Origin of the sequence: Promicromonospora sp. CA-289599, from assembly GCF_050936155.1 — a bacterium.
GTDB lineage: Bacteria > Actinomycetota > Actinomycetes > Actinomycetales > Cellulomonadaceae > Promicromonospora.
Map to the genome: position 1 here is coordinate 1998969 of NZ_JBNJNI010000001.1, position 57671 is coordinate 2056639.

The 57671-nt window shown below is 71.1% G+C and carries 48 protein-coding genes, 1 tRNA gene and 1 riboswitch (2 of these 50 cut by a window edge); of the genes, 18 read left to right on the forward strand and 31 right to left on the reverse strand.

Annotated elements, in window-relative coordinates; genetic code table 11:
- Together ACQEVI_RS08765 and ACQEVI_RS08770 are read right to left on the reverse strand one after the other, a co-directional pair.
- A protein-coding gene (locus tag ACQEVI_RS08765) for an ABC transporter permease (RefSeq protein WP_432897004.1) crosses the window boundary here: on the reverse strand, nucleotides 1-862 show its 5' portion. It extends 134 nt beyond the left edge of the window; only the first 862 of its 996 coding nucleotides appear in the window; it begins with the start codon at nucleotides 860-862; its stop codon lies beyond the left edge, outside the window.
- 3 nt (nucleotides 863-865) lie between these two features.
- Nucleotides 866-2638 carry an ABC transporter substrate-binding protein gene (locus tag ACQEVI_RS08770; protein ID WP_432897007.1) on the reverse strand — a complete coding sequence of 591 codons (1773 nt, stop codon included), beginning with the start codon at nucleotides 2636-2638 and terminating at the stop codon, nucleotides 866-868.
- 242 nt (nucleotides 2639-2880) lie between these two features.
- On the opposite strand from ACQEVI_RS08770, the gene ACQEVI_RS08775 reads away from it, so the two are divergent.
- Nucleotides 2881-2953: transfer RNA gene (locus tag ACQEVI_RS08775), tRNA-Arg, on the forward strand.
- 41 nt (nucleotides 2954-2994) lie between these two features.
- Here ACQEVI_RS08775 and ACQEVI_RS08780 read toward each other — a convergent pair.
- Nucleotides 2995-4227 carry an ROK family transcriptional regulator gene (locus ACQEVI_RS08780; RefSeq protein WP_432897010.1) on the reverse strand — a complete coding sequence of 411 codons (1233 nt, stop codon included), beginning with the start codon at nucleotides 4225-4227 and terminating at the stop codon, nucleotides 2995-2997.
- Nucleotides 4228-4317: 90 nt separating this feature from the next.
- On the opposite strand from ACQEVI_RS08780, the gene xylA reads away from it, so the two are divergent.
- The 3 genes from xylA to ACQEVI_RS08795 all read left to right on the forward strand — a co-directional run bounded on the left by xylA (nucleotide 4318) and on the right by ACQEVI_RS08795 (nucleotide 8556).
- On the forward strand, nucleotides 4318-5472 hold the full coding sequence (gene xylA / locus ACQEVI_RS08785; protein ID WP_432897013.1) for a xylose isomerase: 1155 nt from the start codon (nucleotides 4318-4320) through the stop codon (nucleotides 5470-5472).
- A gap of 185 nt (nucleotides 5473-5657) precedes the next feature.
- Nucleotides 5658-7136 carry a xylulokinase gene (xylB, locus tag ACQEVI_RS08790; protein ID WP_432897016.1) on the forward strand — a complete coding sequence of 493 codons (1479 nt, stop codon included), beginning with the start codon at nucleotides 5658-5660 and terminating at the stop codon, nucleotides 7134-7136.
- Nucleotides 7137-7167: 31 nt separating this feature from the next.
- Nucleotides 7168-8556, forward strand: coding sequence for a serine hydrolase domain-containing protein (locus ACQEVI_RS08795; RefSeq protein WP_432897019.1), 1389 nt, complete (start codon nucleotides 7168-7170; stop codon nucleotides 8554-8556).
- A 4-nt stretch (nucleotides 8557-8560) separates the two neighbouring features.
- On the opposite strand, the gene ACQEVI_RS08800 is transcribed toward ACQEVI_RS08795, so the two are convergent.
- From ACQEVI_RS08800 to ACQEVI_RS08810, 3 genes are read right to left on the reverse strand one after another with little or no spacing between them, the layout of a single operon-like run.
- Nucleotides 8561-9067: a dihydrofolate reductase gene (locus ACQEVI_RS08800; protein WP_432897022.1), complete on the reverse strand. Its 507-nt coding sequence runs from the start codon at nucleotides 9065-9067 to the stop codon at nucleotides 8561-8563.
- On the reverse strand, nucleotides 9067-9870 hold the full coding sequence (locus tag ACQEVI_RS08805; protein WP_432897025.1) for a thymidylate synthase: 804 nt from the start codon (nucleotides 9868-9870) through the stop codon (nucleotides 9067-9069). Before ACQEVI_RS08805 ends, ACQEVI_RS08800 begins: the two co-directional genes overlap by 1 nt.
- A 49-nt stretch (nucleotides 9871-9919) precedes the next feature.
- Complete coding sequence (locus ACQEVI_RS08810) at nucleotides 9920-10510, reverse strand: hypothetical protein (protein WP_432897028.1); 591 nt, start codon at nucleotides 10508-10510, stop codon at nucleotides 9920-9922.
- Between the two features lie 148 nt (nucleotides 10511-10658).
- Here ACQEVI_RS08810 and ACQEVI_RS08815 point away from each other — a divergent pair, with 148 nt between their 5' ends.
- The 4 genes from ACQEVI_RS08815 to ACQEVI_RS08830 all read left to right on the forward strand — a co-directional run bounded on the left by ACQEVI_RS08815 (nucleotide 10659) and on the right by ACQEVI_RS08830 (nucleotide 14838).
- A complete protein-coding gene (locus tag ACQEVI_RS08815; protein WP_432897031.1) occupies nucleotides 10659-11141 on the forward strand; it encodes an OsmC family protein in 483 nt (160 codons plus the stop codon).
- A 1-nt stretch (nucleotide 11142) separates the two neighbouring features.
- The gene (locus tag ACQEVI_RS08820) at nucleotides 11143-11925 is read left to right on the forward strand and encodes a hypothetical protein (RefSeq protein WP_432897034.1); all 783 of its coding nucleotides are present in this window, start codon (nucleotides 11143-11145) and stop codon (nucleotides 11923-11925) included.
- A gap of 68 nt (nucleotides 11926-11993) precedes the next feature.
- A complete protein-coding gene (gene rocD, locus ACQEVI_RS08825) occupies nucleotides 11994-13544 on the forward strand; it encodes an ornithine--oxo-acid transaminase (RefSeq protein ID WP_432897037.1) in 1551 nt (516 codons plus the stop codon).
- A gap of 46 nt (nucleotides 13545-13590) precedes the next feature.
- Complete coding sequence (locus ACQEVI_RS08830) at nucleotides 13591-14838, forward strand: aminotransferase class I/II-fold pyridoxal phosphate-dependent enzyme (RefSeq protein ID WP_432905869.1); 1248 nt, start codon at nucleotides 13591-13593, stop codon at nucleotides 14836-14838.
- A gap of 73 nt (nucleotides 14839-14911) precedes the next feature.
- On the opposite strand, the gene ACQEVI_RS08835 is transcribed toward ACQEVI_RS08830, so the two are convergent.
- The 3 genes from ACQEVI_RS08835 to ACQEVI_RS08845 form a co-directional block, all read right to left on the reverse strand.
- Nucleotides 14912-15880 (reverse strand): universal stress protein, encoded by a 969-nt coding sequence (locus ACQEVI_RS08835; protein WP_432897040.1) that lies wholly within the window; start codon nucleotides 15878-15880, stop codon nucleotides 14912-14914.
- A gap of 167 nt (nucleotides 15881-16047) precedes the next feature.
- A complete protein-coding gene (locus ACQEVI_RS08840; RefSeq protein WP_432897043.1) occupies nucleotides 16048-16800 on the reverse strand; it encodes a C40 family peptidase in 753 nt (250 codons plus the stop codon).
- A 50-nt stretch (nucleotides 16801-16850) separates the two neighbouring features.
- A riboswitch (cyclic di-AMP (ydaO/yuaA leader) is annotated at nucleotides 16851-17038 on the reverse strand.
- Between the two features lie 178 nt (nucleotides 17039-17216).
- Complete coding sequence (locus ACQEVI_RS08845; protein ID WP_432897046.1) at nucleotides 17217-17933, reverse strand: iron dependent repressor, metal binding and dimerization domain protein; 717 nt, start codon at nucleotides 17931-17933, stop codon at nucleotides 17217-17219.
- A gap of 84 nt (nucleotides 17934-18017) precedes the next feature.
- Here ACQEVI_RS08845 and serC point away from each other — a divergent pair, with 84 nt between their 5' ends.
- From serC to ACQEVI_RS08870, 5 genes are all read left to right on the forward strand, one after another.
- Entirely contained in the window at nucleotides 18018-19127 is a 1110-nt protein-coding gene (gene serC / locus ACQEVI_RS08850; RefSeq protein WP_432897049.1) for a phosphoserine transaminase, read from the forward strand.
- Between the two features lie 118 nt (nucleotides 19128-19245).
- Nucleotides 19246-20097, forward strand: coding sequence for an MHYT domain-containing protein (locus ACQEVI_RS08855; protein ID WP_432897052.1), 852 nt, complete (start codon nucleotides 19246-19248; stop codon nucleotides 20095-20097).
- Between the two features lie 146 nt (nucleotides 20098-20243).
- Nucleotides 20244-20687, forward strand: a complete 444-nt coding sequence (locus ACQEVI_RS08860; protein ID WP_419705385.1) for a MarR family winged helix-turn-helix transcriptional regulator — start codon at nucleotides 20244-20246, stop codon at nucleotides 20685-20687.
- Nucleotides 20684-21988: an MFS transporter gene (locus tag ACQEVI_RS08865; protein ID WP_432897056.1), complete on the forward strand. Its 1305-nt coding sequence runs from the start codon at nucleotides 20684-20686 to the stop codon at nucleotides 21986-21988. Before ACQEVI_RS08860 ends, ACQEVI_RS08865 begins: the two co-directional genes overlap by 4 nt.
- Before the next feature lie 149 nt (nucleotides 21989-22137).
- On the forward strand, nucleotides 22138-23157 hold the full coding sequence (locus ACQEVI_RS08870) for a hypothetical protein (protein ID WP_432897059.1): 1020 nt from the start codon (nucleotides 22138-22140) through the stop codon (nucleotides 23155-23157).
- A 115-nt stretch (nucleotides 23158-23272) separates the two neighbouring features.
- Here the strand turns inward: ACQEVI_RS08870 and ACQEVI_RS08875 are convergent, their stop codons facing one another.
- The 7 genes from ACQEVI_RS08875 to ACQEVI_RS08905 all read right to left on the reverse strand — a co-directional run bounded on the left by ACQEVI_RS08875 (nucleotide 23273) and on the right by ACQEVI_RS08905 (nucleotide 31136).
- Nucleotides 23273-24736: an NCS2 family permease gene (locus tag ACQEVI_RS08875; RefSeq protein WP_432897062.1), complete on the reverse strand. Its 1464-nt coding sequence runs from the start codon at nucleotides 24734-24736 to the stop codon at nucleotides 23273-23275.
- Between the two features lie 32 nt (nucleotides 24737-24768).
- Nucleotides 24769-26826 carry an acyltransferase family protein gene (locus tag ACQEVI_RS08880; RefSeq protein ID WP_432897065.1) on the reverse strand — a complete coding sequence of 686 codons (2058 nt, stop codon included), beginning with the start codon at nucleotides 26824-26826 and terminating at the stop codon, nucleotides 24769-24771.
- A 52-nt stretch (nucleotides 26827-26878) separates the two neighbouring features.
- The gene (locus ACQEVI_RS08885) at nucleotides 26879-27415 is read right to left on the reverse strand and encodes a CAP domain-containing protein (protein ID WP_432897068.1); all 537 of its coding nucleotides are present in this window, start codon (nucleotides 27413-27415) and stop codon (nucleotides 26879-26881) included.
- An 87-nt stretch (nucleotides 27416-27502) separates the two neighbouring features.
- The gene (locus tag ACQEVI_RS08890; protein ID WP_432897071.1) at nucleotides 27503-28327 is read right to left on the reverse strand and encodes a CAP domain-containing protein; all 825 of its coding nucleotides are present in this window, start codon (nucleotides 28325-28327) and stop codon (nucleotides 27503-27505) included.
- A gap of 87 nt (nucleotides 28328-28414) precedes the next feature.
- Nucleotides 28415-29194 carry a polysaccharide pyruvyl transferase family protein gene (locus ACQEVI_RS08895; protein WP_432897074.1) on the reverse strand — a complete coding sequence of 260 codons (780 nt, stop codon included), beginning with the start codon at nucleotides 29192-29194 and terminating at the stop codon, nucleotides 28415-28417.
- Nucleotides 29191-30084, reverse strand: a complete 894-nt coding sequence (locus tag ACQEVI_RS08900; protein ID WP_432897077.1) for a hypothetical protein — start codon at nucleotides 30082-30084, stop codon at nucleotides 29191-29193. Before ACQEVI_RS08900 ends, ACQEVI_RS08895 begins: the two co-directional genes overlap by 4 nt.
- Nucleotides 30084-31136 carry a polysaccharide pyruvyl transferase family protein gene (locus tag ACQEVI_RS08905; protein ID WP_432897080.1) on the reverse strand — a complete coding sequence of 351 codons (1053 nt, stop codon included), beginning with the start codon at nucleotides 31134-31136 and terminating at the stop codon, nucleotides 30084-30086. Before ACQEVI_RS08905 ends, ACQEVI_RS08900 begins: the two co-directional genes overlap by 1 nt.
- 280 nt (nucleotides 31137-31416) lie before the next feature.
- Between ACQEVI_RS08905 and ACQEVI_RS08910 the strand changes: the two genes are divergently transcribed.
- Together ACQEVI_RS08910 and ACQEVI_RS08915 are read left to right on the forward strand one after the other, a co-directional pair.
- Nucleotides 31417-32373, forward strand: coding sequence for a sulfotransferase family protein (locus tag ACQEVI_RS08910; protein WP_432897083.1), 957 nt, complete (start codon nucleotides 31417-31419; stop codon nucleotides 32371-32373).
- Nucleotides 32370-33338 (forward strand): sulfotransferase family protein, encoded by a 969-nt coding sequence (locus ACQEVI_RS08915; RefSeq protein ID WP_432897087.1) that lies wholly within the window; start codon nucleotides 32370-32372, stop codon nucleotides 33336-33338. Before ACQEVI_RS08910 ends, ACQEVI_RS08915 begins: the two co-directional genes overlap by 4 nt.
- A gap of 54 nt (nucleotides 33339-33392) precedes the next feature.
- On the opposite strand, the gene ACQEVI_RS08920 is transcribed toward ACQEVI_RS08915, so the two are convergent.
- The 7 genes from ACQEVI_RS08920 to ACQEVI_RS08950 all read right to left on the reverse strand — a co-directional run bounded on the left by ACQEVI_RS08920 (nucleotide 33393) and on the right by ACQEVI_RS08950 (nucleotide 46093).
- Nucleotides 33393-36455 carry an AfsR/SARP family transcriptional regulator gene (locus tag ACQEVI_RS08920; protein WP_432897090.1) on the reverse strand — a complete coding sequence of 1021 codons (3063 nt, stop codon included), beginning with the start codon at nucleotides 36453-36455 and terminating at the stop codon, nucleotides 33393-33395.
- 115 nt (nucleotides 36456-36570) lie between these two features.
- Nucleotides 36571-38925, reverse strand: a complete 2355-nt coding sequence (locus ACQEVI_RS08925) for a hypothetical protein (RefSeq protein ID WP_432897092.1) — start codon at nucleotides 38923-38925, stop codon at nucleotides 36571-36573.
- Complete coding sequence (locus tag ACQEVI_RS08930) at nucleotides 38922-39527, reverse strand: ATP-binding cassette domain-containing protein (RefSeq protein ID WP_432897095.1); 606 nt, start codon at nucleotides 39525-39527, stop codon at nucleotides 38922-38924. The genes ACQEVI_RS08925 and ACQEVI_RS08930 overlap by 4 nt, the downstream gene beginning before the upstream one ends.
- A gap of 184 nt (nucleotides 39528-39711) precedes the next feature.
- The gene (locus tag ACQEVI_RS08935; RefSeq protein WP_432897098.1) at nucleotides 39712-40056 is read right to left on the reverse strand and encodes a hypothetical protein; all 345 of its coding nucleotides are present in this window, start codon (nucleotides 40054-40056) and stop codon (nucleotides 39712-39714) included.
- A 658-nt stretch (nucleotides 40057-40714) separates the two neighbouring features.
- Complete coding sequence (locus ACQEVI_RS08940; protein WP_432897101.1) at nucleotides 40715-43810, reverse strand: AfsR/SARP family transcriptional regulator; 3096 nt, start codon at nucleotides 43808-43810, stop codon at nucleotides 40715-40717.
- A gap of 208 nt (nucleotides 43811-44018) precedes the next feature.
- On the reverse strand, nucleotides 44019-45152 hold the full coding sequence (locus tag ACQEVI_RS08945) for a hypothetical protein (protein ID WP_432897103.1): 1134 nt from the start codon (nucleotides 45150-45152) through the stop codon (nucleotides 44019-44021).
- Nucleotides 45149-46093, reverse strand: a complete 945-nt coding sequence (locus ACQEVI_RS08950) for a glycosyltransferase (protein WP_432897105.1) — start codon at nucleotides 46091-46093, stop codon at nucleotides 45149-45151. Before ACQEVI_RS08950 ends, ACQEVI_RS08945 begins: the two co-directional genes overlap by 4 nt.
- A 326-nt stretch (nucleotides 46094-46419) precedes the next feature.
- Here ACQEVI_RS08950 and ACQEVI_RS08955 point away from each other — a divergent pair, with 326 nt between their 5' ends.
- Complete coding sequence (locus tag ACQEVI_RS08955; RefSeq protein WP_432897108.1) at nucleotides 46420-48183, forward strand: polysaccharide biosynthesis tyrosine autokinase; 1764 nt, start codon at nucleotides 46420-46422, stop codon at nucleotides 48181-48183.
- Between the two features lie 86 nt (nucleotides 48184-48269).
- On the opposite strand, the gene ACQEVI_RS08960 is transcribed toward ACQEVI_RS08955, so the two are convergent.
- From ACQEVI_RS08960 to ACQEVI_RS08990, 7 genes are all read right to left on the reverse strand, one after another.
- Nucleotides 48270-48884, reverse strand: a complete 615-nt coding sequence (locus ACQEVI_RS08960; RefSeq protein ID WP_432897111.1) for a serine O-acetyltransferase — start codon at nucleotides 48882-48884, stop codon at nucleotides 48270-48272.
- Nucleotides 48881-50017: a glycosyltransferase family 4 protein gene (locus tag ACQEVI_RS08965; protein ID WP_432897114.1), complete on the reverse strand. Its 1137-nt coding sequence runs from the start codon at nucleotides 50015-50017 to the stop codon at nucleotides 48881-48883. Before ACQEVI_RS08965 ends, ACQEVI_RS08960 begins: the two co-directional genes overlap by 4 nt.
- A 19-nt stretch (nucleotides 50018-50036) precedes the next feature.
- Nucleotides 50037-51542 carry a lipopolysaccharide biosynthesis protein gene (locus ACQEVI_RS08970; protein WP_432897117.1) on the reverse strand — a complete coding sequence of 502 codons (1506 nt, stop codon included), beginning with the start codon at nucleotides 51540-51542 and terminating at the stop codon, nucleotides 50037-50039.
- Nucleotides 51539-52618 (reverse strand): glycosyltransferase, encoded by a 1080-nt coding sequence (locus tag ACQEVI_RS08975; protein WP_432897120.1) that lies wholly within the window; start codon nucleotides 52616-52618, stop codon nucleotides 51539-51541. The genes ACQEVI_RS08970 and ACQEVI_RS08975 overlap by 4 nt, the downstream gene beginning before the upstream one ends.
- Before the next feature lie 119 nt (nucleotides 52619-52737).
- Nucleotides 52738-54273 (reverse strand): sugar transferase, encoded by a 1536-nt coding sequence (locus ACQEVI_RS08980; RefSeq protein WP_432897123.1) that lies wholly within the window; start codon nucleotides 54271-54273, stop codon nucleotides 52738-52740.
- 68 nt (nucleotides 54274-54341) lie between these two features.
- The gene (locus tag ACQEVI_RS08985; protein ID WP_432897126.1) at nucleotides 54342-54596 is read right to left on the reverse strand and encodes a hypothetical protein; all 255 of its coding nucleotides are present in this window, start codon (nucleotides 54594-54596) and stop codon (nucleotides 54342-54344) included.
- A gap of 79 nt (nucleotides 54597-54675) precedes the next feature.
- On the reverse strand, nucleotides 54676-56388 hold the full coding sequence (locus ACQEVI_RS08990; RefSeq protein WP_432897128.1) for a DUF4012 domain-containing protein: 1713 nt from the start codon (nucleotides 56386-56388) through the stop codon (nucleotides 54676-54678).
- Between the two features lie 412 nt (nucleotides 56389-56800).
- On the opposite strand from ACQEVI_RS08990, the gene ACQEVI_RS08995 reads away from it, so the two are divergent.
- A complete protein-coding gene (locus tag ACQEVI_RS08995; protein WP_432897131.1) occupies nucleotides 56801-57352 on the forward strand; it encodes a low molecular weight phosphatase family protein in 552 nt (183 codons plus the stop codon).
- Between the two features lie 73 nt (nucleotides 57353-57425).
- Nucleotides 57426-57662 (forward strand): DUF2530 domain-containing protein, encoded by a 237-nt coding sequence (locus tag ACQEVI_RS09000; RefSeq protein WP_432897134.1) that lies wholly within the window; start codon nucleotides 57426-57428, stop codon nucleotides 57660-57662.
- Here ACQEVI_RS09000 and ACQEVI_RS09005 read toward each other — a convergent pair whose 3' ends face one another.
- A protein-coding gene (locus ACQEVI_RS09005; protein WP_432897137.1) for a sacsin N-terminal ATP-binding-like domain-containing protein crosses the window boundary here: on the reverse strand, nucleotides 57663-57671 show its final stretch. The gene runs 3354 nt beyond the window's last position; 9 of the gene's 3363 nt are visible here — the last part of the coding sequence; its start codon lies off the right edge, out of view; its stop codon occupies nucleotides 57663-57665.

The window sequence follows — 57671 nt, forward strand, 5'->3', positions numbered from 1 at the left end:
GGTTCTGGATGGCGGACAGCACGAGCTTGCCGAGCCCCGGGTAGGCGAACACGATCTCGGTCACCAGGGCACCGCCCAGGATGGTGCCCAGCTGCAGCGCCAGGCCGGTGATCTGCGGCAGCTGAGCGTTGCGGAACGCGTACTGCCGGATGAGCCGCTTCGGCGCACCGAGCGCGGCGAGGTAGTTCGCGTAGTCCGACTCGAGCTCGTAGATGATCAGGTTCCGCATGCCGATCGCCCAGCCGCCGAGCGAGACGAGGAACAGCGACAGGAACGGCAGCACCCAGTGCTGCAGCAGGTCGAGCGCGAACGGCCACGACCACTGCGGCACGAGGCCGAAGTCGTAGCCGCCGGCCACGGGGAACCAGCCGAGCGCCACGCCGAAGCCCCACGCGAGCAGGATCGCCAGCCACATGTACGGCATCGCCGTGACCAGGTAGCCCACCGGCAGGGCCACGTTGTCGAGCCAGCGGCTGCGCGCCGCCATCGCGCCGACGGTGTTGCCGACCACGAAGCTCAGCAGGATCGCCGGGATCATGATGCCGAGCGTGTACGGGACGGCCGCGAGCACCACCTCGCTGACCGGCGTGGGGAACAGCCACACGCTCGTGCCCAGGTCACCGCGGAACAGCGAGCCCCAGTAGTTCAGGTACTGCTGCCAGATCGGTAGGTCCAGACCGAACATGCGCTCGTAGTAGTCGGTCATGGCCGCTATCGTCTCGGGGTGCTGGACGGCGGTGCGCGCCACCATCCGCTGAACCGGATCCCCCGGCATGAGCCGGGGGATCAACCAGTTCAGCGTCACCGCCACGACGAAGGTCAGGCCGTAGACCAGCGTCTTGCGAGCGAGATAGCCGCCCATACGTCAGGAGGCCGGCTCGAGGGCGAGCAGCGCGTTCAGGCCACCCATCTGCACGTACCCGTTCCACATCACCGGGAAGTACGCGTCCTCGCGCCCCTCCTTGGGCCAGTTGGTCCACTGCGACTCGTTGTACTGCGCCCACGCGCCGTTGTACCAGAGCGGGATCGCCGGCAGGTCGGTCATGAACTTCTCCTGGACCTGGGACAGCGTCTCGGAGAACTCCGGTGTGCCGCTCTCGGTCCGGGACAGGTCCTGCACGAGCTCCCAGGCTTCCTCGTCCTCGTACCGGCCGAAGTTGCCCGCCAGCATCTGCTCCTGGACCGGCTGGTAGAACGCGTAGTTGTAGTAGGTCCACGGCGTGTTGCTGATGCCCGCGTTGCCGTTGATCAGGAGGTCGAAGTCGCCGGTGGCCCGGGCGTCGTCGACGGCGCCCGCGTCGGGGAAGTCGGCGGTGACCTTGATACCTGCGGCGGAGGCGTCCTCCGCGATCACGCGCGCCGCCTCCATCCAGTCGGTCCAGCCGGCGGGGACGATGAGCTTGAGGTCGATCGTGTCGCCGTCGGGCGTCTCGACGAAGCCGTCGCCGTCTCCGTCCTCGTAGCCGGCGTCGGCCAGGATCGACCTGGCCTCGTCCGCGTCGAAGGTGTAGCCGTGCTCGCTCGCGACGCCCTCGTCGTAGTACTCCTCGAACGCGGGCACAAGGCCTGACGGGTGCGCCTTGGACACGAGGCCGCCGTAGGCGTTCGTGACGATCTTGTCGACGTCGATCGAGCGCGCGAGCGCCTGCCGGAAGTCGACGTCGTCCATCGGGGCGCGCGTCTGGTTCGGGATCAGGTTCGCCGATGCGGCCGCGAGCATGTACGGCTGGCCGTCGTAGTAGGTGCTGACCTGGCCGGAGTCCGCGAGCGTGTTGACACCCGGCAGGAAGTTGTTGCTCAGGTCCAGGCTGCCGGACAGCATCAGGCCGAGCGCCACCTCGTTGGAGGTGTTCACGACGTCGACGATGTACTTCATCGGCATCTCGAGGCCGAGCTCGCTCTTGGCCCACCAGTCGTCGTTGCGCTCCCAGACCATGCGGTCCTGCCCGACGGCGGAGAACTTGAACGCACCCGAGCCGATGGGGTCCTCGTTCGGGTTGGACAGCAGCTCGTCGTCCGACCACTCACCCATGACGTGCTCCGGCACGATCATGGTCGTGTAGAGCCAGTTGTCCCACTCCTGGAAGCGGGGGTCGGAGAAGGTGAACTCGACGGTGGTGGGGCTCGTTGCCTCCGCCGTGTCCAGCCAGGTCCACAGGTTGCTCCACGGCACGGCGTCGACCTTGCCGAGCTCCGCGGTGAAGACGACGTCCTCGGCGTCGAGCGCCTCGCCGTCCTGCCAGGTGAGGCCCTCGCGGAGCGTGAGCTCGTAGGTGTCGTCGCCGGTCCACTCGCCGCCCTCGGCGAGCCAGGGCTTCAGCTCGAGGGTGATGGGGTCGAACTGGAACAGCGGCTCGTAGAGCAGGCCGCCCAGGCCGGTGGCGCCACCCGCACCAGGGATCGGGTTCCAGGACGCAGGCGGCCCCCACTGGGTGCCGCTCGTGAAGAGCGTCTCCTCGCGCGGGTACTCGCCGATGAGCTCGGTCGCCGACTCCATCCCCTCGGCGGTCGCGTACGGGTTCGGCGCGGCAGTGGGTGCGCTTCCACCGCCGCCGGAGCAGCCTGCCAGCAGCAGGCCCGCGGCTGCGGCCGTCGCCAGGGCCAATGCGCCCCGGGACCTGTTCTGTCGAAGGAACATCATCGATCCTCTCGTCCGGCCCCCGCACGGTCGTCGTGCGGACCGGCGCATCGTTACACCGGGTTGGTGAGCATCGTTCTGCCCCACGAGAGATTGGTCAAGGTTTGTGACCGATGTTGCTAAATTGACACCTGCGCCTGAACGCGGCGCTTCGCGTATCGGGCCGGGCTGACGCTAGGCTGTGTGCGCCGGTCCGGGCATCGCCCGACGCCGGACGCGCTCCTCCGCACGGAGAGGCGCGAGCGCCTGTAGCTCAGTGGATAGAGCACCGCTCTCCTAAAGCGGGTGTCGGCAGTTCGAGTCTGCCCAGGCGCACAGCTCGCGGTGTCACCGATCGCCAAGCTCGACCGACGGTGTCAGACCCAGGCGGCCGGGTCGGCGAGCACCGCCTGCAGCACCTCGCGCGCCCCGCCCGTGAGCGCCGCCTGCGGTCCGGCCTGCGCGGCGCGGACGTCCAGGTCGACGAACGGCGCGGCGAGCACCCGATCGGCGAGCACCTCCTCGACGTCGGCCCGGAGCCAGGGCAGCAGCTCGGTGTAGGCGCCGCCCAGCACGATGGTGGAGACGTCGAGCAGGTTGACGAAGTCGGCGAGGGCGGAGCCGAGCGCCCGGCCGGCCGGCAGCGTGGACATCGCGCTGCCCGACCCGGCGGGGCCCGCGCCGTCCCGGGTCAGCCGCGCGATGAGCGCGTCCAGCGGGGAGTCCGGCGGCAGGCCCGCCGCACGCATCATCGCCTCCTTGCCCGCGTACTGCTCCAGGCAGCCGAACGCGCCGCACGAGCAGCGCGGCCCGGCCGGGTCGACGACGACGTGCCCGATCTCGCCGTTCCACCCGCGCTCCCCCAGGAACAGGGCGCGGTCGACGACGATGGCCGCGCCGATGCCGATGTCGCCCGAGACGAAGATGAAGGAGTCGGGTGCCGCGACGTCGGAGCCGCCGGCCAGCTCGGCGAGCGCCGCGAGCTTGGCCTCGTTGGCGATCCGGACCTCGACGTCGCCGAGCCCCAGCAGCGGGACCGGGTCGAGCGTCGACCAGCCGAGGTTGGGTGCCACCTCGAGGAGTCCGGTGCGCGGGTCGACCAGGCCAGGGAGCGCCAGTCGGGCGCCCGCGACGGTCATGCCCGATGCCGCGACGCCGTCGGACACCTCGCGGGCGAGGCTGCCGAGCCGGCGCAGCACCACCGTCGGGTCACTGTCGTGGAGGGCGCCGGGAATCACCTGCTCCGCCACGACGTCCCCGGTGAGATCGAGCACACGCGCGCCGAGGTAGTCCACGTTCACCTCGAGGCCGAGGCCGACGACGGAGCGGGGTGCCGGGACGAGCGGCACCGCGGGCCGGCCGGCGCGCCCGCCGGTCACCGCGGGCAGCTCGCGCACGAGCCCGGCGGCCACCAGCTGGTCGACCAGGGTCGACACGGTGGCCCGGGCCAGGCCGGTCGCGGCGGCGACACCGGCGCGTGAGAGCGGTTCGGAGACCTCGAACACGGCGCGCGCGACCAGCTCGAGGTTGCGTTCGCGCAGGGTGTGCTGCCGGGCCGCACCAGGGGCTGTCCACGTGGTGCTCTCGCGTGCGGTCCCGGCGGTGGTCACGCCTTGACTGTAGCCGAACGCCGCGCAATAGTTCATCCGTACAACAAATGCGGCGCCGCATACCGGGGCCGCCTCGATGAGGAGACCTCCGTGAGCGACATCAAGTACTCGTTCGGCCTGTGGACCGTCGGCTGGCCCGCCGCCGACCCGTTCGGCACCGCCACCCGGCCCGAGCTCGACCCCGCCGAGTCCGTCCGCAAGCTCGCGGACCTCGGCGCCTGGGGCTTCACGTTCCACGACAACGACGTCTACCCCTTCGGTTCGGACGACGCCGCCCGCCAGAAGCACATCGACTCCGTCAAGCAGGCCGCCTCGGACACGGGCATGGTCTGCGAGATGGTCACGACCAACACGTTCACGCACCCCGTCTTCAAGGACGGCGCGTTCACCTCCAACAACCGCGACGTGCGCCGCTTCGGCCTGCGCAAGGTGCTGCGCAACGTCGACCTGGCCGCCGACATGGGCGCGTCCACGTTCGTCATGTGGGGTGGCCGCGAGGGCACCGAGTACGACAACTCGAAGGACCTCAACGCCGCGCACGCGCGCTACGCCGAGGGCATCGACACCGTCGCCTCCTACATCAAGGAGAAGGGCTACGGGCTCAAGATCGCCCTGGAGCCCAAGCCCAACGAGCCCCGCGGCGACATCTTCCTGCCGACGATCGGTCACGCCATCGCGCTGATCGACTCGCTCGACAACGGCGACATCGTGGGCCTCAACCCGGAGACCGGCCACGAGCAGATGGCGGGCCTCAACTACACGCACGGCATCGCCCTGGCGCTGCACCTGGGCAAGCTGTTCCACATCGACCTGAACGGCCAGCACGGGCCGCGCTACGACCAGGACCTCGTGTTCGGTCACGGCGACCTGCTGTCCGCGTTCTTCACGGTCGACCTGCTGGAGAACGGGTTCCCCAACGGCGGCCCGCGCTACGAGGGCCCGCGTCACTTCGACTACAAGCCGTCGCGCACCGAGTACCTCGACGGTGTGTGGGAGTCGGCCAAGGCGAACATGGAGACCTACGACATGCTCGCGGCCAAGGCCGCCGCATACCGTGCCGACTCCGAGGTGCAGGCCGCGTTCGAGCACGCCGGGATCTTCGAGCTGGGCCAGTCGACCCTCGCCGAGGGCGAGACGTTCGACTCGTTCCTCGCCGAGGCCGACCCGGACGTAGACGCCCTGGCGGAAAAGGACTACGGCCTGGTCCGCCTCCACCAGCTCGCCCTGAAGCACCTGATCGGCTGACGCTCAGCGCCTTCCCGATGTGTCAGAAGGTCGCACATGTGTCAGACGTACAGGTCACTCGGGTGACCTGTACGTCTGACACGTGCGCGAGGTTCTGACAATTGCCACCGGCGACGTTCAGCCAGCGAATTTCGACGCGGTAGCGTTTCAGTCGCCTCCTCACCCCACCCTCCCCTGGAGCATCGATGCCCCTCGTCGCCGGCGTGGACACGTCCACGCAGTCCTGCAAGATCGTCGTGCGCGACGCCGAGACCGGAACGCTGGTCCGCACCGGTTCCGCCAAGCACCCGGACGGCACGGAGGTGGACCCGCGACACTGGTGGGACGCCTTCCAGGAGGCGGCCGCCGCGGCAGGCGGTCTGGCCGACGTCGCAGCGCTCTCCGTGGGCGGCCAGCAGCACGGCATGGTCGTGCTCGACGCCGACGGCAACGTCATCCGGCCCGCGCTGCTGTGGAACGACAACCGTTCCGCGCCGTCGGCCGAGGCCCTGATCACCGAGCTGGGCGAGGGCGACCGCGAGGCGGGCGCCCAGGCGTGGGCCGACGCCGTCGGCTCGGTGCTCGTCGCCTCCCTCACCGTCACCAAGCTGCGCTGGCTGCACGACAACGAGCCGGAGAACGCGGCGCGCGTCGCCGCGGTGGCGCTCCCCCACGACTGGCTGTCCTGGCGCATCGCGGGCTACGGGCCCGCCGGCGACCCCACGGCCCCGCTGGGCCCGCGGCTGGACACGCTGTTCACCGACCGGTCGGACGCGTCGGGCACCGGGTACTACGACGCCTCCACCGTCCAGTACCGGCCTGACCTGCTGGAACGCGCTCTCGGGCGGACCGACGTCGTGCTGCCGCGCGTGGTCGGCGTGGCCGAGGCGGGCGCCGTCGCGCACCCGTCCGTCGCGGGCTCGGACGTCGAGGGCGGGGCCCTGGTCGGGCCCGGCGCCGGCGACAACGCGGGCGCGTCCATCGGGCTCGGCATGACGCCGGGCGACATCGCCATCTCGATCGGCACCTCAGGCGTGGTCTCCGCCGTCGCGCCGACGCGCACCGCCGACGGGTCGGGCGCGATCAACGGCTTCGCCGACGCGACCGGCAACGCCCTCATGCTCGCCGTCACCCTGAACGCGGCGCGCGTCCTGGACGCCGCCCGCGAGGTGCTCGACGTCGACTTCGACGGCCTCGCCGAGCTAGCGCTGCAGGCCCCGCCCGGTTCGGACGGCCTGGTGCTCGTGCCGTACCTGGAAGGCGAGCGCACGCCCAACCGGCCCGACGCGACGGGCACGCTGCACGGCATCCGCCTCGCGACGTCGACCCGCGCGCACCTCGCCCGGGCCTACATCGAGGGCATGCTGTGCGGGCTCGCGGACGGCCTCGACGCGCTGCGCGCGCAGGGCGTCTCGGTGGACCGCGTGATGCTGATCGGCGGTGCGGCGCAGTCGCCGGCCGTGCAGCGGATCGCCCCGCAGGTCTTCGGCCTGCCGATCGGCATCCCCGAGCCCGGCGAGTACGTGGCCGACGGCGCCGCACGTCAGGCCGCCTGGGTCCTGGCCACCGCGAACGACCCGGACGCCGCCGCGCCCGAGTGGTCCACGACCATCGCCACGACGCTCGACGCCGACCCGAGGCCCGCGATCCGCGATCAGTACGCCGCGGTCCGCGACCTGACCTGACCCTGTGCCCGTCCATCTCGACAGAGAGTCCGTGGAAGGCCTGATCGGCACGCTCGCTCACCGGTCCGCCGCGCTCGACATCGCCCTGCACACCGTCCAGGTGAGCGTCCGCGGCGAGTCCGTCGCGCACGCCGTCAGCGAGCCGGCCGGCCTGGACACGCCCCAGCGGATGTACTCGGTGTCCAAGACGGTCACGGGCCTGGCGATCGGGCTGCTCGCGGACGAGAAGCTGCTGAGCCTCGACGACCCCGTCACTGAGCACTTCCCTGAGATGGGCCCGGTGCATCCGTGGCTCGGGGCCACGACGCTCCGGCACATGCTCGCCATGCGTGGGCCGCACTCGTCCACGACGTACAAGCGGACGGACGGTGACTGGCTGGAGTCGTACTTCCGCGTGCCGCCGACGCACCCGCCGGGCACGGTCTTCACCTACGACACCAGCGCCTCGTACACGCTGGCCGCGCTCGTGGAGCGACTGTCCGGCACGTCCCTCCCGGACTATCTGCGGCCGCGCCTGTTCGACCCGCTGGGCATCAGCCCTGACCTGCGGTTCCTCACCGGACCGGAGGGTATCGCGCACGGCGGCTCGGGGCTGGTCTGCACGGCGCGCGACCTGTTGCGCCTGGCGCACCTCCTGCTCGACGAAGGCGTGCACGACGGCGTCCGGCTCCTGCCCACCGACTACCTCCGCGCCGCCACGAGCCCGCAGGCGGACACCGCCCTGCAGAACTCCGCCGCCGCGCTGCGTGGCGGCTACGGCTACCAGCTCTGGCTCCCCCGTCCCGGATGGTGGCTCATGTTCGGGCTCGGCGGCCAGCTCGTCTACGGCAACCCCGCCCGAGGACTCGCGGTGGTGATCACCGCGGACTTCCAGGCCTGCCCGAGCGGCGACCGGTTCATCGACGACGTGCTCGACCTGCTGATCGATCCGCTGGTCGAGGCGCTCGACGGTGGCCGTGCCCTGGGCGGCGCGCACGACACCGCCGTCGAGCTGGCCTGGCCCGCGCCTCGTCATGTCGCCGCGCACGCACGGCCCGTCGCCGGGCGCTACACGAACGTCGTCGACGGCCCCGGCCCCGCCGAGCTCGTGCTCTCGCTGGACGACGACGGCGGCCGGCTGACCAGCGCCGTCGACCCGGCCGGTCCCGATGGTCGCACCGCGGCAGGCTGGGACGTCGAGCTGCGGTTCGACCGCCCGGTACGGACCGTCGTCGACGACCAGCCCGCCGTCGTCACCGCCGGCTGGACCAGCCCCGACACCTTGGACGTGCGCTGCTCGCTGCTCGGCGACAACCTGACGACCTGGCGCACCCACCTCGCCTGGGCACCGGACGGCACGCTGACCGTGCAGTCCCAGGTGTTCGGTGAGACCGCCGACCACGCCTGGAACTTCCACGCGGCCTACCGCGTGGCGCCCTGATCCGTCAGGTGCGGGTGTAGGTCAGGTGCCGGAAGCGGAGGCCGGACGCCGACGTCGTCCACTCCGTCGACGCGGTGACCGCCCACTCGGGGCCGATCTCGGGGGCGAACACGTCGCCCTCGACCTCCTTGTTGATCTCGGACACCTCCAGCACGTCGGCGACAGGCAGCACCTCGCTGTAGACCTGTGCGCCGCCCATGATCCAGATCTCGTCCCCGCCGGGCGCGTTCGCCGCGATCTCGAGCGCCTCGCCGATGGTCGCGGCCGGCACTGCCTCCGCGTCCGCCACGCTGTCCGGGCCACGCGACGAGACGACGACGTTGGTGCGGCCGGGCAGCGGACGCTTCGGCAGCGACTCCCACGTGAGCCGCCCCATCACTACCGGATGACCCGCGGTGATGCGCTTGAAGTGGGCGAAGTCCTCGGGCACGCGCCACGGGATGTCGCCGCCGGCGCCGATCACCGGTCGCCCGCCGCCGTCGCGTGCCTGTCCCCAGATGAGTCCGATCATCAGACTGCGATCGGTGCCTTGATGGTGGGATGCGAGACGTAGCCGAGCACCTCGATGTCCTCGAACTCGTAGTCGAAGATCGACTCCCGCGGTGCCAGCCGCAACGACGGGTACGGGTACGGGTCCCGTTCGAGCTGGGTGCGCACCTGCTCCACGTGGTTGTCGTAGATGTGGCAGTCGCCGCCGGTCCACACGAACTCGCCGACCTCGAGGCCGGCCTGCGCTGCGACCATCTGCGTGAGCAGCGCGTACGAGGCGATGTTGAACGGCACGCCGAGGAAGAGGTCCGCCGAGCGCTGGTACAGCTGGCAGCTGAGCTTGCCGTCCGCGACGTAGAACTGGAACAGGGCGTGACACGGTGGCAGTGCCATGTCGTCCACCTCGGCGGGGTTCCACGCCGTCACGACGTGCCGCCGCGAGTCCGGGTTGGTGCGGATCTGCTCGACCACCTTCGCGATCTGGTCCACCTGCCCGCCGTCGGGCGTGGGCCAGGAGCGCCACTGGACACCGTAGACGGGGCCCAGCTCGCCCGACTCGTCGGCCCAGTCGTCCCAGATCTTGACCCCGCGCTCCTGCAACCAGCGCACGTTGGAGTCGCCGCGGAGGAACCACAGCAGCTCGTACACGACCGACTTCAGGTGCACCTTCTTGGTGGTGATCAACGGGAAGCCCTTGGCCAGGTCGTACCGGATCTGCCGCCCGAACACGCTGCGCGTCCCCGTGCCGGTCCGGTCGCCCTTGTGGGTCCCGTTCTCGAGCACGTCGCGCAGCAGGTCCTCGTACGGGGTGTCGATCGCGGTCATACGGCAAGCCTACGTCGAGCGCTCCGGACGCCCGCGACACGCACCGCCGTCAGTTCTGCTTCGCCCGCAGCTGCTTGAGCTGGGTGCCGCGGCGCCGGTACAGCACGCTCATCGTCACCATCGTCAGCGCGACGAGGCCACCGATGACCGCGCCCCATGCGGTCCCGCCACGGAAGGCCGGCCCGTCGACGTCGAGGATGCGCTCGCCGGCGTGCGCCGCGGCCGAGGTGCCGAGGACGATGCCCAGCGTGAGGAGGTTCGGCACCGCGAGCAGGACCGCGAGCATGAGGTACCCGCTGCGCACCTGCCAGGACTTCCTGGTGAGGACCGCCTGCGCCAGGAGCAGCACCGGCGCCAGCGTGAACACGGCGCCGGTCAGGAGCCCCCACCAGGCACCCGCGGTGAACGACCCGTCCACCGCGTTGCCGATCACCTGGGCCCACCATCGCGGCAGGAACGCGTCGAGGAACAGGTAGATCAGCCATACGGCCACGATCACGGCGACGACGCCGATGAGCCGCTTCAGGAGGTCGCGCCAGTCGGGGCGCCACCGCGCCGAGGCCGGCGTCGGCTGCGCTGCTGCGGGGCCGGTCGACGTCGGGCCGGTCGCCTCGGGGCTGTCGCTCGGGTTCTGCGCCATGAGCACGATCGTCGCAGCGTCGGATGCACTCTGCGCGGTGAACGGGAACGTCGCGGGCCCCGTTCGCGTTGTGCACTAGTCCGACCGAGCGGGACGCGCAGGGCCTCACTCCGTGACCGTGTCGGTGACCAGTGGAAGGATGATCCTCATGACGGAGCAGATCACCACCTCGAGCGCCACGAGCGCCGCAGACGCCGTGACCCCCTCGCCCACGGACCCGCTCTGGGTGGAGCGCAACGGCATCCGCACCTACACGGGCTTCTCGGCCCGCGGTGCGCGCGTCGAGGTCGGCCCGGCCGAGGCGGGCGCCGTGTTCACGCCGGGTGAGCTGATGAAGGTCGCCCTCGCGGCGTGCGCCGGGATGAGCAGCGACAGGGCGTTCGCGCGCCGGCTCGGCGACGACTACAAGACCACCATCCGGGTCGAGGACCCGAAGGACATGGCGGAGGACCGGTACCCGGTGCTCACGGAGAAGTTCGAGATCGACCTGTCCATGCTCGACGACGAGGACCGCGCGAAGCTCCTCACCATCGCGCAGCGGTCGATCGACAAGGCATGCACGGTGGGCCGCACGCTCAAGGCGGGCGCCCAGATCCCGAACGCGCAGTTCGAGCAGCCGACGGAGGACTGACATGGTCGACGACAAGCAGAAGCTGACGGCACCGGAGTCCGACAACCGGTCGACGCCCGGCGACGCGGTACTGAAGCCGGACAACTCCGTCGAGGTCACACCCGCGGACTGGGTCCACTACAAGCCCGACAGCCCGCTCGACCACCTGGTCGACAAGGCGGTGACCATCCCGTCCGCGAGCATCCACAAGCATGTGGACAAGGTGCGGGCACGCAACCCCGACGCCAGCCCGGCAGAGATCATCAAGCTCCTGGAGAAGGAGTACCTACGGGTGATCCAGACGACGGGCACCGCGGTCGGCGCAGCCGCGGCGATCCCGGCCGTGGGTACCGCGGCGAGCGTGGCGCTGTCCACGAGCGACGTCGCGACGTTCTTCGCCTCGTCGGCCGCGTTCTCCCTCGCGGTGGCGGACGTGCATGGCATCGAGGTCCAGGACGTCCCGCGCCGCCGGGCTCTGCTCCTGGCCACGGTGCTCGGTGACCAGGGCGCACAGGACGTCGAGAACGCCATCGGCGGTTCGGGCGTCGCCTGGGGCAAGGTGCTGCTCACGAGCATGCCGCGCACCACGCTGCACAAGGTGAACAAGGCGCTCACGCACCGGTTCATCCAGAAGCAGATCGCCAAGCAGGGCAGCCTGCTGCTGGGGCGCATCCTGCCGTTCGGCGTGGGTGCGATCGTCGGCTGGGTCGGCGCACGTGCCCTCGGCCATACGGTGATCGCCCAGTCCCGCCTCGCGTTCGGCGCTCCTCCGGAGCGCTTCCCCCGGGTCATCGAGCAGAAGTAGCCACGGCGGGGCACCCTATATACGCATCTGCTCGGCGGGATGTCATCACCCGCTCTAGGCTGCGGGTCATGGCGGACACGACCCACGGCGCACTCGCCCCGACGTACGACCCACTGCCGATCACTGTCGCGCGGGCGCACGGTACGCACGTATGGGACACGGACGGCAACGAGTTCCTCGACTTCTTGTCGGGGTACTCGGCCCTGAACTTCGGGCACCTGCACCAAGGACTCGTGGCTGCGGCGATGACGCAGCTGCGCCAGGTCACGCTCACGTCCCGTGCGTTCGACCACGACCGGCTGGAGGAGTTCGCCCAGCGGCTCGTCGAGGTGGTGGGGGTACTGACGACCGGCGGCGAGGACAGCCTCGTGGTGCCGATGAACACCGGCGCGGAAGCCGTCGAGACCGCGGTCAAGGCGGTCCGCAAGTGGGGTCATGACGTGCGCGGCGTGCCGGAGGACGAGGCGACGGTAGTCGTCGCGTCCGGCAACTTCCACGGCCGCACCACCACGCTCGTCGGCCTCTCCGACAGCACGACCGCACGCGACGGGTTCGGCCCCTTCGCGCCGGGGTTCCGGCGGGTTCCGTTCGGCGACCTGGACGCTGTGGCCGCCGCCGTCGACGACACCACGGTGGCCGTGCTGATGGAGCCGGTGCAGGGCGAGGCCGGTGTCGTGGTGCCGCCGGACGACTTCTGGCCCGGCCTGCGGGAGCTCACCGCCAAGCAGGACATCGCCCTGGTGGCCGACGAGGTCCAGTCGGGACTCGGCCGCACCGGGACCACCCTGGCCTGTGAGCTCTGGGACGTACAGCCCGACCTGGTCTGCCTGGGCAAGGCGCTGGGCGGCGGGATCATCCCGGTCTCGGCAGTGGTCGGCAAGCCGGAGATCCTCGGCGTCCTGACCCCTGGCACGCACGGATCGACGTTCGGCGGCAACCCGCTCGCGTGCGCCGTCGGTATCGCGGCGCTCGATCTGCTCTCGACGGGTCAGTACCAGGCCCGTGCGGTGGCATCGGGCAAGGTGCTCACGGAACGACTCGAGGCACTCGTCGAACGAGGTCTGCTGGCCGAGGCCCGCACCATCGGGCTGTGGGCGGGCATCGACCTGGACCCCGCGCTGGGTACCGGTCGCGAGCTCTGTGAGGCGCTGCTGGAACGCGGCGTCCTCGCCAAGGACGCGCGTACCGAGACGGTCCGCCTGTCACCGCCGCTGTCGATAGTCCAGCCCGAGCTGGAGATGGCACTGGACATCCTGGAGGAGTCCCTGGTCGCGCTCCGCGGCGAGCACTCCGCGGCCGCCGCCAACGAGATGGCGAACGCGGCGACCGGAGAGGCCGCGGGCACGGCGACGGACGAGGCAGTGGACGAGGCGACGGACACCGCAGCGGACGACGCGACGGACGACACCTCCGACGAGAAGCCGGGCGAGGACCTGGGCGAAGAACCGGGCGAGGCAGCCGGTGCCGACGCCGTCGCCGAACCCGTCCCGGACACCGCTGACGCGGAAGCTGCTGCGGCGGAGACCGAGGCGGCCGACGAGCCGGCCGACGTCGTCGAGGACAAGACCGGCCCGGAAGGCAGGGAGGAACGCTCCGAACTGTCACCGACCGCCGGCTGAGCGTAGGCTCCGGGAGGTGACCACTACGACGTCGTCCCCCACCGTCATGCTCCCGGCGCTCCCCGAGCTTCAGCAGGCCTACGCCGAACTTCAGGCCAAGGGCCTGAAGCTGGATCTCACGCGTGGCAAGCCGTCGGCCGAGCAGCTCGACCTCGCCGAGCCGATGCTGGCCCTGCCCGGCGTCGGCGTGCACGCCGACGACACGGGCACCGATGCCCGCAACTACGGCGGGCTCGACGGCGGGCTCCCGATCCGGCGCATCTTCGCCGAGCTGCTGGACGTGCCGGTCGAGCAGCTTCTCGCCGGCGGTAACGCCTCGCTCACGACCATGCACGACGTCGTCGCGTACGCCGAGCTGTTCGGGTTCCCCGAGTCCCCGAAGCCGTGGGCGCGCGAGGAGAAGGTGCGCTGGATCTGCTCGGTGCCGGGCTACGACCGCCACTTCACGATCTGCGAGGCCCTCGGCATCGAGATGATCCCCGTGCCGATGACGCCGGACGGCCCGGACGCCGAGGCCGTGGCCGCGCTCATCGCCGCGGACCCGACCATCAAGGGCATGTGGGTGGTCCCCACCTACTCGAACCCGGACGGCGCCGTCATCACCGAGGACGTCGCCCGTGCGCTGGTCTCGATGCCCGCCGCCGCGCCGGACTTCCGCATCCTGTGGGACAACGCGTACGCGGTGCACCACCTGACCGACGACGAGGTGACCAGCCCGAACGCCATCGCGCTGGCCGCGGAGGCCGGCCACCCGGACCGCGTGATCATGTTCGCCTCGACGTCCAAGGTCACGTTCGCCGGCTCGGGTGTCTCCTTCCTCGCCAGCTCGCCGGCCAACATCGCCTGGTACAAGAAGCACCTGTCGGCGGCCTCCATCGGCCCGGACAAGATCAACCACCTGCGGCACGCGCTGTTCTTCGGCTCGGCCGACGGTGTGCGCGAGCACATGCGCAAGCACCGCGAGATCCTGGCGCCCAAGTTCGAGGCAGTGGCGCAGATCCTGAACGAGCGGCTGGGCGGGTACGGCATCGCGTCGTGGACGGAGCCCAAGGGCGGCTACTTCGTGTCGCTCGACGTCGCTCCGGGTACCGCGTCCCGCGTGGTGCAGCTGGCCAAGGAGGCGGGGATCGCGCTGACGCCGGCGGGCGCCACCCACCCGTACGGCAAGGACCCGGAGAACAAGAACGTGCGCCTCGCGCCGTCGATGCCCCCGCTGGACGAGGTGCGTACGGCGATGGACGGCGTGGCGACCTGCGTCCTCCTGGCCGCCGCCGAGGCCACGTCCGCGAAGTAGAGCGCTTGTCCCGCTTCCACGCGGCTCGAGCCGTGCGGAAGCGGGACAAGCGCTCTACTTCGCGGGCCTGGGTTCAGTCCGTGCAGTGCTTGTTGACCACGAGCACCGGGCACGCCGCGTGGTGCAGCACCGCCTGGCTCGTGGAGCCCAGCAGCAGCCCGCGGAACCCGCCCCGGCCACGCGAACCCAGAACGACCAGGTCCGACGCCGTCGAGAACTCCGTCAGCAGCTCCGCGCCGGTGCCGTCCAGCACGATCCGCCGGATCCGCAGGCCGGGGTTCTGCGCCTCGTACTTGTCGACCAGGACGTCCATGCCGGCTCCGATGTCGGCGAGCACCTGCTCACGGTCGATGTTGGACGGCAGCCACGCCAGCATCCCGCTGTTCCCCACGGGCACGCCGGTGACGGCGGTCAGCTCCGCGCCCCACGCGTTCGCCTGCAGGATCGCGTGCTGCAGCGCCCGCTCGGCCTGCGGCGACCCGTCCACGCCGACGACGATGCGGCGCACCTCCCGGATCTCGCCCGCCCCTGACGCCGTCGTGCTCGTCTCGGCGTCAGTGCCAGACCCGGTGCCCGGCACGTTCCAGGAGACGCCCCTGTTCACCTCGGCACGCAGCGGGACCACGACGACGGGGCACCGCGCGTGCGCGGGCAGCGCGGACGACACCGTGCCCAGCAGCCGCTCCGTGAACCCGCCCCGGCCCCGCGTTCCGACGACGGCCAGTCCGTAGTCGCCGGACAGCTCCACGAGCACGCCCGCCGCGTCGCCGGTCGCGACCTCGGTCGTGGCGCGCACGCCGGCGTCGGCCACCCGTGCCTCCGCCTCGGCGAGCACCGATTTGGCGCCCTCCTGGATGGTCGTGTCGTCGAGGGCGGCGTATCCGCCGTCGAGCGACGCGGCCGTGAAGGACGGCAGCGAATAGCTGCAGACGATGTGCAGCGCCCAGCCCACGCGGTGCGCGTAAGCGGTGGCCCAGTCCAGCGCGTGCAGGCTCGCGGCAGATCCGTCCACCCCGACCAGTACGACCTCGGATCGCGTCATCGCAAGACCTCTCTTCGCCCAAGCACCATTGCACTCCAACGCTACCGGCGGGGCGCGCGTTATGGGTAACCAGCGGCAAAAAGACTGCAGAACGATGGCAAAGCAGAGCGCCCACCCGGTCACCGGGCAGGCGCTGTGCTGTGCTGTGCGGTACTACGCGGCTGGGATCAGCCCAGGCGGATGAACGTGGGGTTCGACTGCCAGATGGTGCGGAAGTCGACGACGGTGCCCGGCTTGGACGCGTCGATCATGGTGTTGCCACCGGCGTAGATCGAGACGTGCCCGGGGGTCCACATCAGGTCGCCCGGCTGAGCCTCGGACGCCGGCACCTGGGTGCCGTAGCCGGCCTGCGCCGACGACGAGTGCGGCAGGTTGATGCCGAGCTGCGCGAAGACGTACTTGGTGAAGCCGGAGCAGTCCATGCCGCTCGGGGAGGAGCCACCGGAGACGTACGGCACGCCGATGTAGCGGCTCGCGATCGAGATCACGGAGTTGCCGATCGCCGACGCGGGAACGTCGACGGAGCTGGCGGTGGAAACGGTGCTGGCGGCTGCCTCGGCGGCCTCAGCAGCCTCGGCGGCGGCAGCCTCGGCCGCCTCCTCGGCCTCTGCCTCGGCGAGCTCCGCCTGGTAGTCCTCGTTCTCGGCGGCGGAGACCACGGAGACCGCGGACTTCTCGACGTTGAGCTCTGCGTCGGGTGCGACCGACACGACGGGTGCGTTGGACAGCGCCTCACGGGCCTGCGTCGCCAGCGCGTTGAGGTCGACCGAGTTCATCTTCGCGTGGCCGGTCTCCACCGGAGCGGCCTGGGCGACAAGAGCGCCACCGAAGGTCGAGACGAGGAGTGCGCCACCAGCGGCTGCGACCGCGGTGCGGCGGCCTACTGCGGCGTTCTGAGCAAGTTCGGTGAACGGAGTCACTGGTCGTCGCGCAGCCCGATGGCGAGCGCGAGTCGTACGTGCAGTCACGTAGTACCTCTCCTTGAACGCCTTCGAGGTCAGCTGTCGGGTTCGGGTGGGAGAAATCACCCGGCCGAGCAATCCCGAAGGAATACCCGGCTTCACCCCGAGGACGCGCCCTGGCGCCCGTTGGTGGGTCCCCCGCCTCTGTCATGCGGTCGTCTTGGGGCCCCGGCCGGTGACAGAGTTCGGCGTCCGTCCGAGGACCCCCACGAATAACTCCGTGGGAGCGGTCCGAACGTACCGGACCTCACCCTCGATGTCACGTTCCGGCAACGAGTGCCAGACCGTGTCGCGGGAGGGGTGCTACCTTTCCGACAAATCGGACGACGAACTGGGCGGTGAACCGGACGTCCGAGGGCCTGTGAGGGACCGGTTCAGGCCGTCGCGACGAAGAGGTGGCGGGCCACGTCCTCGCCCAGCTCGAGCGCCGTATCCGCACCGTCGACGGACACCGTGTACGTGCCGCCGCTGTGCTCCGCCGTGATGCGGGAGCCGGGCACCAGGCCGGCCTCGGACAGGCGAGCGAGCAGCTCGATGTCCGTCTGCAGCGGCTCGGCGATACGGGTGAGCGACGCCGCGAGCGGCTCGCCCTTGATGCCCTTCTTCGCCGCCGCCTCGAACGCGGAGGGCAGCGAGATGACGCCGGTCAGGAACGGCACGTCGGTGTACTCCTCGCCGAGCTCGAAGAGGCCGGGGATCGGGTTCCCGTACGGGTCGTGGTGCGGGTGGTCGAGGAGCCCCACGAGGCGCTTCTCGACCAGGTCGCTCATCACGTGCTCCCAGCGGCACGCCTCGACGTGCACGTGCTCCCAGTCGAGCTTGATGACGTCGGTCAGCAGCCGCTCCGCGAGGCGGTGCTTGCGCATCACGCGCATCGCCTTGTCGTGGCCCAGCTCGGTGAGCTCGAGGTGCCGGTCGCCCGTCACGATCACGAGGCCGTCGCGCTCCATCCGTGCGACGGTCTGCGACACCGTCGGACCGGAGTGCCCCAGCCGTTCCGCGATGCGCGCGCGCAGGGGCGTGATGCCCTCCTCGTCGAGCTCGTAGATCGTCTTGAGATACATCTCGGTGGTGTCGATCAGATCCGTCACGTCAGCTCCCGTCATGCGCACAGCCGCCCAGTCCGCCCTGGACACGTGCGGCCCGGGCGTCGGCCCAGGTTCTAGTCTAGTTCTGTGCCACTGACAATCCCGCCACACCTGCTGCCCGCCGACGGCCGATTCGGCTCCGGCCCCTCCAAGGTGCGCCCGGGACAGGTGGATCATCTCGTGGCGAACGCTCACGTTCTCGGCACGTCACACCGGCGGGCACCCGTGAAGAACCTGGTGCACCGTATCCGTGAGGGTGTCACGGAGCTGCTCGGCGCGCCCGACGGATACGAGGTGGTGCTCGGCAACGGCGGCGCCACCGCGTTCTGGGACGTCGCCACGCTGTGCCTCGTCGAGCGCAAGGTGCAGCACGCGGCGTTCGGCGAGTTCGGCGGCAAGTTCGCCGCCGCGACGGAGCGCGCGCCGTTCCTCGAGGCCTCGCAGGTGATCTCGGCGGAGCCCGGCGCCGTCGCCTACCTCGAGCCCGCCGCCGACGTCGACACCTATGCCACCCCGCACAACGAGACCTCCACGGGCGCGATGGCGCCGGTGCTGCGACCGTCGGGGCCGGACGGCGCCGTCGTGCTCACCGACGCGACGTCCGGGGCCGGGGCACTGCCCGTCGACCTGAGCCAGACCGACGCCTACTACTTCGCGCCGCAGAAGGCCTTCGCCGCGGACGGCGGCCTGTGGCTCGCCGTCCTGTCCCCCGCCGCCGTCGAGCGGGCCGCACGCGTCGAGGGCTCGGGCCGCTGGGTGCCGGAGTTCCTGTCGCTCACGACCGCGATCGAGAACTCGCGCCAGGACCAGACGCTCAACACGCCCGCCGTCGCGACGCTGCTGCTCCTGGCCGACCAGGTCGAATGGCTGATCGACCAGGGCGGGCTCGAGTGGTCCGCGAAGCGCTGCGCGGCCTCTGCCGAGATCCTCTACTCCTGGGCCGAGTCCCGGGAGTGGGCGACGCCGTTCGTCGCGCGCCCCGAGGAGCGGTCCGCGGTGGTCGGCACCATCGATCTCGCCGAGGAGATCGACGCGGGACGGGTGATCTCCGAGCTGGCCGCCAACGGCGTGCAGGACGTGTTCGCGTACCGCAAGCTGGGACGCAACCAGCTCCGGGTCGGCATGTTTCCCGCGGTGGACCCGGACGACGTCGCGGCGCTCACCGCCTGCGTCGACTACGTCGTCGAAACGGCCTGACCAGCGCGATCACGTCCGCAATATCCCTTGGACGGGGAGTTCGGCCTATTGTCCGAGCCGTGGGGACTCTGTAACGTTTCGGCATCCTAGGGAACCATTCGAGGGGCTGTTCAACACCATGCCTGTGATCGACCACTTCACCTTCGGGATCGTGACGCCACTGCTGGCGTACGCGATCTCGTGTACCGGCGCGGCGACGGGCCTTGCGTGCACGTCTCGCGCCCGAGCAGCATCGGGCGGCACGCGCGCGACGTGGCTCGTGTTCGGCGCCATCGCCCTGGGCGGTACCGGCATCTGGGTGATGCACTTCGTCGCCATGCTGGGTTTTTCCGCATCCGGCGTGACCATCAGATACAACATTCCTGAGACCCTCCTGAGTGCGGCGATCGCCATCGTCGTCGTGGGTGCGGGCCTCTTCATCACGGAGCTGGGCAAGCGCAAGCTGCCGGCGATGCTCGTCGGCGGTGCCCTCGCGGGCGCCGGCGTCGCAGCCATGCACTACATGGGCATGGAGGCGATGGAGATGTCGGCGGAGGTCGTCTACAACCCCGTCTATGTCACCGCCTCGATCGTCATCGCCGTCGTCGCGGCCACAGCGGCGCTGTGGTGCACGGTGCACATCCGCGGCACGCTCGCCACGATCGTGGCCACGCTGGTGATGGGGCTTGCCGTGACCGGCATGCACTACACCGGGATGGCCGGGGTCTCCGTGATCAACCCGATCAACAACGTCCCCGCCGGCGCCTCGACGATGCAGCTGCTCGTGCCGCTCGTCATGGCGGTGAGCGTCGTGACGTTCCTGCTCATCCTCGGCATCGGTCTCTGGCCCACCGAGGACGAGCTGCGCACCCAGGCCGAGTTCGAGAGCCGGCTCAAGGCGCACAGCGAGCAGGGCCAGCGGTTCGCGACCGTCCAGCAGGACGTGCAGCCGGGTCCCGCCCAGTTCGCGCAGACGCACCGCGCGCTCTGACCCCGGCAGGTCCGCGAGGTAGAGCGCCTGTCCGAGTCTCCCCGGTTGTCGCCGGGAGACTCGGACAGGCGCTCTACTTCGCGGACCTGTCGCGCTGTGACCACACCCACGTACCGTTAGCAAGGCTAATGATCTAGACTGGTGCGGTGTCGAGCTCCCGCAGATCCAGCCGAAGCCCGGCCACAGTCGGGGGCGACCTCCGCGTCGCCCTGACCCGCGTCTCCCGCCGCCTGCGTGCGGAGCGCGGTGAGGCCGACCTCCCCGAGGGCCAGTTCGGCATCCTCACGGTGCTGCACAAGCACGGCGAGATGTCCCCTGGTTCCCTCGCCGAGCACGAGCGTGTCCGGCCGCCGTCGATGACCCGAGCCGTGAACACCCTCGCGGAGCTCGGTCTCGTCGAGAAGGTGGAGCATGCGACGGACCGCCGGCAGGTGGTCGTCCGGCTCACCGCCGCGGGCTCGCGCGAGGTCGCCGAGACCCGGCGTCGCCGTGACGCCTGGCTCACCAAACAGCTGTCCACCCTGACCGGAGAGGAGAGAGAGATCCTTGCAGGAGCCAGCGAGCTCCTGATCCGGATCGCCGCTCGATGAGCGCAACTTTCGCCAGCCTGAAGTACCGCAACTATCGCCTTTGGTTCGCCAGCGCTCTCGTCGCCAACATCGGCACCTGGATGCAGCGCGTGGCGCAGGACTGGGTAGTACTGACCGTCCTCACCAACAACTCCGGTGTCGCCGTCGGCATCGTCACCGCACTGCAGTTCATCCCCCATATCTTCCTGTCCGCGTGGGCCGGCCTGCTCGCCGACCGCGTCGACCGCCGCAAGCTCCTGATGCTCACGCAGGGGGGCATGGGCGTACTGGGCCTCGGGCTCGGTGCGCTGGTGCTGTCCGGCGCGGCCGAGCTGTGGCACGTCTACGTGTTCGCGACCCTGCTGGGCGTCGTGAGCGCGATCGACGGACCCGTACGGCAGACCTTCGTCGCCCAGCTCGTGCCGACCAAGCGGCTGGCGAACGCCGTCGGCCTCAACTCGACGAACTTCAACGCCGCGCGCCTCATCGGGCCGGGCGTGGCGGGTCTGCTCATCGCCGCCGTCGGCACGGGATGGGTGTTCATCATCAACGGCATCGCGTTCGGTGCCGTGATCATCTCGCTGACCCGGATGCGCGACCTGCACGCCCTGCCGGTCGCGTCGCGCGCCAAGGGCCAGATCCGCGAGGGTCTCGCCTACATCCGCGGCCGGAGCGACATCGTCGTGATCATGGTCGTCATGGGTGTGGTCTCGACGTTCGGCCTGAACTTCCAGCTGACGTCGGCCATGATGGCGCGCGTCGAGTTCGGCCGGGGCGCGAGCGAGTACGGCATCCTCGGCTCGGTCCTCGCGATCGGCTCGCTCGCGGGGGCGCTCCTGGCCGCCCGGCGGGAACGGCCGCGTGTGCGGCTCGTGCTGGGCGCCGCGTTCGCGTTCGCGACAGCCATGGGGATCCAGGCGTTCATGCCGACCTACCTCGGCTACCTGCTGATGTGCATCCCGGTCGGCTTCGCGTCCCTGACGATGCTGACCTCGGCGAACGCCGCGATCCAGCTCTCCGTGGCCCCGGAGCTGCGCGGGCGGGTCATGTCGATCTACGTGCTGGTCGTGCTCGGCACCACACCCCTCGGTTCCCCGGTGGTGGGCTGGGTCGGCGAGACGTTCGGGCCGCGGTACGCCGTGCTCATCGGCGCCGTTGCGACCCTGCTGGTGGCCCTGGCCGCGACCGTGTGGGCGTACCGGACGTGGCACGTGCGCGTGCGCGCCCGGCTCTCCCGCAAGCACCGCGTCCCGCGCCCATACCTCCAGGTGACCTACCCGGACGTAGAGCCGGAGCCGACCCGCCAGGCCCTGGCGGCCTGACTCCGGCCGTCGCCCGGGCGGGTACCCAGTGATTCGATGACCCCGGGCAGCGCACCGAGGTCGACCACAGGGGGCGTCGGCCGACGGTTGTGCACAGGCAGGCCGTGGCTGCGCGGCGCGGCCGGTCCAGCGCTGCTGAAGTGGGTCCTGTGCCAAAGACCTTCGAGATCCCCCGGACGGCGGAGCCGCTGCTCCGGCGGCAGGCCGGACTCCTGTCCACGCTCCAGTGCGAGGAGCTCGGCATCGGCCGCGAGACGCGACGCCGCCTGGTCCGGCACCTTCGCTGGACCAGTCCCGCGCGAACCGTCTACGACACCGACCCCGTACCGCTCGAGCACCGGGTCAGGGGCGACCTGTTCGATCACGCCGCGAAGTGGCGCACCTGGTTCGCCCTGCTGGTGCACGGTCCGGACACCATAGCTACGGGAGCCTGCGCCCTCGTGCTCCACGGTGTGTCCGGGCTGCCCCGCGGGTTCCCCCTGGAGGTGGCGCGCGAGGACCGTTCGCCGCGGCTCCGCCGGCACGGCGTCGCCGTCGTCGACTACCCACCTTTTCCCACGGTGTCGATAGCTGGCCGCCAGGTCGCGCGTATCGACCACGCGGCCGCGCAGGCGATAGTCAAGCTTCCGCGCCAGAACGTCCTCGCCGTGCTCGACGACCTCGCACGACGTCACCGGTTCGGCCCGGTCGAGCTCGCGGCCCTCCACGACCTGGCCCGACGTCGGCACGGTGCCGCTCTGCTCCACAAGCTGTTCGGCCTCGTCGTCACGCGCTCGGAATCGCCCGCCGAGTCCTTCGTCCGGCTGTCGTGTCACGACAACGGGGTGCCGCCGGACGACATCCAGGCCCTGATCGTGATCGACGGCGAGGTCGTGGCACGCGTCGACTTCATCTGGCGGCTGCCCGACGGGCGCTGGCTCGTGGTCGAGATCGACGGCGTCGGGCCACACAGCACGCCGCAGGCGCTGGTCCGTGACGCCCCTCGGCAGAACCGCCTGCTGGCGTCCGGGCAGGTGATCATGCTGCGCTTCAAGCCGACCGACAACGACAAGCCGGGTGGCGTCGGCGCACAGATCGCCAAGGTCCTGACGGCCCACGGCTGGACCCCTGGCCGCTACCCGGACGCAGGATCCCACATCGAGCTGGGCCCCCCGGCCCCTACCCGGTGACCCGCGTACCGCGAGTTCGCGCCTACCCAGTGATTGGGCCCGAACTCACGCCGAGTTCGGGCCCAATCACTGGGTAGAAGCGTGCATTCGACGCCCCCACGCCCGCACCCGAGCGTCAGATGCCTACCGCCGCGCGGATCGGGCCCAGCAGGAAGTAGACGACGAACAGCACCGCCGCGACCCACAGCAGCGGGTGCACCTTGCGCACCTTGCCGACGGCGAGTTTGAGCAGCACGTACGAGATCACGCCCGCCCCGATGCCCACCGTGATCGAGTACGCGAACGGCATCAGCACCATCGTGAGGAACGCGGGGATCGCTACCTCGAGGTTCTTCCAGTCGATGCCCGTCACCTGTACGACCATGAGGAACCCGACGATCACCAGCGCCGGCGTGGCGGCCTCGTGCGGCACCACGGTGACGAGCGGCGCCAGGAAGGTCGTCAGCAGGAACGCCACACCCGTCGTCACGGCGGCGAGGCCGGTGCGGGCGCCGTCGCCCACACCGGACGCCGACTCCACGTACGCCGTGTTGGACGACACCGAACCCATGCCGCCCGCCGACGCCGCGATCGAGTCGACGATCAGGATCTGCGTGGTGCGCGGCGGGTTGCCCTTCTCGTCGAGCAGCCCGGCCTCGCCGCCGATGGCGACCATGGTGCCCATCGTGTCGAAGAAGTCGGCGATGAGGAGAGTGAACACCAGCAGGACGACGGCGATCGGGCCGATCTTCTCGAACGAGCCGAACAGCGAGAACTGCCCGATGAGCGAGAAGTCGGGCAGGGCCACCACCGAGTCCGGCAGTGCGGGGACGTTGAGCGACCAGCCACCCGGGTTGTCGGCGGTGCGCTTGCCGATCTGCGCCACGGCCTCGATGACCACGGCGAGCACGGTCGAGGCGACGATCGCGATGAGGATGCCGCCGCGCACCTTGCGCACCATGAGGACGGCGGCCAGCAGCACTCCGAACGCGAACACGAACAGCGGCCAGGCGCCGAGCGAGCCGCCCATACCGAGCTCCGTGGGCGTCGACGGCGCGGCGGGGCTGCGCACGAAGCCGGCGTCGTACACACCGATGAACGTGATGAACAGGCCGATGCCCACGCTGATCGCGATCTTGAGCTCGCGCGGCACGGCCCGGAACACGGCCTCCCGGAAGCCCGTGACCACCAGGATCAGGATGACGAGGCCCTCCAGCACCACGATGCCCATGGCGTCGGCCCAGGTCATGCCCGGCAGCGCCGCCACGGAGAAGGCGACGACGGCGTTCAGGCCGAGCCCCGCCGCGAGCGCCAGCGGGAAGTTCGCGACCACGCCCATGAGGATGGACATGACGCCGGCGACGAGTGCGGTCGCCGCGGCGATCGCGGCAAGGTCGCCGCCCGAGGTGCCACCGCCGAGGAACTGGCCGGTCCCGTCGGGCACGTTGCCGAGGATGAGCGGGTTCAGCACGACGATGTAGCTCATCGTGAAGAAGGTGACGAGCCCGCCGCGCACCTCCGTCCACACCGTGGACCCGCGTTCGCTGATCCTGAAGAACCGGTCGACGGCGCCCCGCGCCTGGGCCTGGTCGTGAGCCATGGTCCGATGTTGCCCTTCGTTACCCGATTTTGTTACCCGATGGTGCTCGACGACGTGCCGCGGACCGCGGCCTTGAGCATCCGCTCCACCGACCGCACCTGGGTCAGCACGTAGTCGTTGCTGAGATGGTGATAGTCCCGGTAGACGGGGTGATCGATGTCGCCGACGCCGCAGCTGTTCGCGTCGCACGTCTCCGACCAGACGCCGTCCCAGGTGGGAACACCGTACTTCCTCCAGATCCCGGCGCTGATGCGGGGGAGGTCGCCGTTCGAGCTCTCGGCATCGGCGCGCGGCATGTCGCAGTCGCCGAGCCCGGGCAGCGGGCGGGTGAGGCAGTCGAGCGGGTCGACGTCGAGCTGGGGGTTGTCCTTGACGGCTACCACGTTCGGCGTGACGGCCGTGAGGTCCGCGAACAGCTTGTCGTTGGCGGCCGCCCAGGTGGCGTTCGCCTCGTCGGCTGTCATGTCGGTGCCGTCGGTGTGCTCCATGCGGCCGGCGTAGATCTGCGCCTGGCTGACGACGACGGCGTCGGGCTGCAGGTCCTCGACGACGCCGACGGACTCGGCCTGGAAGGGGGCGCACGGCCCGCGCTCGGCGGGCTGGTACACGTTGACCTCGGCGGCGGGGCAGCCGTGCCGCCAGCGGACGACGAGGCGCAGGCCGGCGTCGGTCGCCGCGGCGTCGAACGCGGAGACCCACTGCATGGCGTGGGAGTCGCCCAGCAGGAGCACGGTGGTCCGCGCGTCGACATCGCCGAGCACGCAGACGTCGACGCCCGACGTCGTCTCGATGCGCTCGGTGCACCCGTACGGTTCGGGTTCGGCGCCGACCGCTACGGCGGTGGCGTACGGCTCCTGCTGCAGCACGGCTCCGGTAGCGGCCCGGGTGCCGACGGTGAGGGTGCCCACCGCGAGGCCGATGGCAAGGGTCACCGCGGCGGTACGGCGCCACGACTTCAGGGCGCCGCTGAAGCGGATCGGGTTCTCGACCCAGCGGTAGGTGGCGACGGCGGCGCCGAGCGCGGCGAGCGTCGCGAGCACCTTGATCCAGATCGCGTCGTCCTGCACCGCCGCGGTGGTGAGCACCACGAACGGCCAGTGCCAGAGGTACCAGGAGTAGGAGACGTCGCCTATCCGCTGCAGCACCGGCAGGCCGAGCACCCGGTCCACCCAGGTCCCGTCCGCTGGGATGCTGCCGGCGGCGAGCACCAGCAGCGCACCGCACACGGGCAGCAGGGCGATGGTGCCGGGGAACGGGTCGCTCTCGTGCACGAACGCGAACGAGAGCGCCAGCAGCAGGACCCCCGCGGTGCCGAGCAGGGCCCGGAGCAGCCGCGGCCGCAGCCGGGAGAGCTCGGCGACCCGACCCCAGGGCAGGGTCGCGACGAGTGCGGCGCCCGCGAACTCCCAGGCCCGGGTCGGCAGCACGTAGAACGCCCAGTCGGGGGCGGTCGTCGTCAGCCAGACGGAGGCGGCGAGCGATACGACGAACGTCCCGGCGAACAGGAGCCGCAGCATGCGGCGGGCCGGCACGCGGGTGCGGCGGGCCACGGCGACCGCCAGCAGGATGAGCAGCGGCCAGAAGATGTAGAACTGCTCCTCGATGCCGAGCGACCAGGTGTGCAGGTAGGGGCTCGGGGTCACGGAGTCGGTGAAGTAGTTCTGCCCCTGGTAGGGGAAGACCAGGTTGGACACGAACAGCATCGCCGACGCGGCGTGCCCGGCGAGCCGCCCCCAGACCAGCGGCGACAGGACCAGGACGCTCGCGAGCAGTGTGACGGCCACGACCAGCGCGAGCGCGGGCACGAGGCGTCGCATGCGGCGGGTCCAGAACTCGACGAGGTCGACGCTCCCGGCCCGGTCCACCTCGCGCAGCAGCAGCGAGCTGATCAGGTAGCCGGAGATCACGTAGAAGATGTCGACGCCCGTGAAGCCGCCGGGGATCGCGATCCCCGCGTGGAAGACGACGACGGCGAGCACGGCGATCGCCCGCAGCCCGTTGATGTCCGTGCGGAACGGGTGGCCGGCACCCGGGGCGGCGGGAGCCGGTTCGTCGGGTCGCTCGACGGCGGTGGTCGTCGCCTGCGCCATTTTTCTCCTGCGGTCGTTCCGGACGGGTGCGCCGCTCACCATAACTGGCGGTTCAACCGAGGAACACGTGAGAGCACGTCAGCAGGGGCATCGCGGTCGTGCCGCCGACCGTGACGCACCCGATCGCGCCGCGCAGCAGCTCGGGGTCCACGAGGTTCTCCCGGTGCGACGGCGAGTCGATCCAGGCCTGCACGACGTCCTGCGGCGGTTGGTCGGTGCGGCTGAGGTTCTCGGCGGCGAACGCACCGCCGGGGCAGCTCTCCTGCACGGGCTCCAACGGAGCATGGACCAGCTTCGGCGCACCGATCAGCGCCGCGGCCCGCTCGACGGCCACGGCGGCGAGGCACTCGTCGTGCTCCACCGGCGGTACGTCCCGCTGGGCACGGGCCGCGTTCACGCCTTCCTCCAGGGCTGCCGCGTACTGCTCCGGGTCGGCCAGGTTCACGCTGCCGGACGGCGTCCAGGTCGGCGAGGGACCGGGCGTCGCCTCGGCACCCCCGGGGTCGCCGGACGGACCCGTCGTACAGGCGGACAGCAGTGCGGTGGCGAGCAGGAACGGGATCGCGAGGCGGGTCAGGGCGCGGAGCACGGGGTCGATTCGACACCGCGCGGTCCGAGCACACAAGCGGAGGCTCCGCGCCGCTCAGCCGCCGAGGTCCCGCCGTCACCTCAAGGGTCAGCCCAGGAACACGTGGGCGCAGATCATGACGGGCGCGGCGGGGTCCCCACCGTCGGGCACGCAGGCGATGGCGCCCCTGGTCAGGTCGCCGTTCAGGATGTTGGCGCGGTGCCCCTCGGAGTCCATCCAGCCCTGTGCCGCCTCGGGTGGGGACCACCCACCCTTGGCCAGGTTCTCCGCGACCGCAGAGGTGGGGCAGGTCTCGAAGATCGGCTCCAGCGGCGCGTGCGCCAGCTCCTTGCCGATCAGCGCCTGTGCCCGCTCGAGCGCGACGTCGTAGGCACAGGTGTCGTGCGCCAGGGCGGCCAGGCCGTTGGCGGTGCGATGGCCGTTGACCGCGTCCTCCAGGGCTGCCGCGTACTGCACGGCGTCGGTCAGGTCGGGTTCGGCGCCGCCGGCGCCCCCGCCACCGCCGGTCCCGCCCGTTCCGCCATCGGACCCACCGGAACCGCCGCCTCCGGTGCCACCCGATCCTGCGTCGTCGTCCGACCCGGGAGCCGGCGTACGGTCCGCGCCGCGCGACGCCGAGCCGCTCGGCGCCGGCTGCACGTCCACCGCCGCGGCCTCCTGGGTGTGCTTCCCTCTGATCGGGCCCACCGAGGAGGGCCCAGGAGCAGGCGCCAGCCGGACGGGCACCGCCTCGGCGACCACCCCGGGTGCGATGCCCGGTGCGGGCATCGGCTCGGCGCCGGGGTCGACGAGCCCCGCGCACGCCGTCAGGCAGGCGGCCACCACCACGCCGAGGACCGCACGGGTGACTGCCCCGCGCAGGGCAGGCCCTGGCCGGGACACGGACGACGTCGTACGGCGTGCTGGGGACACAAGTTCGGACAATAGCGGCGATCGCGACGGTACGGAATGCCCGAGAGCTACCGAGATCGGGCGGGAGGAGCCGGCAGGAGGAGGGGTTCACGCCCACAGGTCGAGCGGGAAGGCGGCCAGCAGGGCGTCGCCGTCCCAGACGGGCGGGCGGACGCCGCCCAGCTCCACCGCCTCGTCGACGGACGCCGCGACGCGGAACTCCTCGCGCCCGGTCCCGGCGTAGTAGTCGTGGTACTTGTGCATGGGCTCGGCCGACGGCGGGACCAGCCGGGCGGGGATGCCGAACGACTCGGCGAGCACTATGCCGTGCAGCGACGTCGCGACCACGAGGTCGCACCGGGCGATCTGTCCGGCGATCGTGTGCGGGTCGCCCTGCGGCGCGATGGTCCGCGGGTCGTCGCGGTGCCGCGCCCAGTCGTGCAGGTTGGGCACGAACCCGACGGCCCGCCGCTCGCCGTCGGCGTAGCTCTCCCGCGGCCAGAACCGGCTCCAGAGCAGCGCCGGGTCACCGAAGACACGCGGGGCCGCTGTCCCCGCCTCGCGCAGGAGCCGGTGCGTGATGGGCCCCCGGACGGCGCGCACGTCCAGCCGCAGGCCGGGCGGCAGGTACGCCTCCTTGCCGTTGATCCCGGAGCCCCAGACGACGTCGCCGGGCGCGGCCAGGTGCAGGATCGAGCCGACCGTGAGCAGTCTGCGGGCGCCGCCGCCCACAGGATCGATGCCGCGGGCGGCGAGGATGTGCTCGACGAGCGCAGGGCCGATCAGGTCGCCGAAGTTGTTGACCCGGCGCCGGACGGGGACGAGCCTGCCGAGCTTCCCCGGCACCACCGGTCGCCTGGGGTTCCAGTGCACCACCTCGACGGTCACGCACGTCCCCCCGCCGTCAGCGCTCGGCGGACCACCGGTCCCAGCATCCGGCGGCCCACCGTCAGCGCCGTCTCGGCCGCCGCCCGGGGACCGACGGCGGACCACAGCGCCGCCGTCGTCCGGCGGACCGGCGGGAGGCCGAACCGTGCGGCGAACTCCGGGTCGAGCGGCCTGGCGAGACCGCGCAGCCGCTTGCCGGAATGGTTCTCCCCCGTGTCCACGTGGTAGACAGCGCCGCGGAACGGCAGCGGTTCGAGCGCCCTTCCCTGGTGGTGGGCGTACCACTCGAGCGCGTGCCGGTGCGCGCCCATGACGTTCTCGACCCGGTCGCCGAACCCCGCGAGGACCTCCTCCTGCGTAGCGGTCACCTCGAGGTCGTTGGGCACCCCGTACGCCTCGAACGGGACGACGAAGCTGCTGCCGCACGTCCGGTGGAAGTCGGACTGACGGCGGTAGACCGACCGGGCCCGCGAGTACACCCAGCCCTGATCGACCACCCAGCCGGGATGGTCGCGGTGCTGCGCGGTGAACTCCGCGAGGTCGCGGTGCACGAAGTCGTCGGCGTCGACGATCATCACGTGGTCCGGCGCGTACGGCCGCGCGGCCAGCAGTCCGACGCCGATCTTGCTGCCCTTGTCCCGGACGAACTGCGACCGGCCCGCGTGCGGGCCGTCCGCCGCCTCCGGGGCCGCGAAGTCGACAGGTACGAACCGCACGCGCTCGGCCGGCCCGGGCTCGATCTCCGGCGCGCGGTTGCCGACCACGAACACCAGGTAGTCGTCGCTGGTCTGCGCCGTCAGCGACCTGAGCGTGAGCCGCAGCAGCTCCTCCACCCGGCCGTAGTCCGCGGAGTTGTGCGGGTGGCGCAGCGACGTCACGAACGCGAGCATCAGGTCCCCCAGAGCCGGGCGGCGAGCTCGCGCGCCTCGTCGAGGCCGGACACCTGGTGGGCGGTGCTGAACTTGCCCGTGTAGTCGTCGTAGATCGCGCGCAGCTTGCCGTAGCTGTTGTCCAGCAGGATGTGCTCGATGCCCAGCAGCGTGGCCATGACGTGCGCGTGCAGGCGGTCGACGACGGCGCCGCGGGCGGGCGCGAAGAGCAGCACGCCGCTGTCGATGTTCACCGTGTTGATCGCCGCGAGCGCCGCGGCGACCGGCTTGTTCGCGGCGCCGAGCGCCGGCAGCGGCATCCGGCGGCCCACCCGGGCGCGCTGGTGGCTGAGGGTCGCGACCAGCCGTGCCGCCCGGTGGCGCCAGTCGGCGGCGGCGTCGGGCCGCCAGTCGGTCCGGTCGGCGACCAGGGCGGGCACCCAGTCCGGCGTGACGTCCTGGAGCCCCGAGGCGTTCTCCTTGTCGGCTCGGGCGAGCACGAGCATGCGCCGCGTGCTGTCGGCGAGCTGGTCGAAGAACGGCGGCTCCCAGCCCAGGGCCATGTCGTGGCAGTACGCCGCACGGACGCTGGGCAGCTGTTCGGCGGCCCGCGCCTGCGACGGGGTGTCCCGGACCAGGAGCGTGAAGTCGCGGTGGGCGCCGATGATGCGGTCGGCCTCGGCCGCGCGGCGCTCGGACCGGAACCAGACCGACTGGGGCAGCTGGACGATCTTGTGGCCGGGAAAGTCCTGCACTATGCGTTCGCGGTGCTCCTGGTGCCCGAGCCACAGGTCGCCGAAGTTGCCGCCGCCGTGGATCAGGATCGTGCCGGTCGGCATGGCCGCGCGGACGTCCGCCGCGAGGTAGCCCCGCAGATCGCTCACGTGCCGGATCTCGATGCCCAGGCGCCTCAGGTACGCCAGCTCGCCGGCCCAGATGAGGGAGTCGCCGACGTTGCGCTGGTTGGGTGCGTCGAGGAGCGCTACCGGACCCGGGCCGATGGTGTCGGCCAGCACGGTGGTGGTCGCGTCGCGCAGCCGTGCGAGGTACGCGCCGTCTTCCGGACGCATCATCGGGTGCCCCCCTGGCTCGCGGTCGAGACCCATCATGGGGGCAGCGCTCCGATAGCGCAGGCCGAGCTGATCGAGCAGGCAGAACCGTCCTCTCTGCCCTTTCTTTTTCCCCCGTGATATGCCCGTGTGGCGGTGCGGCATCATCCTGGGGTGACAGCCGCCGTCCTGTAGTTCGAAATGACCTGGCGACCGGACGATTCGGGTCGCACGCGGCACATTCCTCGCATATTTTTGCGGGGCACCAGAGATCCCGTTCCAGCCGACCAGCTGAGGTTTTCCGATGTCCGGTACGCGCACGAGCAGTACGCCCTGGTACGACCGTCGCATCACCTTTGTCGGTGGCCTTCATCGCAGCGGAACCGACCTTATCGCCCGAATAGTCAGCGCGAGCCCGGGCGCTTCCGGGCTGACCGGAACGGGCGCTGTGATGGACGAAGGTCAGCATATCCAGGACACATTTGTCGGCGGTCTGGGCAATACGTCCGAATGGTCGTTTCACCCGCAGGCGCACCTCACCGAAGAGGACGCACGCCGCGTGCCCGACGCCGGAGCGCGGCTCTGGGCGAGCTGGTCGCCCTACTGGGACCTCGACGCCGCTGTGCTCGTCGAGAAGTCGCCGCCCAACCTGACGAAGATGCGCTACTTCCAGGAGATCTTCCCGAGGTCGCGCTTCGTCGTCGTGACGCGGCACCCGATCGTGCAGGCGCTGGCCGTGCGCAAGTGGGCCACGAGCACCCGTGGACGGTTCACCTACGGCTTCCCCCGGCTCGTCGAGCACTGGGTGCACGCGCACGACGTGTTCGCGGAGGACGCGCTGCACATCCAGAACCTGCTCGTGCTGCGGTACGAGCACCTGATGCGCGAACCCGAGCGCGAGCTCGGTCGGGTGGCCACGTTCCTGGGCATCGAGGTCGACACCGCCGCGATCGGCGCCCTCGACGCCGGACGCAGCAAGCGCTACGCCGAGCTGTGGCGGACCGGCGGGCGGGGAGAGCTGGCCGGACGTGTCCGGAGCCATGTCGGGAACCTCGGGTCGCGGCGCGGGACGCCCCGCGCCGACCTGCTCCGCGACGTCACCGATGCCGCCCTCCTCCCCCGTTACCGCAACGTCGTCAACGAGCACCTCGGGGATCGGATCCGCGCGCACGGGTACGACCTGAACGCGCTGGACGAGGCGGCCGAGTGGGCCCCCGCGGTGCACGGCAAGCCGGTGATCCTGGCGGCTGACCGCCGGTGAGCGCTCCTGTCCGTGTCGTCTACGTCACCGGCTCCGGTCGCAGCGGCACGAGCATGCTCACCGGGGTGCTGCGCGAGTTCGGGCTGCACGTCCCGGGGCCGGAGGTCGCGTCGGACACCTCCGACCCGCGCGGCTTCTCCGAGCCGCAGTGGGTGGTGGACTTCCACAGCGGCATGCTGCGCTCGGCGGGCGTCCGGACGTCGGACGCGCGGCCCATCGCGTGGCACCTCGTCGACCGGGCGAGCGTCGAGGGGGACGCGCGCGGCCAGATCCAGGAGTGGCTCACCGCCCAGGTCCGGCAGCACGGGAACCTCGTCATCAAGGATCCGCGGCTGCTCTGGTTCTTCGAGCTCTGGCAGGAGGCTGCCGTGTCGGCGGGGGCCGCGACGTCGTGCATCACGATGCTGCGCCCGCCCGCGGAGGTGGCGGGCAGCAGGGCGGCCTTCTACAAGGGCGGAGGACTGGTCGACAGGGTGTCGGGGTGGATCAACCTGATGCTTGGTACCGAGCTCACCACCCGGGCGACCCCCCGGGCCTTCGTGCGCTACGGCGACCTGGTCCGCCGCTGGGACGAGCCGGTGTTCGCCGCGGCAGCGGCGCTCGGCCTGCCGATGATCGGGCCGGACGACGCGGCAGCGGTGGCCCGGGCGGACGCCTTCATCGACCCGACGGCGCACCACGTCGCCGCCACGTGGCAGGACGTGCCCGTCCCCGCGCCGTTGCGCGCGCTGGCCGACGACACGTGGGCCGCGCTCGACGCCCTCCCCGGGCACGACGACGCCGGGACCCGCGCCGAGTTCGACCGGCTCCGTGCCCTCTACCCGTACGTCCACCGCAAGGTCGCGGCGTCGCCGGCGCGTCGGATCGCACGCATGATGCCGGCCGACGTGGTGCCGCCCGGCGTGCGGCAGAGCGTCGCGGGGATGCTCTGGGGCACGTCGGACGGCGCGGGCCGACGCCACTGAGGTAGTCCTCTAGCGAGGCAGTCACCCGGCGACGTGGTCACGCTGCCGGCGTGGTCACGCCGTCGGCACCTCCGCCAGCGTGGCGCGCATCTCCTCGGCCTCGGGCATGCCGAGGTCGGTGTAGATGGCGTGGGCGTGCTCGTAGTGGGTCCGGGCCAGGTCCGGGTTCCCCAGGGCACGGTGTGCGTGGCCGATCCCTGCGTGCGCGCGGGCCTGCTGGTGCCGGGTGCCGTCCGCGGCCGCGAGAGCGAGCGCCTCGGTATGCCGCGCCACGGCGCCTGCGGCGTCGCCGGTGAACAGAGCGACCTCACCGAGCCCGTTGGTCGACCATGCCTGGGAGGCTCGCTCGCCGCTCAGTACGAAGTGCGCCAGCGACTGCTGGAAGCACTCGTGAGCCCGGTCGGGCTCGCCCATCCGGAGATGGAGAGAGCCGAGCTTGTCGAGAGCGTTGGCCCGGCTGCGATCGCTGCCCATCTCCTCCGCGATCGAGATCGACCGCTGCAGCAGGTCGGCCGCCTCCGGGAGCCGCTCCCGGCGCATCTCGACGCCGGCGATGTTGCTGAGCATGACCGCCTCGCTGAACCGGGAGCCGAGCCCCTGGAAGATGGCGAGGGCCTGATGCTGCACCTCGACGGACTCGGCGAGATTACCCAGTCGCGCCTCGCTCACTCCGAGGTTGTTCAGCACCAGCGCCTGACTGTGCCGGTCCTCGGTCCGACGGAACACCGCCAGCGCCGCACGGTGATAGCTGCGCGCGTCCCTGTAGTGGCCACGAATGTTCTCGGTGGAACCGAGGTTGGTCAGCGTGAGCGCCTCGCCGTCGAGGTCTCCTACCTGGCGGAACTTCACCAGTGCTCGCCGCGCGTGGTCGATCGATGCCTCGAACGCGCCGAGTCGCGTGTACCCCGCGGCGAGCTGGCGGAGTGCCTGGGCCTGCCCGGCCAGCTCTCCAGCCCGTTCGGCGGCGCGCAGGGCATGGCCGTTGATCGTCAGCACGTCCGCGAGGTGGGCTTCGCCTGAGTACCCGTTCACGGTCTGGGCAAATCCGTGGATGAAGTCGGACGCCCCCAGGTCGGCAGCGTGCTCGGCGATGGCCAGTACGCACAGCCACTCCGTCTCCAGCCAGCCACGCGCAGCGTCCGGTCCTGTCAGATCCCGGATCTCGACTCCTACGCTGCCTGCCACCCGCCGGTGGTCCCCTTCGTTCGGGTAGAGGACGTCCACGGCGGCGATCGCCGCTGCCTGGTAGTAGGCAAGCAGCCGCTGCTCCGCCTCGGCCCGTTCGCCGGCGATGTCCTCGGTGGTGGCCAGGCGGGTGGCGTAGGCGCGCAGGAGGTCATGCATGCCATAGCGGCCCGGGCCGGTCCGGTGCAGCAGGTGGGCGCTGACGAGCGTCTCCAGGACCCGGCGGGCCGCACTCGCAGCCAGGCCGGTCAGAGCGGCGGCCACGTACTGGTCCAGGTCGGGCCCGGGGTGCAGGCCCAGCAGCCGGAAGGTCCGTGCCGCCTGCTCGGACAGGTGCTGGACCGACCAGGAGAAGACCGCGTGCACCGCCGCGTACGGGTCTCCGCCGGCATCGAGCAGCTCCAGCCGCTCCTGTCGGTCGGCCAGCTCGGCCGCGACGTCGGCCAGGGGCTTATCCGGTTGGGAGGTCGCCAGCACCGCCGCGACCCGCAGCGCCAGGGGAAGGCGGGCACACTGCTCGGCGAGCAGCTCAGCGGCAACCAGATCGGCGTCGACCCGCTCGCCGATCAGACGCCGTAGCAGGTCAGCAGCGTCAGCGGCTGGGAGCAGGTCGAGGTCGATCCGGTGGGCACCGTGCACCGCGACCAGACCGGCCAGGCTGTCCCGGCTGGTGATTACCACCGACGAGGCGCCGCTCCCGGGCAGCAGCGGCCGCACCTGGGCCACGCTGCCCGCGTTGTCCAGCACGATCAGCATGCGGCGGTCGGCGAGCTCACTGCGGTACCGGGCGGCCCGCTCGTCGCTGTCCAGTGGGATGTCTGGCTCCGCAACGCCCAGCACGGCGAGGAACCGGGCGAGCACGTCGGTCGGCCGGACCGGCTGGTCCGGGTCGTACCCACGCAGGTTCACGTAGAGCTGCCCGTCGGGGAAATCGTGGGCGACCCGGTGCGCCCAGTGCACCGCGAGCGCGGTCTTGCCGACGCCCGCGGTCCCCCGGATCGCGGTGATCACCACCGTCTGCCCCGCGCGGCCGCCGTCAGCGCCGGGCAGCAGCAGCTCGTCCAGGCACCGCAGATCGCCGGAGCGCCCGGTGAACCCAGACACGTCGAGGGGTAGTTGTGCGGGGCGGGGCTGCCTGTCGGCCGCGGCGTCGGACGTCGGCGCGTTCCGGTCCGCATCCGATGTGCCATCCGGCGCGGCCTGCTCTGCGTCGTGCCGGAGGATGCGCTGGTGCAGCTCGCGCAGCTCAGGACCGGGATCGCTGCCGAGCTCGTCGGCCAGGTGCTCCTGGAGCAGCTGGAAGTGCGCCAGGGCATCGGACTGCCGACCGCACCGGTACAGAGCGAGCATCAGCTGCCCGGCGAGGCGTTCGTCGAGCGGGTGTTTCTCCGCGGCGGCAGTCACGTCGGGCAGCAGGCGCGCGTGCTCTCTGGAGCGCAGCAGCAGGTCGTTGCGGTCGAGGACGGCCGCCAGGCGCTCTGCCTCGAGCCTGACCGCCGTCGACCGCAGCCAGTCGCTGTCCAGGTCGGCGAACGGCCGGCCTTGCCACAGACTCATCGCTTCCTGCCAGAGAGCGCCGGCGTGGTCGTCGTCGGCCCCCCTGGCCTGCGCGACGAGCGCACGGAAACGCTGCAGATCTACAGCGGACTCGTCCGCTTCCAGCACGTACCCGCCGGAGCGGCGCTCCAGGAGCGGCCCGTCGTGGTCGTCGAGCACGCTCCGCAGCCGCGACACGTAGCTGTGCAGGGTCTGCCGGGCGCTGCGCGGCGGCGTCGTGCCCCACACCCGGTCGACGAGCTGATCCAGCGACACGTGGGTGCCAGGCTCGACCAGCAGCGCCGCCAGGACAGCCCGTTGACGGGCCGAACCGAGCGGAATCTCGCCGCCCTCGCTCCGGGCCGAGACGTGACCGAGCAGTTGAAACCAGACCATGTCCGCCCATACCTCCGCGTCGAGCCGCCAGAAGCAAGAGAGTAGGCGGTACGCCGGGTGATACATGGGTTTTATTCGGTCTGCGGGACGTCGGGCGGTGGATCCTAGAGGCGGCTCAGCTCGGCACTCGGTAGAAGGCGAGCGCCAAGAGACCGCTCGCCACGATTCCCACGATCCCCGGCAGGTACCAGAGCTCGCCGAAGGAGACATCCAGCGCGCGGCCGCCGACCGAGACCGTCAGGAAGACTAGCCCCAGTGCGAGAGCCACGGAGAGGACCGGCACCAGGGACCAGCACAGTGCCAGCACCGCCCTGCGAGCGGGCGAGAAGCCCACGTCGACCAGGGTTCTGCGGGTGAGCCGCTGCGCGAGGACGGCCAGCCCTCCCCCGAGAAGGAGCACGGTCCCGGCGGCGACGGCCCCGACCGCGCTCACGACGTCGGCCTGCGTGCGCATCCGGTCGTACTCCGACCGGCTCGTCCCGTCGGCCAGCTCCGCGCCCGGCGCGAGGCGGAGCACCCCGGCGCGGACCGCGTACTGGTCCTCAGGAGAGAGCCGGTGGAAGTCAGTGAGCATCACCTCGCTCATCCCGCTGGGTTCCAGGTCGTACTCCTGGGCGACCGAGCCGTCGGCGGGCACCACGAGCCCGGGCAGGTTGCCACCGAGCCCCGCCCCCGGCCGGGCGTCGGTCGTCGCGGTACGGGTTATCGACCCGGTATCGCGCGAGAACCAGATGAGCCCGACGGCGTCGTCCGCCACCAGCCCACCCTCCGCCTGCGGATCAGATCCCGGCGGCCCCAGGAGAACCGTGTTGATCGGCGCCACGACCGGCGAGTCATAGCACTCCGGAGGAACCTCGGTGATCGTCGATACGCCCGAGTCGATCACGCATCGAAGCGTGCCGGGCGATGAGACACGGAGGTTCCCTTCCGTGGAGTCCGGGATCTCGTAGGCCTCGACGTCCTGCCCACCGAGGTCACCGTAGAGCCCACGCAGTGCAGGGATCGCCGAGTTGGGCATCGAGCTGATCACGAAGGATCCGGCGGGCACCGGCAGGGGTGACATGGACTCGGCCAGGTTCGCGTCGCGGGTCGTCTGCGCCGACCAGATGCCGGTGGCAAGGACGACGGTCGCCGCGACTGTCGCGGTCACCCACATCGATCGTGCGGAGCCGGAGAACAGCGACCGGGTAGCGCCCGGAAACGCAAGTCCGAGCAGCACCCCCACCAGGACCGGCGCGGCGAGCATCACGACGGCGGCACCGATCGGCACGAGCCGCGCCGTGGGATCGTCGGCCGCCGCAAAGCTCGCGCGCAGGGCGATCAACCACACGATCGCGCCGGTGACGGCGATAGCTCCGGCGACCGGGACGAGCCACCGGCGTCGGGCTCTGGTGGGTCGGGGGCGCCAGGACCACAGCCTGGGTAGGTAGCGCGCGACGGGGACGCTCAAGGCCGCGGCCAGCATCACCGCTCCGACGACGACGGCGACCTGCGACCACGGAATGACCACGTGGCCCCAGCTCTGGCCGAGCCACCCGGAAACCTCTGCCCTGGCCAGCCGGATTCCCGCCAGCACCGCCCAGGAACCCGCGATCACGCCGAGGAGAACCGACCCGAGACTGGTCCACAGGATGTGTCGCCACGCGCTGTGGGGCGCGAGCCCGGCGGCGACCAGCGTCCCGGCGTCCGACGTCCAGGTGCGCGCCAGCGCGGCGACCAGGGAGAGGAAGAGAACTCCACCGAGGATCCCAGCGCCCGCCGGAACGTATGCCAGCGCCCCGAGGAGCTGCGGGGAGTTGGCCTCCGCGCCGAACAGGAGCCGTTCGACGGGCTGATACGTCGCGGCGCCGCGGTCGAGAGCCGGCTGCAGCTCCGGATAGGCGTAGAAGTCCACGTTGCTCAGCCAACGGGTCGGGCTGAACGACGGCGAGTCGTCAACGAGCCTGATGACCGTGCTGTCCGCGGCGTGGGCCGGGTCGTGGACGTACCCCACGACCAGTCCGGCCGTCTCGTCGTCGCCCGACCGGACCGACACGGTGTCACCGATGGACACGCCGAGTGCCTCGGCCACGGGCGCGGAGATCGACAGCTCGCCTGGCTCGTCCGGGTACTCTCCCCCGCTCAGCACTCCGAGGCGCAACTGTGGCTCCGTCGTCGTGCGAACTGCCACAGGAGCCGATGCATCCCCAGAGGCGACCTCGCCCACGCCGTCCTGGACCGGGCCGACCTCGGGCAGTCCGCCGAGGTGGTCGATCACTTCCGGATCGCTCGTCTGGAGCGCGAACGTTCGCTGGCCGAGCTCCGCACGGAGCGACTCGGCGGCGGCTGCCGCTGCGCTGGCGCGAACCGCGGCCGGGCCGTCCACCGCAGCCGCGAGCAGAAAGCCCAGCAGTGCGAAGACCAGAACCTGTGCCGCGCGATGCCGCGCGTAGGCGACGACCAACCGCGTCCCTGAGACCCGCCCGTTCATGCGGCGGCCACGAGGAGACCCGCACCCAGGTCGATTCGCTGATCCATCCGCTCGGCGACGCTCAGGTCATGGGTGGCGACGATCACCGTCAGGTCACCACTCTGCCCCAGTTCCAGCAGCACATCGGTGACCCGCGCGGTGTTCTCGGCGTCCAGGGCGCCCGTCGGCTCGTCGGCCACGAGCACCGGGCTTCCCACGGCCAGCGCTCGGGCGATGGCCACTCGCTGCTGCTCGCCCCTGGACATCGAGCCGGACAACCGGTCGCCCATCGACGACGGCAGCCCGACGCGAGTCAGCGCCGCTTCGACCTGGTCCGGGGTGCTCTGCGCTCCGCGAGACTCGACGGCCAGGCTCAGGTTCTGCGCGACCGTCAGGAACGGCACGAGTCGGTAGTCCTGGTAGATCACTGACACCCGTGGGTCTCCGGCCGAGAACCACGACGCCCGGCCGACTGGCTCTCCGTCGATCTCCACGGTCCCGGCCGTCGGGTTCTGCAGGCCGGCGATCAGCCGGAGCAGGGTGCTCTTTCCGCTGCCGCTAGGCCCCGTCACCGCCGTCGTGCCGGTACGAAAGGTATGTGACACGTCGTCGAGAGGCTTCACTCCGTCTCTGTACTCGACGGATACGCGGCTGAGCGTGATCATCGGACTCCAATACGTTGTCGTCAGGGGCAGCTCTGGCAGCTGCTGAGATCCCTCGTGGACCGGTTTCGTTCGGCTCTCTTGCGGAAGAGGCGATCCCGTGGAGGGCCTTGGCGACAAGGCCCTCCACGGTTGGTACGCGAGGTCAGACGGTCGCGACCTGGTAGCCGTGGGTGCAGCCCGAGAGGCAGGTGGTCCAGCTCGTGTAGTAGGACTTGTTCTCGGTCGTGAAGTAGGAGCTGTACTTGTCCGGTGCATTGTTCATGTTCAGCTGAGCACGCACCTTGCGGTCGCCGGCGATCTCCGTGCAGGAAGCTCCGGCACGGAACTTGTCGGGCGCGAAGTTGATCACCTCCTGGCTCCGCCAGCTCTTGCAGTCGGTAGCGGCAGACGCTGGTGCCGCCGCCATCGCGACGCCCGCCGTGAGCACCATGAGACCGGCGACCATCACCGATCCGAGCTTCTGCGCGATTGCCTTGTTCTTGAGCACTGTGAGTCCTCTCTTCTCTTTCCTGGACAAACATTGGAAGTGCGACGCCATCAGCGCCGATACACAACGTAGATGGGCACGATTGCAGGAAACTTGTGCGCGACTTGCAGGAAACTTGATTCGAAGAGGAGCGGGGAGCAGCGGAGATTCAGCGAGCCAGTCGACGCACTCCTACGTGGCGACCCGCGGCTGACAAGGCCCTCCACGGTTGACGCCTGAGGTCAGCTGGTCCTGACCTGGAGAAAGGCGCCGCAGCCCGAGGAGCAGGTCAACCAGCCCGTGGAGTAGGTCGTGTCCTCGACCAGCCGGGGGCTGTAGTGGTTCGGGAATGGTCCACGAACCACTACAAGGCGCACCCTGGCGTTGCTGTCTATGTCCGTGCAGAGAACTTCGGCACGGAACTGGGTCTGCCCGGCGACCATCACCGATCCGAACTTCTGCGCAATTGCCCTTTTCTTTAGCACTGAGAGTCCTTTCCATCGTTCCTGATCGGACATTGGTAGCGCGACGCCATCAGCGCCGATGCCCAACGCAGACAGGCACGATTGCAAGGAACTTGTGCGCGGCTCGCAGAACCATTGATTCAAAAAAGAACAGGCAGCGAAAATCCTCCGCGCGGCTACCTCGCCGGACGGCCGCCCGTCACCCGACGGACCGGTCACCCGACCGGCACGTCCCCCATCAGCTCAAGCATCTCCACGGCGTCAGGCATACCGAGCTCGGTGTAGACGAGGTGGGCCTGCTCGTAGTGGGCACGGGCCCGGCCCACGCCGCCCAGGGCCCTGTGCGCGTGGCCGATACCGGCGTGGGCACGAGCCTGCTGGTGCCGCGATCCGCCCACTGTGGCCATGGCGAGCGCTTCGGTGTGGAAGCCCAGGGCGGCGGCCGAGTCCCCGGTGACCTGGGCGACCTCGCCGAGGCCGTTCACCGGCCAGGCCAGCTCGCCCTGGTCTCCAACCTGCCGGTAGTGGGCGAGCGCCTGCTCGAAGCACTCACGGGCCGGCCCTGGTTCACCCATGCGCAGGTGCAGGACACCGAGCGTGTCGAGGGTGTGGGCCCTGTTCATCGGGCTGCCCAGCTCCTCGATGATCGCCAGGGACTGTTGCACGTGGTCGATGGCCTGCGGGTACCGCTTCAGTTCCAGCTCGGCGTTGGCGAGGTTGTTCAGGACGATCGCCTCGGAGTTCCGGGCGCCGATATCTCGAAGGATCGCGTGAGCCTGCTGCTCGATCTCTGCGGCTCTGGCGTAGTTGCCCATCCGTTCCTCGACCAGGCCGAGGTTAGTCATCGCGGAAGCCTCACTGAAGCGGCTGCCGGCCTGTCGGGCCAGAGCGATCGCCTCGCGGTGATCGTCGAGCGCATCGTCGTACCTGCCGAGCCGGGACTTGATGATTCCCCGTCCGCTCAGTGCAAGAGCTTCGCCGACCAGGTCGCCGGTCTGGCGGAACAGAGCCAGTGCCCGCTCGAGGTGATCGGTGGCTGTCTCGTACCTGCTCACCCGGGTGTAGCCGATGCCGAGCCCACGGAGCGCGTAGGCCTGGTCGAGCCGGTCGCCCCGGCGTTCGGCGGCACGCAGGGCGTGCCCGTTGATGGTGATCAGGTGCGTGAGGTCGTTGTCGCCCAGGTAGCGGTGCAGGATCCGGGCGAGTCCGGCCACGTAGCCGGACCGCTGGTGGTCAGCGGCGTGCTCCGCGATCGCGACCACGCAGAACCGTTGGGCCTCGAGCCAGCCGTGAGCACTGTCCGGCCTGGTCAGATCAGGGATCAGGACGCCGGGCGCAGTGACGTCGGATCGATGGAGCGCCTCTCCCGGGTACAGGGTGTTCATCGCGGCGACCACTGCGGCCAGGTAGTAGCCGAGGAGCCGTTCCTCTGCTTCCTGCCGCTCGTCGTCAGTGTCTTCGACAGCTGCCAGATGGGTGGCGTAAGCACGCAGCAGGTCGTGCATGCCGTACCAGCCCGGACCGGTCCGGTGCAGCAGGTGTGCGCTGACGAGCGTCTCCAGGACCCGGCGGGCAGCGTTCGGCGCCAGACCGGTCAGAGCGGCAGCCGCGTACTGGTCCAGGTCGGGGCCGGGGTGCAGGCCCAGCCGCCGGAACGTGCGTGCGCCCTGCTCGGGCAGGTGCTGGATCGACCACGAGAGCACGGCACGCACGGCCGCGTACGGGTCGCCACCGGCGTCGAGCAGCTCGAGCCGATCCTGCCGATCAGCCAGCTCGGCCACGACCTTGGCCAGAGGCAGGTCCAGCTGCGACGTCGCCCGCATGGCGGCGACCCGTAGCGCCAGCGGGAGCCGGGCGCACTGCTCGGCGAGCGTCGCGGCGGCCTCGGGTTCCGCCACGACGCGGGGCCCGATCAACCTGCGCAGCAGGTCCACTGCCTCGGCCGCAGGGAGCAGGTCGAGATCGACCTGGTGTGCACCGTGCACCGCGACCAGGCCGGACAGGCTGTCCCGGCTGGTCACCACGACGGTCGACGAGCCACTCCCGGGCAGCAACGGCCGAACCTGGGCCACGGTGGCGGCGTTGTCCAGCACGATGAGCATCCGGCGCCCGGCCAGCTCGCTCCGGTACCGGGCGGCCCGCTCGTCACCGTCCAGCGGGATGTCCCGTTCCCCGACGCCCAGTGCGACCAGGAACCGGGCGAGCGCGTCAGTGGGCCGCATCGGCTGCTCCGGGTCGTAACCACGGAGGTTGACGTAGAGCTGCCCGTCGGGGAACCGGTCCGCGACCTGATGGGCCCAGTGCACCGCGAGCGCCGTCTTGCCGACCCCGGCCGTGCCCCGGATCGCGGTGATCACCACGGCCCGGGTCGCCGGGTCGTCCGCGACGTCGGGCAGCAGCTCGTCCAGGCGCCGCAGGTCGCCGTCGCGTCCGGCGAACTCGGCGACGTCGAGGGGCAGCTGCGCCGGCCTGTGCGCCGGCCTGGCAGCGCTGGGAGGCGTATCTGCCGAGGTACTGCCCGCCGCGCTGTCGGCGTTCGATCCGGTGTCAGGAGCAGCCACCGAGACGCTCACCGGCACGGCCAGCTCGGGATCGTGCCGCAGGATTCGCTGGTGCACGTCGCAGAGCGCCGACCCCGGATCGCTGCCGAGCTCGTCGGCCAGCCGCTCCTGGACCAGCCGGAAGTGCGCCAGCGCGTCGGACTGCCGCCCGCACCGGTACAGGGCGACCATGAGCTGCCCGGCCAGCCGTTCGTCGAGCGGGTGCGCCTCCGCGGCAGCGGCGACCTCGGGCAGGAGCCGCGTGTGTTCCCCGCGCCGCAGCAGCAGGTCGTGGTGGTCGAGGCGGGCCGCCTGCCGTTCGGCGGCGAGCGTCACGGCGAGGGAGTGCAGCCAGTCGCTGTCGAGGTCGGCGAACGGCGTACCCCGCCAGAGGGCCATGGCGTCCTGCCACAGGGGTTCGGCGGTGTCGTCGCCGGCGCACCGGGCCTGCGTGACCAGGGCGCGGAACTGGTGCAGGTCGACCGCGTCAGGGTCGACGTCGAGCACGTAACCACCGGACCTGCGGGTCGGCACCGGGCCGCCCAGGTCGTCGAGCACCGACCGTAGCCGTGAGATGTAGCTGTGCAGGGTCGGCCGCGCGCTGCGCGGCGCCGTCGTGCCCCAGACCCGCTCGACAAGCTGGTCTGCCGAGACCGGTACACCCGGCTCGATCAGCAGCGCCGCCAGGACGGCCCGTTGACGCGCCGTACCGAGCGGGACCGGCCCGTGCTCGCTCCGGGCGGACACGTGACCTAGAAGCTGGAATCGCACCATCGTCTCCCTGCCTCGGCGTAGGACATCCGAAGGCAGAGATTAGTCAGTGGTGAATGAGGCGTAACGGCATTTGCGGCGTCGTGCACAGGCTTGCCGTGGCCCGAGCGCGGGTGGTAGCACCTGGACGTTCGCCCCCGGGGGCCGGGGGCGAACGCCGGTGCTCACCGCCCGGGGGACGGGCGCGAGCTCGGCGCCATCGACGCCGTCACCCAACGTAGGGAGGGTTTCTTGCAGGAACCTTGTAGACGCCTTGCGGCGTCGGAGCCTCCGGCCCGCCGAACGCGCGCGGCCGCCACAGGATGACCGCCAGCATCACCGGCAGCATCGGCGTCAGGTGCCGCACGTACGACCCGTAGTCGGGCTCGAACACGCTCTGCACGACGGTCAGGCTCAGGACCAGCGCCACCAGCCGCGCCCAGCGCGGGTCGGTCCGCGACTCGGCGGACGACAGGTGCACCGCCCGGGCGAACATGAACCACAGCACCAGCAGGAACACGGCGACCACCAGGTAGTACGGCGAGAGCCGCAGGAACAGCGGCAGCGGCACCGCGAACGTGACGAGCACCGTCGCCGAGTTGAGGAGGCTCCCGACCGGGCCCTCCAGGTCGAAGAACGGCTCGATGAGGGTGCGCGTGTCCACGTCGCCGATCCGGACCTCGTTGACCTTCGTCCGGTAGAAGTCGAGCTCGACCCCCAGGTAGTTCTGGAACACGACGGCCAGGACGACGAGCGCGGCCAGCGCGGCGCCGATCATCCTGGGCACCGAGAAACCCCGCGCCATGACCAGCCGGAACCCGATGTAGCCGCCGATGACGAGATACCAGTAGTCGCGGAACTCGTGGGCGTAGTACGCCATGGCGCCGACGAGGACGAGCTCGGGCCAGAGCCCGCGGCGTCGCCAGAGCGCGATCAGCGCGATCGGGAGCACGAACACGTCCTTGGAGTACGTGCTCACGTAGACGACGGCGAGCACTGTCGCGCCCGCGATCAGCGCGAGCGACATGAGGCCCGCGTTGCCGATCCGCCCGCGCAGGGAGAGGAGCAGCACGGCCACGAAGAGCACGTAGCCCAGCATCGCCGCCCACGTCGGCTGGTCGGCGAGGCCCAGCTCGCGGTAGATCGCGCCGACCGTGCTGAAGGACTTGTCGGAGTCGTAGCCCTGGTAACCGCCCGCGATCGTCGCGATCTTCTTGCTGTCGTACAGGAACCGGGCAGGGATGAACGGGCTGCCCAGCAGCACGTAGCAGGCGCTGCCGACCAGGAGCAGCGCCACGAGGAGCTGCTTGACGGTGCGGTCGGGATCGACCTCGCGCACTCCCACGGCCTCGCCGGCCGTCACCGCACCAGCGCCCCGCCGGTGGCCTTCGCATACGCCTCGACGACGCCGTCGTGCAGGGCCGACTCGTCCATCTCGCCGATGAGCCGGTCACCGGCCGCGATCATGCGGAGCCGCTGTTCCGGGTCCGCGACGGCGGCCTGGGCGGCGAAAGCGGCCTCGGCCGGGGTCCGGGCAGTGGTGAGGTGGGTCCCCTCGAACGCCGGGATCCGGCGGACGACGGTCGGCAGCCCCACCCGGGCGGCGTCGAGCACGCTGATCGGGAACCCCTCGTACGCGGCGCAGTGCAGGTAGGCGTCGGACGCCACCATCTCGCGCATGACGTCGTCGGCGGTGAGCCAGCCGGTGACCTCGACGCCCGCGTCCCGCAGCTCGCGCACGAGCGCCTTGTCACCGTCGCCCAGCCAGCGGAAGGACAGCCCGAGGCCGGACCGGTAGGCGTACCGCGCCGTCTCCGCGAAGAAGCGCGGATCCTTCTGGGCGACCACGCGGCCGACCATCGTCACCGTCCCGCGGTCCCCCGTCGGCACGCCGGAGCGGGCCCTGGCCTCCCGGACCGCCGCCGACGACGGCGCGTTGGGGATGCGGACGACGTCTCGCACGCCCATCGACAGGGCGAGGTTCTCCTCGCGGCGGCTCACGGCGGCGACCACCGAACCGTTCGCCGCCAGGGCACGCTCCAGGACCCGGACGGCGCCGCGCACCGGCGCCGAGAGGTCTGCCCGCTCGAAGTAGTAGCAGTGCGGCTGGTAGACGACGGGCACCCGCAGCCTCCGCAGCCGCGTGTACAGCCCGGCCCAGCTCGAGTGCGCGTGCACGACGTCGGGCGCTACGTCGTCGACGACCTGGCGGACCGCCCGAACCCGGGCCGGCATCCCGTCCGGAAGCTGAGCGGCAGTGCGGTAGACACCGCGGCCGTCAACACTCTCGATACCGGTCGACAACAGATGATGCTCGGCCTCGGGAACCAGCTCCGTAATGCGGTCGATCGCACGACCGACGCCGCCGGAATACCGGTCCGTGACATGCAGAATTCGCAACTGCGCCCCTCCGCTGCGTGCCATAATCCACCCCGAAAAGGACATATATCCCTGCGGGCGCGGTTCATCCGAACGTCAGTTAGATTACCAACGGAAGCGCAGGTGGGCACGGGAACGAAACCCGATATGCAACTCTGCCTGACCCTGTAGGACGCAAATCGGCAGGACGCAAATCGGCGCGCTTCTCGGCCGACCGAAACCGAACGATCGTGCATCATCAGGGGAACGCGTTGAACGTTACCGAATACCTCCGGATAACCCGTGAGCACTGGGCTCCTGTGGCCGCCGTAGCGCTCGCCGGAATCATGCTCGCCAGCCTGTTCGCGTTCACCAGGACGCCGGCGTACACGACTTCCTCGCAGGTATTCGTGTCGTTCCACGGGGCGGAGTCGACGTCCGAGCTGGCCACGGGCACCAGCTATGTCCAGCGCCGCGTGGTGTCGTACTCCAACCTGGTGCGGAGCCCACAGGTGCTCGACCCGGTGATCGTGGAGCTGGGCCTCGACACGACGGCCGGCGAGCTCGGCACGCGGGTCCAGGCCGCACCGGTGACCGACACCGTGCTGATCGACATCACCGCCACGGACGCCGACCCGACGGTCGCCGCACGGATCGCGAACACCGTCGCCGAGAGCCTCGCGGAGCGCGTCGACGAGCTGGAGACCCCGCAGCAGACCGTCGACTCCCCGGTCCAGCTGCAGATGGTCCGCGAGGCCGCCCCGCCCGGCTCCGCGAGCTACCCGAACATCCCTGTGATGATCTTCGTGGGCTTCCTCCTCGGCGCGGCCCTCGGGATCGCTCTCGCCGTCCTGCGGGAGCTCGCCGACACCCGGGTGCGGTCGGAGCAGGACGTGGGCGCCGTCACCGGCTCGGCGGTCATCGGTGCCATCACCATGGACGACGAGGCGGAGAAGAACCCGCTGGTCGTCCAGACGAGCCCCTACCACACGCGGTCCGAGGCGTTCCGGCGGCTGCGGACGAACCTGCAGTTCCTCGATCTGGACGGCGGCCCGCAGGCCTTCGTCGTCACGTCGTCGGTACCGGACGAGGGCAAGACGACGTCCGCGATCAACCTCGCCATCACGCTCGCCGACGCGGACTCGAGGGTCCTCCTGATCGATGCCGACCTCCGTCGTCCCTCGGTCGCCGGATACCTCGGCATCGAGGGGTCGGTGGGGCTCACGACCCTCCTGATCCAGCGGGCCACGATCGACGACGTCATCCAGCCCTGGGGCTCCGCGGGCCTGTTCGTCATGCCGTCGGGCGTCGTGCCGCCGAACCCCGCCGAGCTCGTCGGTTCGAAGGCCATGGCCCGGCTGGTCCACGAGATGAGCGAGCGGTTCGACTACGTCATCATCGACACCCCGCCGCTGCTGCCCGTCACCGACGCCGCGCTGATCGCCCGGATGACCAGCGGCGTGCTCATGGTGGCCGGCGCCGGCCAGATCCGCCGCGAACAGCTGCGGCAGTCGCTGGCGAACCTGTCGACCGTCAGCGCCCGGGTGCTCGGGATAGTCCTGAACAAGGTCGGCCGCAGCGCGGACACCTACGGCACGAGCTACGGCTACGAGTACCAGCCGCGTACCGAGGACAAGGGCGGTAAGTCCGGCAAGAAGGGCCGAGGCGCCGGCAAGAAGAGGTCGGCGCGGGTGGCGTCGGCCCCGACGCAGGTGCCGCAGCCGACGCCGGTGGCTCGGGCGGCGCAGCCGGCACCGGTCCAGGAACAGGCAGCGCCCGCCAGGGCGAGGGACTCCGCGCCGGCCGAGCGCACGACGGAGCCGGTCTCGGTCGCCGCTCCCGCAACCGACGGCGGCCCGACGAACGGCCTTCCCGCACGCCGGTCCACGGGGTTGCGGGCCCCGCGGATCGCGCCGGTCTGGTCACCGGTACGGACGGACGACGCCGGCTCCGACCTCGCCCCGACGAGCCGGTTGCGGTCGGTCCAGGTCTCGGACAGCTCCCTGAGCGGCCAGAACGCTCCGGGAAGCCGCTAGTCCTCAGTACGGCGAGTACGGCGGCGGGCGCCGGCGGTGGTCCTCACGACGTCCCACATGACCGGCAGCCCACGACCAGTCTCTCGTCAGGAGATGACCCGAGCCGGGACGCCTACGGCGGACGCGTCGTCGGGGACGTCGGTGAGCACCACCGCGTTGGCGCCGATCCGGGCCCGGTCGCCGACGCGTACCGGCCCGAGGACGCGAGCGCCTGCGCCGACGTAGACGCCGTCGCCGAGCACGGGGTCGCCGTCCTTACCGGTCCGTGACCGAGCGGCGCCCAGCGTGATGCCCTGCTGCACGCGGGCGTCGCGGCCGACGACCACACGGGGACCGATGACGACGCCGGTGGGGTGCCACAGCACCAGCCCTGGTCCGATCCGCGCGGACCAGGCGATGTCCGCGCCGGTGATCGCGTGGTTGATCTGCTTGAGCACCGAACCGAGCACCGGGGCGGAGCTGCCGGCCCGTGCGGACGCGCGGTACAGGAACGCCGCGAGGAAGCGCAGCGTGAGGACGGTCGGCAGCACACCGGCGGTACCCGGGCGGCGCGGGTCGTCGCTCGTCCGGTTTGCCGCGAGGTCGGCGAGCAGGCCGAGGGGCCGTACGGCGGCGGCGGCGCACGCTCTGCCCTGCGCCGTCTCGTCCGTCGTGTCCTTCGCCGTGTCGTGACTCGTGTCGTGACTCGTGTCGTGCGTCATCGCGTCTTGACCAGGCCTTCCGTCATCGAGTCGGCGGGGTGTCCCAGGCCCCGGCGTGCGCGTCCGACGGCGCGGGTGGCGGCGCCGATCGCCGCGCCGAGCAGGTCGCTCCCCGCCGTCCAGTCGTATGCCGCGACGCGCTCGACGGCGGACTGCCGCAGCCGGTCGCGGTAGCCGCCGTCCGCCATGATCCGCGCCGCCGCCGCGGCGAGGGCTGCCGGGTCGCCGGGCGGCACCACCACGCCGTTGCCGAGATCGCGCACCACCTCAGCCTGACCGGGCACGTCGGTCGCCACCACCGGGAGGCCCGCAGCCGCTGCCTCGATCACCTTGAACGGTGAGGTGCCCCGCGCGCTCGCCGTGACGGCGCCACGGGTGGCGAAGGCGAATGTCGCCCCGCCCAGCACACGTGCGACGTCGGCCCGGTCGAGCGTGCCTCGCCACTCGACGCCGTCGGCCCGGGCGGCCAGGACCCGCTCGCGTTCGACGCCGTCGCCGACCACGACGAGCCGCAGCCCGTCCGGCCAGGCCGGCTGCCGGACGGCGGCCACGAGGTCGCCGATCCCCTGCCACGGCGCGAGGTTTCCCACGAAGACGCAGTAGGGCGGCTGTTCCGGGGCACGCCGCGCGGCGGCGAACAGGCCGACGTCGGCGCCGTTCTCCAGGACCGTCACCTCGTGGGCGGGCCGCCCGGTCACCTCGACGACCCAGCGCGCGATGCCCGCGGACGGCGCGATCACCCGGTCCGCCACGACGAGCGGGCGCAGCGCCACCCACCGCATGAGGCGGGAGCGGCCGATCCACGGGTGGACCGCCTCGACCTCGGCCAGGACCCCCTGGGCGCAGACGACACAGGCTCCGCCGCGCAGCCGTGCCGCGACCAGCGCCGGCAGCGCGAACGGGTGCCAGCGCACCACGACGAGCCCGTGCCGCAGCTGTCGCACGGAGTCGAGCAGCAGCCGGACGAGGCGGGTGAGCCGTCCGCCCGACCGACCGCGCTGGGCGACCACACGGTAGGGCTCGATGCCGAGCGCGGCGAGGCGCTGCAGCGTCCCGCCCAGGTGCACGCCGGCCGCCGCCGACTCCGCCGCGCCCTCGAGCCACACCAGGGTCGTCCTGGGTACTGCGTCCATGTGCTGCCTCCTGGAGGTCTCAGGTGCGGGAGGATTCACGGGCCGCCCCCTTCCGCGAGAGCAGGCGTGCGCCGCGCAGCAGCACGCCCAGGTCCGTCCGGAGCCTGCGCCACAGCAGGGCCTGCAGCGCGACGGCGCCGGCCCAGACGAACAGGCCCACCGCGAGGGTGGGCCACGAGCCCAGGTCGGCCAGGCGGCTCGCGACCAGCCCCGCGGCCGCGGCGCCGACGCCGTGGCTCACGAACGCCCGGACGCCGTTCCAGAACAGCGCCCGCGCAGGCGCCTCGGTGACCCGGCCGACCCACCACAGGCCCAGCGGCCACACCACCGCCGTCGACGCCGCGTAGCCGAGCGCGGCACCTGTCATGCCGAAGAAGCTGCCGCCACCGATCGCGAGCACCACGACCGGCCTGGTCACCAACGTGAACCGCAGCAGTGCACCGGTCCGTCCCGCCGACTGGAACACCCAGCCCGGGGCGAAGCCCGCGGCCTCGAACACGCCGCCGACCGCGAGGATCGCGAAGGCCGGGGCGGCCGACGACCACCGCTCGCCGAGCACCACGTCGACGACCGGTCCGGCCAGCGCCGCCGCCAGCATCAGTGCGGGGACGATCGTGTGCAGCAGGATCGTCTGACCGAACAGGAGGAACTCGCGGTAGCGCACAGGATCGTCATGGACACGGGAGAGCACGGGGAGCGCCACGCGGTTGGCGGGCCAGGTGGCCTGCCGGATGGGCAGCGCCATGAGCTGGTACACGCGGCTGTAGAGGCCCGCGACCCCCGCTCCGAACCGGACGCCGAGGATCGCGGTGTCGATGTTCCGGGTGGCATAACCGAGGAGCTGCGCGCCCAGCAGGTTCGAGCCGTACCGCACGAACGGGCGCACGGAGACGTCCCGCCGGGGCAGGCCGGGGACCCACCTGCCGGCGGCGATCACCCCTACCGACATCACGAACGCGCCGACGAGCTGCTGCGCCACCAGTGCCCAGTAGCCGCCGCCCGCGACGGCGACCAGGATCGCCACGCACAGCCCCGCGACCGGCCCGGCCACGTCCGCGACGGCGGCGGCACCCAGGCGCATCCCGCGCACGAGGCTCGCCCGGTGCTGCGTCGCCACGGCGTTCAGCAGGAAGCTGAGCGACACCCAGCGGGTGACGTCCGCGAGCTCCGGCTGCCCGTAGAAGGCCGCGACCAGCGGCGCACAGGCGATGCCCGCTCCCGTGAGCACCGCCCCGATCAGGGTGTTCAGCCAGAAGAGGTTGTCGCGCTCGGCGTCGGAGAGGGTCTTCGCCTGGACGGCCGCGTTGGCCAGCCCGAAGTCCCGTACCGTCTCGGCGACGCCGACCAGAGCGAGCACCATCGCCAGGTAGCCGAAGGCCTCGGGCGCCAGCAGCCGCGCCAGGACGACTATCGAGACCGCCTGGACGCCGACCTTGAGCAGCTGTCCGCCCATGGTCGCGGCGCCGCCCCGAGCCGCCTGCCTGCCGAGCGGGGCGGGGTCCGTGCCCACGGACGTCCCGCTCACCGGGCCCGGCCGACGAGATGTGGCACTACCTTGCGGTACGCCTCCGCATGACGCCTGCCGACCAGCTCCCAGTCGCGCTCGTCCAGGTAGGGCCGGGTCCCTCGCTCGCGGGTCATCCGCGCGACGGCCATCGCCCGCAGCAGGTCGGCCGGCTGCAGCACGCCGTCGTACATGATCACCCAGCCCTCGCCGACCTCGCGGGCGAGCTCGTCGGTCGCGGCGCCGCGTGGCACGAGCACCGGCCGGTCGAGGGACAGCGCGAGCAGTGCGGCGCCCGAGTTGTGCATCTCCTGATAGGGCAGCACCACGAGCTCCGCGCGACGCACCTCGCGCGCCAGCAGGTCGTCGGGCACGAACTCCAGCCTGGCCGCTATCCGGTGGTCCGCGGCGGCGACCGCCCTGATGTGGTCCGCGAGCGCGGTATCCTCGGGCCTGCCGGCGATCGTCAGGCGCATCGCCGGGTCGTTGACCGCACGGAACACGTCGAGCAGCCGTTCGATGCCCTTGTACCGGCGGATCAGGCCGAACTGGAACAGCCGCCCCGGTTCGGGCCGCGCACCGGGGTCGGGCGGGAAGACGGACCGGTAGTGGCCGTGCGGGATGGTCGCGTTCCGCACCCGGGGCGGCAGCGGCGTCGTCGGGTTGAGCCTGATCCACAGGACCGTCCTGCGGTCGAGCGCCTCCAGGAACGACCGCTCCGGACGGCCGCCCGACTCGTGCGGCGCGATGTTGTGCGCGGTCCGCACCACCGGCGTCTCCGTCAGGTCGAGCCGCAGCAGGAGCAGGTAGGCGAGCAGCGTCTTGACGAACCGGCCGACCGGCGTCCGCTGTCGCACGAGGAACTCCGGCCAGTGCACGTGCAGCACGTCGTACGCGCCGAGTATCGCGCGCGGCCACGAGAACGTGAGGATCTGGATGTCGGGCGGCGCGCCGCCGATCATGTGGTCGACGTACTGCGTGGTGCCGTTCGGGGCAGGCAGCACGTGGAGCACCCTGATCGGTACGCCGACGGCGGTCTCGACGTCCGAGGGGTCCGCAGGGTCGTCGGCCCGCCTCCTGCCGCTCGTTGAACGCACCCATTCCCCTCTCACACCCAAAACAAATGCACTCTTATCGCCCCGTGGAATTCGCCGAACCGACCGACCGGCAATAGTTTTGAATACTATTGCCGTGGTTAATACCGCGCATCCGGACGTCAGTAGGCGCCGCTCGGCGCGAACACTTCGCGAGCGGTCCGCAGCATGATTCCGATGTCGCCCAGCAGGCTCCAGTTCTCCACGTAGTAGAGGTCCAGCCGGGTGCCCTGGTCGATGGTCAGGTCGTTGCGGCCGCTCACCTGCCACAGGCCGGTCAGCCCCGGCTTGACGAACAGACGACGCCGCAGCGCGTCGTCGTACTGGGCCACCTCCAGCGCGACCTGAGGCCGGGGACCGACCAGGCTCATGTCGCCCTTGATGACGTTCAGCAGCTGCGGGAACTCGTCGAGGGAGTACTTGCGCAGGAACCGGCCGAGCGAGGTGACGCGCGGGTCGTCCTTGCGCTTGTAGTAGATGCCCACCTCGCCGTCGAGGACGTCGGTGAGGCTCTCCTCGGCGTCCAGCCGCATCGACCGGAGCTTGTAGAGCGTGAACGGCTTGCCGTTCAGGCCGATCCGCTGCTGCTGGAACATGGCCGGCCCGGGGCTGGTGCACCGCACGCAGAGCGCGAGGAGGAGCATCGGGACGGCGACCACCGCCGCGATCAGCGTCGCGACGACCAGGTCGAACACGCGCTTCATCGCATGCTGGAGGCCTGTGTAGCCGGGCGGTGAGACCTGCACCACCGGTACGCCGTCCACCGGTGTGATCAGCATCCGCGGGCCCGCGACGTCGGCCAGCGCGGGGACGACCACGAGTTCCGCGCCCGTGACCTCGAGGTCCCACGCGAGCTGCTTGAGCGCCGCGGGGGTCGCACTGTCGGACGCCGTCACGGCGACGACGTCCACCTCGATCGTGCGGGCGGCCTCGGCGGCGTCCTCGACGCGGCCGAGCACCGGGACACCGTCGACGGGCGACGGGACACCGGCCCCGCCCGGTATGCAGATGCCCACCACCAGGAAGCCCGCCTCGGGCGCGCGGTCCACGCGGCGGCAGAGGTCGAGCACCGCGTCCCGCCCGCCCACGATCAGCGTGCGGCGCTGGAACCGTCCGTGCGCGCGCTCGGCGTGCAGCCGCGCCGCGAGCACCCGGCGCCCGACGACGAGGAACACCAGGCCGACGGGCAGGGTCACCGCCACGTACGAGCGGGCGAGGTCGAACTTGACGAGGTAGCAGACGATCGCCGCGAGGCCGAAGAGCGCGAGGGAGCCTCGCGCGACCCGTACGTACTCCTCGCGGCCCGAGCCCAGGATGCGAGGGCTGCGCGCGCCGGCGAGGCCTATCGCGATGACCCAGGCCTCGGCGAGCGCCACCGAGATCAGGACGTACTGGCCGCCGCGCGGCTCGAAGAGATCGACCTGGACCTGCCGGTCGAAGCGGAGCACGTAGCCGAGGGTCACGGCCGCCACCACGGCCACGATGTCCACGAACAGCGCGCGATCGGTGACGATCTCCTGCCACGGAGCGGCCGGGCCCTTGCGTGGCGCCGGTGCGGTCATCGACGCGGCGAGCCGTGCCGCCTCGTCGTCCAGCTCCTTGAGCGCGGCGGCTTCACGATCGACGTCGGCGGCGTTCGGACGGTTCTCGACGGTCAAGGCACACTCCCCCCTGGACAGGTACATCGAGGCTGGTGCGGTGAGTCTGGAGGACCAGCTCTGCTGAATCAGCTCAGTCGGGTCCGGACCCGACTGACGACGATCGCGGCCACGCCGGCGACCACCAGCCCGCCGGCGATCGCGAGGTACGGGAAGCTCGTCGGTCCGGTGGCGACGATGCTCATCCGGCCCTCCGCACCGCCCGTGGCCCCGCCGGTGCCCGGCCCGTCCGCACACTCGGTGGTGACACACGGGTGCTTGTCGTGGTCGGCGCCGGCCTGGCCCGCGTACGCGGCTCCAGCGGGCGCTAGCACGACCACCATGGCGACCACCAAAGCACTGATGAAGCGTCGAAGCATTGCCCTGTCCCCTGGATAGTGACTTTTTATCAGCCGGTCGGCGTCACTTTCCGACGGACACTTCAGCAGGTCGTGTACCCGGTGTCGTACGAAGAATGACATCGCCGTCCTGGTGCTTCCCAGTGATAATTGCATAGGTCACAGAAACTGTCTCGCCAGGGTGAATTTCTATGTCGTCGAATGCCCTGGACAGCCCCTCGTGCTGCGGCGAGATCCCGGTCTTCTCCGAGTTCTCGGCCGCGTCGAGAACGGCGCCCCCGGCGGGCGCATAGACGATCGACCGGAGCCGGATCAGGCCCGGCTCGCTCGCGTCCTGACCGGCCAGGTGGTCCGGCGGTGAGCCCGCGCCGGGCTCGCCGACGCGCGACGTGTAGGCGACGGTCACCTCGAGCTCCCGCGCCCCGCCGGGCCTCGCGTCCCGCTCGACGACGTCGACCGCGGTGTCGAGGTAGTAGCCGACCTTGGCCGTCTGCAGGCCCTGGGTGAAGACACCGACCACGGGTCGGGAGCCGTTCACCCCGCGCAGCCCGCCGTCGAGGACCGTGCCCTCGAGCAGGTGCGCCTCCCCCTGGTGCGCCGACCACAGGAGCAGCCGGCCCTCCCGCGCTGCCGCCGCCAGGGCGTCGACCATCCCGCCGGGCGCACCGGAGCCCTCGGACAACGACGCGAACGCCGACTCCGCGAAGTCGGCGAAGATCAGGTCGGCGTCGCCCGGGGTCTCCGTGAGGTAGATGCCGTTGACGAGGTAGCTCACCAGCTCCTCGCCCAGCAGCCCCGTGCCCGCACCGGCCGGGGCGGACCCGTCGACCTCCAGGAGCCCGGCCAGCGCGGTGGGGTCGACGGACAGCACACCGTCCACGAGCTGCCCCGTCTCGCGCTCCCACATCGCGCGGGCCATCTCGGCGGCCCGCGGGAAGTCCGGCGTCGACGTCACGTTCTGCATCCAGCCACCGACCGCGTCGCCGAACATCGCCTCCTCGCCCTCCGTCAGCGTGCCGGGCGGCGGCCTGTAGGACCCCACCTGGCTGGCGTGCATCTGGTCGGTGAGCTGGATCCTGCCGCGGTCGGCGTGCAGCACCAGCACGGTCCCGACCACCCCGCCCAGCGCCCGCGGTTCCGCGTTGTTCTGCACCAGGACGAGGTAGTCCCTCGGCTCGTCGGCGCCCAGCATCGGCGGGATGAGCTGCGCAGCGCGGGCCGCCGTCGCCGTCGACCTGCGCAGGTCGGCGAGCTGCCCCTCCAGGCCGGAGACGGCGGCGGACACCTGCGGCAGCATCGGCGACCGGTCGATGCCCTCGACGCGCTGCTGCGCGTACCCGACCAGCTGGTCGGCGCGCCGCACGTCCGGCGCCACCCCCTCCAGGGGTGTGAGGTCCACGCTGCCACCGTGCGGCGCGAAGGTCTCCGGGTCGGCGACCTCGACGACCGACGCGAGCTGCGGGAGCGGACCCTGCGCGAGGCGGTCCACCACCGCGGCCATGGTCGCCACCGCTTCCACCGTCGGCCCGGCGCCGGGCAGCCGGCTCGCCAGCGTCCAGTGCGGGCCCACCGTCGCCGCCTGGGCGGCGGAGGCATGGTTCTGCAGGTCGGCCACGGTGGTGTCCAGGTCCTTGATCCGGCCGGCGACGGCATCGGCCTGCAGCGTGGAGACGCCGCGGGCGGCCTGGGCCAGCGAGTCGCGGGCCCGCACGGCGTCGAGCGCCACCCAGACCATGAGGACCGTGAGGACGACCAGCAGCCCCGTGACGCTCAGCACGACGATCTTCAGACTTCGGCGCCTGTGCCGTGTCCAGTACGCCCGCCTGGGCAGCGGCGGCTTCTTCCACGGCGCCGGTGCGGGAGGCGCGGGACGTGCACTTCCTGCCCGCGCACTTCCCGCCCGCGTACGTCGAGCAGGGCTGCTCAGGGGCGAGAACACCGGTGCGTCCGCCCACTTGTCGCCCCATCCAGGATGTGTCACCAGACCCCCCTGACGGCTATGTCCGCACGGTCCGCGTCACGTTACCTGCGACCCGTCAAGAGGGCACGACAGAATTCACCCTCACCCTTTCCGGGGGTGCATTAAGGGGTGATTTAACTTGTAAAGCACCGAAAAACCGGTCAAGACAAAGTAATGCATGCTTAGAATGGCGCCGGACTTAACAGACTTTTCGAGAGGGGTATCCCGTATGTCGCTTACCGTGCTCGCCGTCTGCACGGGCAACATCTGCCGCTCTCCCGCCGTCGAGACCCTGCTGCGCAGCGTCCTCGACTCGTCCGTCACCGTCGGCAGCGCCGGGACCCACGCACTGGTCGGCCAGCCGATCGCCGAGCCCATGGCTGAGCTCCTGACCGCCGGCGGTTTCCCGCCCGCGGGGTTCGCAGCACGGCAGCTGACCCGCGATCTCGTCGAGCAGGCGGACCTGGTCCTCGCCCTGACCCCGGAACACCGCACCCGAGTGGTCGAGTGGATACCGTCCGCCGTGCACCGCACCGTCACCGTCGCCGAGCTGGGGCGGCTGTCCAGCACACTGCCTCCGGGCAGCGTCTTCGGGCAGGACGACGCCGCCCGGCTCGCCACTCTCGTACCCGCCGCGCTCCTCGAACGCCCCCATCACGTCGGCCGGCACCACGACGACGAGGTGATCGATCCGTACCGACGCTCCGCCGACACCTATCGGCGCAGCTACGACCAGATCCTCGACGCGCTGACCCCGATGATGGCGGCGCTCCGCGCCTGAGCGGCACAGTTCACCCGCGGTCACACGGGCGGAGTCGACAGGCTTGACGAGCCGTTGTCCGTAGACTGGCGGGGTGCCAACGATCCGCTCCCTGCTGGCTCACCCCGAGGACCGCCGGCCCAGCCCGCCGGCTCCGCGTGCCGATCTCTTCCGGATCTTCGGCGCGGGCATCGTGCTGTTCGCGGTCGGGCTGGTCGTGACGCTGGTCCTCCACCTCACCGGGCGGGGCGGCCTTGAACCCGTGTGGATCTGCGGCACGGGCACAGCGCTCGGCGGGCTGGGCCTGCTCTGGGCCCGCCGCCACCGCTGATCACTCCCA

Excerpts from the sequence above, each read along its gene's own strand:
- ACQEVI_RS08805 (WP_432897025.1), bottom strand. The coding sequence starts at position 9,870 with ATGACCGCGATCGACACCCCGTACGAGGACCTGCTGCGCGACGTGCTC.
- rocD (WP_432897037.1), top strand. The coding sequence starts at position 11,994 with ATGGCGGACACGACCCACGGCGCACTCGCCCCGACGTACGACCCACTG.
- ACQEVI_RS08815 (WP_432897031.1), top strand. The coding sequence starts at position 10,659 with ATGACGGAGCAGATCACCACCTCGAGCGCCACGAGCGCCGCAGACGCC.
- ACQEVI_RS08875 (WP_432897062.1), bottom strand. The coding sequence starts at position 24,736 with ATGGCTCACGACCAGGCCCAGGCGCGGGGCGCCGTCGACCGGTTCTTC.
- ACQEVI_RS08925 (WP_432897092.1), bottom strand. The coding sequence starts at position 38,925 with ATGAACGGGCGGGTCTCAGGGACGCGGTTGGTCGTCGCCTACGCGCGG.
- ACQEVI_RS08770 (WP_432897007.1), bottom strand. The coding sequence starts at position 2,638 with ATGTTCCTTCGACAGAACAGGTCCCGGGGCGCATTGGCCCTGGCGACG.
- ACQEVI_RS08910 (WP_432897083.1), top strand. The coding sequence starts at position 31,417 with ATGTCCGGTACGCGCACGAGCAGTACGCCCTGGTACGACCGTCGCATC.
- xylB (WP_432897016.1), top strand. The coding sequence starts at position 5,658 with ATGCCCCTCGTCGCCGGCGTGGACACGTCCACGCAGTCCTGCAAGATC.
- ACQEVI_RS08880 (WP_432897065.1), bottom strand. The coding sequence starts at position 26,826 with ATGGCGCAGGCGACGACCACCGCCGTCGAGCGACCCGACGAACCGGCT.
- ACQEVI_RS08905 (WP_432897080.1), bottom strand. The coding sequence starts at position 31,136 with ATGATGCGTCCGGAAGACGGCGCGTACCTCGCACGGCTGCGCGACGCG.
- ACQEVI_RS08900 (WP_432897077.1), bottom strand. The coding sequence starts at position 30,084 with ATGCTCGCGTTCGTGACGTCGCTGCGCCACCCGCACAACTCCGCGGAC.
- ACQEVI_RS08835 (WP_432897040.1), bottom strand. The coding sequence starts at position 15,880 with ATGACGCGATCCGAGGTCGTACTGGTCGGGGTGGACGGATCTGCCGCG.
- ACQEVI_RS08820 (WP_432897034.1), top strand. The coding sequence starts at position 11,143 with ATGGTCGACGACAAGCAGAAGCTGACGGCACCGGAGTCCGACAACCGG.
- ACQEVI_RS08960 (WP_432897111.1), bottom strand. The coding sequence starts at position 48,884 with ATGACGCACGACACGAGTCACGACACGAGTCACGACACGGCGAAGGAC.
- ACQEVI_RS08995 (WP_432897131.1), top strand. The coding sequence starts at position 56,801 with ATGTCGCTTACCGTGCTCGCCGTCTGCACGGGCAACATCTGCCGCTCT.
- ACQEVI_RS08810 (WP_432897028.1), bottom strand. The coding sequence starts at position 10,510 with ATGGCGCAGAACCCGAGCGACAGCCCCGAGGCGACCGGCCCGACGTCG.
- ACQEVI_RS08855 (WP_432897052.1), top strand. The coding sequence starts at position 19,246 with ATGCCTGTGATCGACCACTTCACCTTCGGGATCGTGACGCCACTGCTG.
- ACQEVI_RS08985 (WP_432897126.1), bottom strand. The coding sequence starts at position 54,596 with ATGGTGGTCGTGCTAGCGCCCGCTGGAGCCGCGTACGCGGGCCAGGCC.
- ACQEVI_RS08830 (WP_432905869.1), top strand. The coding sequence starts at position 13,591 with ATGCTCCCGGCGCTCCCCGAGCTTCAGCAGGCCTACGCCGAACTTCAG.
- ACQEVI_RS08865 (WP_432897056.1), top strand. The coding sequence starts at position 20,684 with ATGAGCGCAACTTTCGCCAGCCTGAAGTACCGCAACTATCGCCTTTGG.
- ACQEVI_RS08965 (WP_432897114.1), bottom strand. The coding sequence starts at position 50,017 with ATGGACGCAGTACCCAGGACGACCCTGGTGTGGCTCGAGGGCGCGGCG.
- ACQEVI_RS08920 (WP_432897090.1), bottom strand. The coding sequence starts at position 36,455 with ATGGTCTGGTTTCAACTGCTCGGTCACGTCTCGGCCCGGAGCGAGGGC.
- ACQEVI_RS08800 (WP_432897022.1), bottom strand. The coding sequence starts at position 9,067 with ATGATCGGACTCATCTGGGGACAGGCACGCGACGGCGGCGGGCGACCG.